The 54,217-nt window shown below is 62.0% G+C and carries 62 protein-coding genes and 1 tRNA gene (1 of these 63 cut by a window edge); 28 read left to right on the top strand and 35 right to left on the bottom strand.

All coding sequences use genetic code 11. From position 1 onward, the window contains the following. The coding region (locus V8P86_RS05795) for an IS6 family transposase (protein WP_336326306.1) at positions 1-433 on the bottom strand (433 nt) is incomplete at its 3' end. A gap of 101 nt (positions 434-534) precedes the next feature. Between V8P86_RS05795 and V8P86_RS05800 the strand changes: the two genes are divergently transcribed. Next, on the top strand, positions 535-831 hold the full coding sequence (locus V8P86_RS05800; RefSeq protein ID WP_336326307.1) for a DUF7565 family protein: 297 nt from the start codon (positions 535-537) through the stop codon (positions 829-831). 100 nt (positions 832-931) lie between these two features. Then, positions 932-2,425 carry a methyl-accepting chemotaxis protein gene (locus tag V8P86_RS05805; RefSeq protein ID WP_336326308.1) on the top strand — a complete coding sequence of 498 codons (1,494 nt, stop codon included), beginning with the start codon at positions 932-934 and terminating at the stop codon, positions 2,423-2,425. Between the two features lie 20 nt (positions 2,426-2,445). On the opposite strand, the gene V8P86_RS05810 is transcribed toward V8P86_RS05805, so the two are convergent. From V8P86_RS05810 to ftsZ, 5 genes are all read right to left on the bottom strand, one after another. Beyond that, entirely contained in the window at positions 2,446-2,730 is a 285-nt protein-coding gene (locus V8P86_RS05810; RefSeq protein ID WP_336326309.1) for a hypothetical protein, read from the bottom strand. A gap of 304 nt (positions 2,731-3,034) precedes the next feature. Continuing rightward, complete coding sequence (locus V8P86_RS05815; RefSeq protein ID WP_336326310.1) at positions 3,035-3,472, bottom strand: transcription elongation factor Spt5; 438 nt, start codon at positions 3,470-3,472, stop codon at positions 3,035-3,037. 25 nt (positions 3,473-3,497) lie between these two features. Then, complete coding sequence (locus V8P86_RS05820) at positions 3,498-3,671, bottom strand: protein translocase SEC61 complex subunit gamma (RefSeq protein ID WP_336326311.1); 174 nt, start codon at positions 3,669-3,671, stop codon at positions 3,498-3,500. A 419-nt stretch (positions 3,672-4,090) separates the two neighbouring features. Beyond that, positions 4,091-4,864 (bottom strand): DUF7979 domain-containing protein, encoded by a 774-nt coding sequence (locus V8P86_RS05825; RefSeq protein ID WP_336326312.1) that lies wholly within the window; start codon positions 4,862-4,864, stop codon positions 4,091-4,093. Between the two features lie 223 nt (positions 4,865-5,087). After that, positions 5,088-6,245, bottom strand: a complete 1,158-nt coding sequence (gene ftsZ, locus V8P86_RS05830; protein ID WP_336326313.1) for a cell division protein FtsZ — start codon at positions 6,243-6,245, stop codon at positions 5,088-5,090. 125 nt (positions 6,246-6,370) lie between these two features. On the opposite strand from ftsZ, the gene rnz reads away from it, so the two are divergent. The 3 genes from rnz (at position 6,371) to V8P86_RS05845 (ending at position 8,365) form a co-directional block, all read left to right on the top strand. After that, on the top strand, positions 6,371-7,327 hold the full coding sequence (rnz, locus tag V8P86_RS05835) for a ribonuclease Z (protein ID WP_336326314.1): 957 nt from the start codon (positions 6,371-6,373) through the stop codon (positions 7,325-7,327). 43 nt (positions 7,328-7,370) lie between these two features. Next, positions 7,371-7,820, top strand: a complete 450-nt coding sequence (locus V8P86_RS05840) for a DUF2391 family protein (protein ID WP_336326315.1) — start codon at positions 7,371-7,373, stop codon at positions 7,818-7,820. 98 nt (positions 7,821-7,918) lie between these two features. Then, positions 7,919-8,365, top strand: coding sequence for a hypothetical protein (locus V8P86_RS05845; RefSeq protein ID WP_336326316.1), 447 nt, complete (start codon positions 7,919-7,921; stop codon positions 8,363-8,365). A gap of 76 nt (positions 8,366-8,441) precedes the next feature. Here V8P86_RS05845 and V8P86_RS05850 read toward each other — a convergent pair whose 3' ends face one another. Next, complete coding sequence (locus V8P86_RS05850) at positions 8,442-8,792, bottom strand: winged helix-turn-helix transcriptional regulator (protein WP_336326317.1); 351 nt, start codon at positions 8,790-8,792, stop codon at positions 8,442-8,444. A 199-nt stretch (positions 8,793-8,991) separates the two neighbouring features. Further along, on the bottom strand, positions 8,992-9,474 hold the full coding sequence (locus tag V8P86_RS05855; protein WP_336326318.1) for an acyltransferase: 483 nt from the start codon (positions 9,472-9,474) through the stop codon (positions 8,992-8,994). A gap of 193 nt (positions 9,475-9,667) precedes the next feature. Between V8P86_RS05855 and V8P86_RS05860 the strand changes: the two genes are divergently transcribed. Further along, the gene (locus tag V8P86_RS05860) at positions 9,668-10,636 is read left to right on the top strand and encodes a DMT family transporter (protein WP_336326319.1); all 969 of its coding nucleotides are present in this window, start codon (positions 9,668-9,670) and stop codon (positions 10,634-10,636) included. Between the two features lie 23 nt (positions 10,637-10,659). Here the strand turns inward: V8P86_RS05860 and V8P86_RS05865 are convergent, their stop codons facing one another. Then, the gene (locus V8P86_RS05865; RefSeq protein WP_336326320.1) at positions 10,660-11,277 is read right to left on the bottom strand and encodes a VOC family protein; all 618 of its coding nucleotides are present in this window, start codon (positions 11,275-11,277) and stop codon (positions 10,660-10,662) included. A 123-nt stretch (positions 11,278-11,400) separates the two neighbouring features. Between V8P86_RS05865 and V8P86_RS05870 the strand changes: the two genes are divergently transcribed. Together V8P86_RS05870 and V8P86_RS05875 are read left to right on the top strand one after the other, a co-directional pair. Continuing rightward, positions 11,401-12,540 carry a thiolase family protein gene (locus tag V8P86_RS05870; RefSeq protein ID WP_336326321.1) on the top strand — a complete coding sequence of 380 codons (1,140 nt, stop codon included), beginning with the start codon at positions 11,401-11,403 and terminating at the stop codon, positions 12,538-12,540. Positions 12,541-12,697: 157 nt separating this feature from the next. Further along, positions 12,698-13,144: a PaaI family thioesterase gene (locus tag V8P86_RS05875; protein WP_336326322.1), complete on the top strand. Its 447-nt coding sequence runs from the start codon at positions 12,698-12,700 to the stop codon at positions 13,142-13,144. Between the two features lie 24 nt (positions 13,145-13,168). Here V8P86_RS05875 and V8P86_RS05880 read toward each other — a convergent pair whose 3' ends face one another. Together V8P86_RS05880 and V8P86_RS05885 are read right to left on the bottom strand one after the other, a co-directional pair. Next, positions 13,169-14,074 (bottom strand): MBL fold metallo-hydrolase, encoded by a 906-nt coding sequence (locus V8P86_RS05880; RefSeq protein WP_336326323.1) that lies wholly within the window; start codon positions 14,072-14,074, stop codon positions 13,169-13,171. Between the two features lie 32 nt (positions 14,075-14,106). Next, on the bottom strand, positions 14,107-15,852 hold the full coding sequence (locus tag V8P86_RS05885; protein WP_336326324.1) for an ATP-dependent DNA ligase: 1,746 nt from the start codon (positions 15,850-15,852) through the stop codon (positions 14,107-14,109). A gap of 85 nt (positions 15,853-15,937) precedes the next feature. On the opposite strand from V8P86_RS05885, the gene V8P86_RS05890 reads away from it, so the two are divergent. After that, positions 15,938-16,639: a hypothetical protein gene (locus V8P86_RS05890; RefSeq protein ID WP_336326325.1), complete on the top strand. Its 702-nt coding sequence runs from the start codon at positions 15,938-15,940 to the stop codon at positions 16,637-16,639. Between the two features lie 12 nt (positions 16,640-16,651). Here V8P86_RS05890 and V8P86_RS05895 read toward each other — a convergent pair whose 3' ends face one another. Then, positions 16,652-17,827: a site-2 protease family protein gene (locus V8P86_RS05895; protein ID WP_336326326.1), complete on the bottom strand. Its 1,176-nt coding sequence runs from the start codon at positions 17,825-17,827 to the stop codon at positions 16,652-16,654. A gap of 119 nt (positions 17,828-17,946) precedes the next feature. Beyond that, on the bottom strand, positions 17,947-18,168 hold the full coding sequence (locus V8P86_RS05900; protein WP_336326327.1) for a hypothetical protein: 222 nt from the start codon (positions 18,166-18,168) through the stop codon (positions 17,947-17,949). 80 nt (positions 18,169-18,248) lie between these two features. On the opposite strand from V8P86_RS05900, the gene V8P86_RS05905 reads away from it, so the two are divergent. Genes V8P86_RS05905 through V8P86_RS05915 form a run of 3 tightly spaced genes read left to right on the top strand, consistent with a single transcriptional unit; the run spans position 18,249 to position 20,059 of the window. Then, on the top strand, positions 18,249-18,551 hold the full coding sequence (locus tag V8P86_RS05905; protein ID WP_336326328.1) for a hypothetical protein: 303 nt from the start codon (positions 18,249-18,251) through the stop codon (positions 18,549-18,551). Between the two features lie 15 nt (positions 18,552-18,566). Then, the gene (gnd, locus tag V8P86_RS05910; protein WP_336326329.1) at positions 18,567-19,496 is read left to right on the top strand and encodes a phosphogluconate dehydrogenase (NAD(+)-dependent, decarboxylating); all 930 of its coding nucleotides are present in this window, start codon (positions 18,567-18,569) and stop codon (positions 19,494-19,496) included. A 41-nt stretch (positions 19,497-19,537) separates the two neighbouring features. Continuing rightward, on the top strand, positions 19,538-20,059 hold the full coding sequence (locus tag V8P86_RS05915; protein ID WP_336326330.1) for a gamma carbonic anhydrase family protein: 522 nt from the start codon (positions 19,538-19,540) through the stop codon (positions 20,057-20,059). A gap of 7 nt (positions 20,060-20,066) precedes the next feature. Here the strand turns inward: V8P86_RS05915 and V8P86_RS05920 are convergent, their stop codons facing one another. From V8P86_RS05920 to V8P86_RS05940, 5 genes are all read right to left on the bottom strand, one after another. Continuing rightward, a complete protein-coding gene (locus V8P86_RS05920; RefSeq protein WP_336326331.1) occupies positions 20,067-20,330 on the bottom strand; it encodes a HalOD1 output domain-containing protein in 264 nt (87 codons plus the stop codon). Continuing rightward, positions 20,327-20,701, bottom strand: coding sequence for a hypothetical protein (locus tag V8P86_RS05925; protein ID WP_336326332.1), 375 nt, complete (start codon positions 20,699-20,701; stop codon positions 20,327-20,329). Before V8P86_RS05925 ends, V8P86_RS05920 begins: the two co-directional genes overlap by 4 nt. A 138-nt stretch (positions 20,702-20,839) precedes the next feature. After that, positions 20,840-21,736 (bottom strand): mechanosensitive ion channel family protein, encoded by an 897-nt coding sequence (locus V8P86_RS05930; protein ID WP_442909368.1) that lies wholly within the window; start codon positions 21,734-21,736, stop codon positions 20,840-20,842. After that, positions 21,733-21,975 carry a YhbY family RNA-binding protein gene (locus tag V8P86_RS05935; RefSeq protein WP_336326333.1) on the bottom strand — a complete coding sequence of 81 codons (243 nt, stop codon included), beginning with the start codon at positions 21,973-21,975 and terminating at the stop codon, positions 21,733-21,735. Before V8P86_RS05935 ends, V8P86_RS05930 begins: the two co-directional genes overlap by 4 nt. A gap of 54 nt (positions 21,976-22,029) precedes the next feature. Further along, a complete protein-coding gene (locus tag V8P86_RS05940) occupies positions 22,030-22,311 on the bottom strand; it encodes a ribonuclease P protein component 4 (protein ID WP_336326334.1) in 282 nt (93 codons plus the stop codon). An 81-nt stretch (positions 22,312-22,392) separates the two neighbouring features. On the opposite strand from V8P86_RS05940, the gene V8P86_RS05945 reads away from it, so the two are divergent. Then, the gene (locus tag V8P86_RS05945; RefSeq protein WP_336326335.1) at positions 22,393-22,590 is read left to right on the top strand and encodes a DUF5800 family protein; all 198 of its coding nucleotides are present in this window, start codon (positions 22,393-22,395) and stop codon (positions 22,588-22,590) included. On the opposite strand, the gene V8P86_RS05950 is transcribed toward V8P86_RS05945, so the two are convergent. After that, the gene (locus V8P86_RS05950; RefSeq protein ID WP_336326336.1) at positions 22,591-23,133 is read right to left on the bottom strand and encodes a hypothetical protein; all 543 of its coding nucleotides are present in this window, start codon (positions 23,131-23,133) and stop codon (positions 22,591-22,593) included. It abuts the gene before it with no gap. A gap of 312 nt (positions 23,134-23,445) precedes the next feature. Here V8P86_RS05950 and tbsP point away from each other — a divergent pair, with 312 nt between their 5' ends. Together tbsP and V8P86_RS05960 are read left to right on the top strand one after the other, a co-directional pair. Then, complete coding sequence (tbsP, locus tag V8P86_RS05955; RefSeq protein WP_336326337.1) at positions 23,446-24,261, top strand: transcriptional regulator TbsP; 816 nt, start codon at positions 23,446-23,448, stop codon at positions 24,259-24,261. Positions 24,262-24,333: 72 nt separating this feature from the next. Next, positions 24,334-26,022, top strand: coding sequence for a YcaO-like family protein (locus V8P86_RS05960; protein WP_336326338.1), 1,689 nt, complete (start codon positions 24,334-24,336; stop codon positions 26,020-26,022). Here the strand turns inward: V8P86_RS05960 and V8P86_RS05965 are convergent. Then, positions 26,019-27,170, bottom strand: a complete 1,152-nt coding sequence (locus V8P86_RS05965; protein WP_336326339.1) for a DUF63 family protein — start codon at positions 27,168-27,170, stop codon at positions 26,019-26,021. The two genes, V8P86_RS05960 and V8P86_RS05965, sit on opposite strands and share 4 nt — an antisense overlap. Before the next feature lie 72 nt (positions 27,171-27,242). Continuing rightward, positions 27,243-28,073 (bottom strand): inositol monophosphatase family protein, encoded by an 831-nt coding sequence (locus tag V8P86_RS05970; RefSeq protein ID WP_336326340.1) that lies wholly within the window; start codon positions 28,071-28,073, stop codon positions 27,243-27,245. A 326-nt stretch (positions 28,074-28,399) separates the two neighbouring features. On the opposite strand from V8P86_RS05970, the gene V8P86_RS05975 reads away from it, so the two are divergent. Continuing rightward, the gene (locus V8P86_RS05975) at positions 28,400-29,962 is read left to right on the top strand and encodes a globin-coupled sensor protein (RefSeq protein WP_336326341.1); all 1,563 of its coding nucleotides are present in this window, start codon (positions 28,400-28,402) and stop codon (positions 29,960-29,962) included. 23 nt (positions 29,963-29,985) lie between these two features. On the opposite strand, the gene V8P86_RS05980 is transcribed toward V8P86_RS05975, so the two are convergent. Next, on the bottom strand, positions 29,986-30,156 hold the full coding sequence (locus V8P86_RS05980) for a hypothetical protein (RefSeq protein WP_336326342.1): 171 nt from the start codon (positions 30,154-30,156) through the stop codon (positions 29,986-29,988). 254 nt (positions 30,157-30,410) lie between these two features. Between V8P86_RS05980 and V8P86_RS05985 the strand changes: the two genes are divergently transcribed. From V8P86_RS05985 to V8P86_RS05995, 3 genes are all read left to right on the top strand, one after another. Next, a complete protein-coding gene (locus V8P86_RS05985; protein ID WP_336326343.1) occupies positions 30,411-31,397 on the top strand; it encodes a metal ABC transporter substrate-binding protein in 987 nt (328 codons plus the stop codon). A 94-nt stretch (positions 31,398-31,491) separates the two neighbouring features. Further along, positions 31,492-32,235 (top strand): metal ABC transporter ATP-binding protein, encoded by a 744-nt coding sequence (locus tag V8P86_RS05990; RefSeq protein WP_336326344.1) that lies wholly within the window; start codon positions 31,492-31,494, stop codon positions 32,233-32,235. Further along, entirely contained in the window at positions 32,232-33,320 is a 1,089-nt protein-coding gene (locus tag V8P86_RS05995) for a metal ABC transporter permease (protein ID WP_336326345.1), read from the top strand. Before V8P86_RS05990 ends, V8P86_RS05995 begins: the two co-directional genes overlap by 4 nt. 177 nt (positions 33,321-33,497) lie before the next feature. Here V8P86_RS05995 and V8P86_RS06000 read toward each other — a convergent pair. The 6 genes from V8P86_RS06000 to V8P86_RS06025 form a co-directional block, all read right to left on the bottom strand. Beyond that, positions 33,498-33,581: transfer RNA gene (locus V8P86_RS06000), tRNA-Leu, on the bottom strand. Positions 33,582-33,638: 57 nt separating this feature from the next. Beyond that, positions 33,639-36,137: a PAS domain-containing protein gene (locus tag V8P86_RS06005; RefSeq protein WP_336326346.1), complete on the bottom strand. Its 2,499-nt coding sequence runs from the start codon at positions 36,135-36,137 to the stop codon at positions 33,639-33,641. A gap of 75 nt (positions 36,138-36,212) precedes the next feature. Then, positions 36,213-37,820: a hypothetical protein gene (locus V8P86_RS06010; RefSeq protein WP_336326347.1), complete on the bottom strand. Its 1,608-nt coding sequence runs from the start codon at positions 37,818-37,820 to the stop codon at positions 36,213-36,215. A 27-nt stretch (positions 37,821-37,847) separates the two neighbouring features. Then, positions 37,848-38,393, bottom strand: coding sequence for a DUF2062 domain-containing protein (locus V8P86_RS06015; RefSeq protein WP_336326348.1), 546 nt, complete (start codon positions 38,391-38,393; stop codon positions 37,848-37,850). 43 nt (positions 38,394-38,436) lie between these two features. Continuing rightward, the gene (locus tag V8P86_RS06020; protein WP_336326349.1) at positions 38,437-39,453 is read right to left on the bottom strand and encodes a zinc ribbon domain-containing protein; all 1,017 of its coding nucleotides are present in this window, start codon (positions 39,451-39,453) and stop codon (positions 38,437-38,439) included. A gap of 178 nt (positions 39,454-39,631) precedes the next feature. After that, a complete protein-coding gene (locus V8P86_RS06025) occupies positions 39,632-40,366 on the bottom strand; it encodes a helix-turn-helix domain-containing protein (RefSeq protein ID WP_336326350.1) in 735 nt (244 codons plus the stop codon). 88 nt (positions 40,367-40,454) lie between these two features. Here V8P86_RS06025 and V8P86_RS06030 point away from each other — a divergent pair, with 88 nt between their 5' ends. Beyond that, positions 40,455-41,564 (top strand): MBL fold metallo-hydrolase, encoded by a 1,110-nt coding sequence (locus tag V8P86_RS06030; protein WP_336326351.1) that lies wholly within the window; start codon positions 40,455-40,457, stop codon positions 41,562-41,564. Positions 41,565-41,567: 3 nt separating this feature from the next. Next, positions 41,568-42,857, top strand: a complete 1,290-nt coding sequence (locus tag V8P86_RS06035; RefSeq protein WP_336326352.1) for an MFS transporter — start codon at positions 41,568-41,570, stop codon at positions 42,855-42,857. Positions 42,858-42,916: 59 nt separating this feature from the next. Here V8P86_RS06035 and V8P86_RS06040 read toward each other — a convergent pair whose 3' ends face one another. From V8P86_RS06040 to V8P86_RS06050, 3 genes are read right to left on the bottom strand one after another with little or no spacing between them, the layout of a single operon-like run. After that, the gene (locus V8P86_RS06040) at positions 42,917-43,534 is read right to left on the bottom strand and encodes a class I SAM-dependent methyltransferase (protein ID WP_336326353.1); all 618 of its coding nucleotides are present in this window, start codon (positions 43,532-43,534) and stop codon (positions 42,917-42,919) included. A gap of 19 nt (positions 43,535-43,553) precedes the next feature. Then, positions 43,554-44,843, bottom strand: coding sequence for an O-acetylhomoserine aminocarboxypropyltransferase/cysteine synthase family protein (locus tag V8P86_RS06045; RefSeq protein ID WP_336326354.1), 1,290 nt, complete (start codon positions 44,841-44,843; stop codon positions 43,554-43,556). A 46-nt stretch (positions 44,844-44,889) separates the two neighbouring features. Then, positions 44,890-45,522 (bottom strand): helix-turn-helix domain-containing protein, encoded by a 633-nt coding sequence (locus V8P86_RS06050; RefSeq protein WP_336326355.1) that lies wholly within the window; start codon positions 45,520-45,522, stop codon positions 44,890-44,892. A 169-nt stretch (positions 45,523-45,691) separates the two neighbouring features. Between V8P86_RS06050 and V8P86_RS06055 the strand changes: the two genes are divergently transcribed. Next, positions 45,692-46,762, top strand: coding sequence for a radical SAM protein (locus V8P86_RS06055; protein ID WP_336326356.1), 1,071 nt, complete (start codon positions 45,692-45,694; stop codon positions 46,760-46,762). Position 46,763: 1 nt separating this feature from the next. On the opposite strand, the gene V8P86_RS06060 is transcribed toward V8P86_RS06055, so the two are convergent. After that, the gene (locus tag V8P86_RS06060) at positions 46,764-47,900 is read right to left on the bottom strand and encodes an AAA family ATPase (protein ID WP_442909369.1); all 1,137 of its coding nucleotides are present in this window, start codon (positions 47,898-47,900) and stop codon (positions 46,764-46,766) included. A gap of 183 nt (positions 47,901-48,083) precedes the next feature. Between V8P86_RS06060 and V8P86_RS06065 the strand changes: the two genes are divergently transcribed. Then, on the top strand, positions 48,084-48,872 hold the full coding sequence (locus V8P86_RS06065) for an SDR family NAD(P)-dependent oxidoreductase (RefSeq protein WP_336326357.1): 789 nt from the start codon (positions 48,084-48,086) through the stop codon (positions 48,870-48,872). A gap of 45 nt (positions 48,873-48,917) precedes the next feature. Continuing rightward, entirely contained in the window at positions 48,918-49,208 is a 291-nt protein-coding gene (locus tag V8P86_RS06070) for a transcriptional regulator (RefSeq protein WP_336326358.1), read from the top strand. A gap of 6 nt (positions 49,209-49,214) precedes the next feature. Here the strand turns inward: V8P86_RS06070 and V8P86_RS06075 are convergent, their stop codons facing one another. Next, positions 49,215-49,631: a Rieske (2Fe-2S) protein gene (locus V8P86_RS06075; RefSeq protein WP_336326359.1), complete on the bottom strand. Its 417-nt coding sequence runs from the start codon at positions 49,629-49,631 to the stop codon at positions 49,215-49,217. An 88-nt stretch (positions 49,632-49,719) separates the two neighbouring features. Here V8P86_RS06075 and V8P86_RS06080 point away from each other — a divergent pair, with 88 nt between their 5' ends. Together V8P86_RS06080 and V8P86_RS06085 are read left to right on the top strand one after the other, a co-directional pair. Continuing rightward, positions 49,720-50,205, top strand: a complete 486-nt coding sequence (locus tag V8P86_RS06080) for an NUDIX hydrolase (RefSeq protein WP_336326360.1) — start codon at positions 49,720-49,722, stop codon at positions 50,203-50,205. Between the two features lie 49 nt (positions 50,206-50,254). Beyond that, positions 50,255-51,040, top strand: a complete 786-nt coding sequence (locus V8P86_RS06085; RefSeq protein WP_336326361.1) for a S24/S26 family peptidase — start codon at positions 50,255-50,257, stop codon at positions 51,038-51,040. Here the strand turns inward: V8P86_RS06085 and V8P86_RS06090 are convergent, their stop codons facing one another. Continuing rightward, positions 51,041-51,883 carry a CPBP family intramembrane glutamic endopeptidase gene (locus V8P86_RS06090; protein ID WP_336326362.1) on the bottom strand — a complete coding sequence of 281 codons (843 nt, stop codon included), beginning with the start codon at positions 51,881-51,883 and terminating at the stop codon, positions 51,041-51,043. It abuts the gene before it with no gap. A 74-nt stretch (positions 51,884-51,957) separates the two neighbouring features. Further along, a complete protein-coding gene (locus V8P86_RS06095) occupies positions 51,958-52,188 on the bottom strand; it encodes a hypothetical protein (protein WP_336326363.1) in 231 nt (76 codons plus the stop codon). 295 nt (positions 52,189-52,483) lie between these two features. Between V8P86_RS06095 and V8P86_RS06100 the strand changes: the two genes are divergently transcribed. Then, the gene (locus tag V8P86_RS06100; RefSeq protein WP_336326364.1) at positions 52,484-53,692 is read left to right on the top strand and encodes a hypothetical protein; all 1,209 of its coding nucleotides are present in this window, start codon (positions 52,484-52,486) and stop codon (positions 53,690-53,692) included. 52 nt (positions 53,693-53,744) lie between these two features. Next, a protein-coding gene (locus V8P86_RS06105) for a hypothetical protein (RefSeq protein ID WP_336326365.1) crosses the window boundary here: on the top strand, positions 53,745-54,217 show its 5' portion. 712 nt of this gene lie beyond the right edge of the window; the window shows 473 of its 1,185 coding nt (coding positions 1-473); its start codon is at positions 53,745-53,747; the stop codon falls past the right edge of the window.

The raw sequence follows: 54,217 nt of genomic DNA on the forward strand, positions 1-54,217 counted from the left end.
AGCCATGGATGAGACACACCGCGTCGTCATCTTGGTGTTTCTCGCGGAGTTTGGCGAGAAAGTGCTGTGCAAGAACGCTGTTTGTCGTCGGCTCAAGCTGTGTATGCAGTAATTCGTTTGACTTGGGATCGACAGCAGCGTACAGCCAGTACTGTTCGTCATTGAGCTGAATCACGGTTTCGTCAACCGCAACGTGATTCGGATTGTGTCCATCTGTGGGCTGTAAATCAGCCTTGTGAACCCAGTTATGAACAGTCGAACGAGCGCGTTGAACACCAAATACTTCGAGAAAAGAAACAGTATTAGATAATGATAATCCAGCAAGATGGAGTTGAATACTGAGCTTCATCAACAGCCGTGGTGTTGCTTCTCGCTCCACAAAATCTAAGTCGAACTGGGCGATACTACCGCTGAGGCGGGCGTTTTCTGGCATGAACACTCAAAAAACGCCTCGCCTCACTCTTCAATCCTTATCTGAACACTGCGGAGATTCGGGAGCGAACGCTTTAGTACGCCGGCGGCAGATGTCACGCTATGACTCGCTGGACGTGTGGTATCGACGGGGACAACGCGACCTTCGACCGCGTCGAGGATCTGATGACCCATCAGGCCGCCGAACACGACCGGATCGAATGCAAGGTGTGCGGAACCGTCGTCCCGGACGGCTACTTCGCGATCAAACACGCCTTCGAGGAACACTCCCGCGCAGAGTACGTCCGCGCCTACGAAGCCTCCGCTGCGGAGGTTCGTCGTCGCGAGGAGATCAAAGAAGAAATCGAAGAGGCCGCCGATATCCGGGAAGTGGTCGACCGTCTCGACGGAAGTCGATAACCACGATTCGGCCGCGTGAGATGGTGTCGTGGCCGTCCCGAGAATAAATTTTGAGAATGTAGCGGGGAGTTTATCACTGTCCGTCGGGTGCTCCTACGTAATGGGAACGAAACAGAACAGTACTGCCGACGGGGGAGCGGCAGGAACAGACAGACCGGAGATCCCGCTGGATTACCACGCGATTCTCGATCATATCGACACGCCGCTTTTCGTCGTCGATGACGAGGGCCGACTGACGCACTGGAACCGTGCGTGTGCGAAGCTAACGGGGGATTCAATGGAGGAAGCGATGCGCAAAGACGAGGAGACGGGCTACATCGGTCCAGCCTTCTATCACGACGGTCGGCGGTCGATGACGCTGGCGGAGAAAGTCGTCGAAGCGCCGGAGTCCGCCGACGGGGAGTACGGCGTCCCGCGAGTCGACGATGTCGAGTACACGCTGTACGCCGACGAGAGCGTAATGCAGGACGCCAACGGCGAGAACAGACACATCGAGTTCAGCGCCGCGCCGATGTACGACGAGGGAGAACTCGTCGGCGTCGTCGAGATGATCCACGACCGGACAGAGGACGCGCTTCAGCAACAGCAACTGCAGGGAATGGTCGAGGAACTGCAGTCGACGATGACCGAGATCGAATCCGGAAACCTGGACGCTCGGGCGCGTGTCGAGGAGACGGAGTACATCGACGACGACCTGCTGGGCGTCGTCGGATCGCTCAACGAGATGGCGGGCAGACTGAAGGGAATCGTCGCGGATGTCGCGGACCGGACCGGCAATCTCAACGACTCTGTCGACGAGGTTGCCGACAGCAGCGAGCAGATTTCGACGCTCTCCGCCGAACAGTCCGAGGCGTTGGCGGACGTGAGCGACGAGGTCAGTTCGCTGTCGGCGACGATCGAGGAGATTGCCTCCACGAGCGAGGAGGTCGCCGCGACGGCGACCAACGCCGAGGAGGCCACGGCAAAGATCAAGCAGACGACCGAGCAGACCGAATCGGTGATGACGAACGTCTCCGAGTCGGCCGATACCGTTACCGAGGACGTGCAGCAACTCCGCGACCGAACCGAGGAGATCGACAAGATCGTCGACGTGATCGACGACATCGCCGAGCAGACGAACATGCTCGCGCTGAACGCCTCTATCGAGGCGGCCCGGGCCGGCGAGGCCGGTGAAGGGTTCGCAGTCGTCGCCGACGAGGTCAAATCACTCGCCGAGGAATCACAGCAACAGGCCGGCGAGATCGAAGCGATGGTCGATCAGATCAAAGCCGATACCGAAGAGACCATCGAGAGCCTCCAGACCACCAACCAACAGGTCGAAGAGGGAATCGAGCAGGTCGAAGAGGCGACCAGTGAACTGACGACCGTCGTCGAGGCAGTCGAGGAGACCGCCCGCGGAATCGAACAGGTGTCGGCGGCGACCGACGAGCAGGCGACCAGTACCGAAGAGATCGCGAGCATGCTCAGCCAGGTTGTCGACCGGGCCGAAGAAGTCTCCGACGAGGTATCCCACGTCGCCGACGTGAGTCGCGATCAAGCCGAGCAGGCCGACGAGATCCACCGGACGGTCAGCCGACTCAGCAACAAACAATAGAGAAACGTAGTTCCGAACGATCAGTCATCGGCCGGCGCGGCGGTCGGTGAACTGTCGATCCGGGCCGTCGAACGATTGGCGCTGCGGATCTCGTCGGCGGTCCGGGCCATCTTGTCTGAGATGTCGCGCTGTGTCTCGCTGAGATCCCGGGTCGACGTTTCGAGTTTTCGAGTCGCCGCTTCGAGCCCACTCATATCCTCGCTCAACCCGTCCATCGACTCCTGCAGACGCGTGACTGCATCCCCGAAGTCCGTGTAGCTTGTTGTGTCGTCGGTCGTGTCGTCCCCGTGAGTTGTCGTCGTCATATATTATTCAATGCACCCAACCAACCTATCTCATATACCTACTCGGTTAGGCAGGATGCGCCCATCAAGTACTAACGAGTTAGGTATCATGCAGAACGAGACAGAATATGCCTTCGTCGTCGGTCGGTTTCGGACGATCGCGCTGTCGGGATTTCCGCTTGAATCCATAGACCCTTCAGACGGGTCGAAGACTCGTGAGAAGACAGCGACACCTCCGGTCTCGACCGACTCAAAAACGTGATCCTGTTGAGCACAGCGAGTCTTTCGGGGTGAAAAAGTCGCGACTCGCTTCGCTCGTCGCGGGCTATCGCTCTTCGGAGTCCAGCACGCGAATCTGGTCACCACGCACGGTGACCGGAATCGGAACCGTCGCCTCGTACAGTTCGACCGTCACCTGATCTTTGCCCTCGTCGATCCGCTGGACCTGGGCCTTCTCGCCTTTGAACGGCCCGGCGATGAGTTCGACGATGTCACTCTCGGCGATCCCCTCGACATCCGGCGTCGGCGAGAGGAAGTGCTCGACTTCCGCCATCGAGGTCTGGCCCTGCACGACACCGTTGGCGTGTGGGATCTCGTCGAGGATGCGGTCGAACACAGAGTTGTCGTCGGCCTCGACCATCACGTAGGAGGTGACTGAGTCCGGTGCCAGCGCGGCGTGAATCGACGGCTCCTCACGGTTGATGATCATATCGGCGACCGTCTGCTCCTGACTCGCGGTCGTCTTGACGGCGTAAATTCCCATTACAGATCACCTGAGACGAAACTCATCATGCTCCACCCGGGATGAAGCCCATGAAGACGAAGATCAGAAAGCCGATGAGGCCGACCAGGGCGATCCCCGCGCCGGCGATCTTCGCGACCTGCCAGAACTCCTCCCAGGAGGGTGTACTCGCGAGTTTCAGCACCCGCGTGTACGAACTCAAATCTGTCGGCGTATTCATAGTCGACACTAACCTCCTGGATCTATTTGATTCCTTCGACACGACCTTTTTCTTCGTCGCCTTTCCTCGCTCACTTCGTTCGCTGTGGGAAGGCTCTCTGCTCACGGGCGCGGAGCGCCCGTTCGCATGGTCAGCGAGACCTCCGGTCTCGCTCGACTCGAAAAACGTCGATGAAAAACTCCCGGAACTTCGCTTCGCTCAGTTCCGGTGTCCTCAGGAGTGAGCACCGCGAACGACTGAGGACTCGGAAGACGCGACGCGTCTTCCGGTGAACCGCGCTCGCTTCGCTCGCGCGGATGCTAGGACCGCTCAGTCGCTATGCTTAGTGAGCGGAGATTCCATGAGAATCAGTTTGTAATAGCGGGGATGGCAGCGGAGGTGTATAGAGCATCCGCTCAGACCCGTCTCCACTGCGTGTGTTATGGCGAGTCGGCTTCTCGTGTATCGTCATCAGTAGATGACCATCCGCAACGCTGGCATTCTTCGACCCCCAGTACGAGAGTCATGTCGCAATTGGGGCAGTTTTTGTGCTCAGAGGCATCTCCCGAGTTGGTCTGACGCCATTCAGTACTCTGTTTGATCCTCTTTGCGAGAGAACGTGTGGTTTGAGAACTATTTTCTGGCTCTGTGTCACTGTTCGATTTGGTTTGACCCACTCCACCACTCCGTCGTCGATCTCGTTCGTAACTGACCACACTGGCGAATGCGAATATGACTGTGATACCTCCTCCAACAACCAGAAGTCCAATCACAGCAAATCCGGTGCCAAGTCCACCTCTGGTCTGTGCAGTCAGTTGGTAACACTCTGATTCATACTGAACGTAATTCCGGTTGTCAGTATCCAGTTGGAGTTCAAACTCATCAGGGTGTGTCCGCGTCGTGTACTCACCATCCGCTTGGAGTGCCGAACGAAACACCTCTTGGGCCTCTGGGGATAGCTCACTATACTCCAGTACTCTGCGGGGATATTCGCGGTAATCAGGGGCTTGAGTGTCATTAGAGCCAGCCGCAGTTCTGTCGTCGGATGGAGGCTCACAGGCTTGGTTCATTGGTTCAACGCTGTAATCGATTTTCTCGGCATTCAAGCGGATATCCACCACGGCAACCGTTGTCGCCAAACCGGTAACAACCGTAAAAACAAATAGTGTCTTCGTGAGGGAAGAGACCGTAAAATATGGCGACAGTTTTGCCATCGGATCGTGGTTCTGGTAACTCTGGAATAAGTCTTGTGTGGGTCTAGCAAATCGAGAGGTATATTGCCTGTATTGGCTATTTCGCGCCACTAAGACAACCGTTCATAGTATATCCCCCTCTGGAGTCGTGGAGATCCTCTATTCGGCGTCGCAGCCGAGAGATATCGATAGCGCTGGGAAAATCCGCCTAGGGTGGATTCAGATTACCGACGACCGAAGCCAATTACTCGACGTAGTCGATGTCGTCGCCCATCTGCTTGGCGGCCTGCTCACGCTCGGCCTCGCTTTTGCCGTAGATCTGCGGGCTCTCGACGCCCGTGACGACGATCATCGTCTCCATCTTGCCCTCGAACTCCTGGTTGACCGATGCGCCCCAGATGATCCGCGCGTCGGGGTCGATCCGGTCGTAGATCTCTTCGACGACACCCTCTGCTTCTTCGATGCTCATATCCGGCCCACCGACGACGTTGACGAGTGCGCTGTTCGCGCCGTCGAACTCCACGTCAAGCAGCGGGGAGCGGAGTGCAGAGCGGATCGAGTCCTGCGCCTTGTTCTCGGAGTCGGACTCGCCGAGACCGATCATGGCGACGCCGCCGTTTTCCATGATCGTCCGAACGTCGGCGAAGTCGACGTTGACGAGGCCGGGTTTGGTGATCAGTTCGGTCATGCCCTTGACCGAGCGCATCAGCACGCGGTCACAGATCTTGAAGGCGTCCTGTAGCGGCATCGACGGCGCGTAATCGAGCAGGCGGTCGTTCGGCACGACGATGACAGTATCGGAGACCGAGCGGAGGCGTTCGAGACCAGCATCTGCGTTGGCGCGTCGGCGCTCACCCTCTGCGGTGAAGGGGATCGTGACGATCGAAATCGTCAGCGCGCCGGCGTCCTGTGCGGCCTGTGCGACGACCGGGGCCGCGCCGGTCCCGGTTCCGCCGCCGAGGCCCGCGGTGACGAAGACCATATCAGAACCGTCGATAGATTGCTGGATATCCTCGATGTTCTCCTGTGCGGCCTCTTCGCCGATTTTCGGAACGGAACCTGCGCCGCGGCCGCCGGTCCGTTTCTTTCCGATGAGAATCTTGGTATCGGCCTGCACCTCGTCGGCGAGGTGCTGGGCGTCTGTGTTCGCCGCAACGAGTTTCGCGCCGTGGATTCCTTCCTCCATCATTCGCGTGACGGTGTTCCCCCCGGCACCGCCACAGCCGACGACCGTGATCTTCGTCTCTAGATCTTTGACGACCGAGGCTAGTTCGTCGTCGGTCATCTGGCCCGATGTCGACGGTTGTTCGTCCGTACTCGTGGTGTCCTGCTCTACGGGCTCGTCGGCCTCCGCAGACTCGTCTTCGGCCTCGTCAATTGCATCGTCGATAATGGAATCCATGATTTAAACGCGCATAGCAGGGGGATTCTTATATGTTTTCCCCATTGTCTGACGATTGTCAGACGGATTCCGGCCCGCAGTCCGAGTCGATACGCGTTTATCTATCGGTCACCCACCCTCTCACGATGCGAGTGACCTTCCTCGGGACGAGCGGAGCGGTGCCGACGACCGAGCGCAATCCGAGCGCGTTGCTCGTCGAACGCGAGGGAGACAGATTGCTGTTCGACTGCGGTGAGGGGACCCAACGGCAGATGATGCGCTTCGAGACCGGATTCGATGTCGGTCACATCTTCATCAGCCATCTCCACGGCGACCACGTCCTCGGACTGGCAGGGTTGCTCCAGACGTGGGATTTCAACGAACGGGAGAAACCGCTCGCCGTTCACGCACCTGGCGGTACACGCTCACGCGTCGAGACGCTGATCGCACCGACCGGCGAACAGCCCTCCTATCCGGTTCGGATCCACCAGATCGAGGCTGGTGATACCGTTCTCGACCGCGAGGAGTACGAAGTACGGGCCATCGAGGTCAACCACCAGACCAACGCCGTCGGCTACGCGCTGGTCGAAGACGACCGCAAAGGGCGGTTCGACCGCGAGAAAGCCCAGGAGGAACTCGGCCTCGAACCCGGACCGGAGTACTCGAAACTGCACCGCGGTGAGTCGGTCGAACACGAGGGTCGAACGATCCATCCCGAGGAGGTCGTCGGCCCGCCGCGACCCGGCCGAAAATTCGTCTACACCGGCGACACCCGACCGACGGAGTCGGTGATCGAGGCCGCCGAAAATGCGGATCTGCTCGTCCACGACGGTACCTTCGGCGACGAACACCACGACCGGGCGAAGAAGACTGCTCATTCCACGGCCCGAGAGGCCGCGACAGTCGCCCGCGACGCCGGCGCGAAACGACTGGCACTGACCCACCTCTCGACGCGGTACACCGGCCGGGGCTGGCAACTGGAAGACCAGGCCGGGGAAATCTTCGACGGTCGCGTGTTCATGGCCGACGACGGCATGCGCGTCGACGTGCCCTATCCCGACGCCGACCGGGAGTTCTCGCTGGAGATGCTCGACCGGGCGTAGCGGAGACCGGAAGAACAAAAGTTCCCGCAGAGAATCGAATACCGTGAAGTGGAAACCGTCCCGGCCTCGTCGCCCCCGCGGATTCCGGTTGGCCGACTCCGCCCAGCAGATCGTCGGCGGCTTTCTGCTCGCGGGTCCGTTCGTCGTGACCGAGGAGGTCTGGGTGCTCGCGGCGAACATGAGTCTCTTTCATACACTCGGGACGGTCGGGGTCGTCTTCGCAATCGGCTACGCGACGCTGTACGGGGCAGATACGACGCGAGATGTCGACACTGAACAGGAGATTGCCGGCGTGCCGCTACGATTCATCTCGCTGATGGTCGTCTCCTTCGGCGCGGTGGCGATTCTGGCACTGCTATTCAACGCACCGAGTACCTTCCTCGGACCCGCTGACACGCGTGAGGTCGCAGTCGTCACTGGGAAAGCGATCAGCGTCGGTGCGATCTTCAGCGTCGTCGGCGCAGCGACGGCCGACAGCGTCTTCTCGAAGTGACCAACACCACGAAGTACTTGTATTCTGACACAGAAAGCCGCGTATGCGGCGACGAACGGTCCTCGCAGAACGACGGAGTCTGGGAAACAGCCTGCTGTGTGAGTGTCGGATTGGAGAATGCGAACCTAGTTCTGGAGGCGACGAGAGCCGATCTCCCCGAGGGAGTCGATCCGGTGGATGCAGCGGCCATCAAGGACGAACGAATTGGTGACGCACTGACGGACGCCGCCGAGTCAGGGAGCGCAACGACGGCGTTCTCGTACGATCGAGTCGATCCGGGACTCGAAGAGTTCCGCTCGCTGTTCGCAGAGTTCTCCTACGACGAGATTGGAGACAAGGAGACAGTGTTCGTGACGGTCGATGAGACACCGGTGAAAATCGATCTCACTTCTGGCACTATCTGGGGACACGGCGATTCGATCGCTGAGTACGAAGTGAGCGAACGGATTGTCCGGCGAGGGGAGTACGGATTTATCTGTGGTGTTGATGTCTCTACCCGCGACCCGAAGTCGACCGCACTCGTCGAGTGTCGGTCGCTGGAGTGATACGCAGCTGTCGCTCGCCAGCAGAGTCACGGCATCCGCCGACAGGGACAGAAAGTGAAAATCAGGCGTACTCCGCTCAGTTCGATGGTTCGACCCACTCGCCGGCCCAGTCTTCCAGCGTGTCCATGACCGGACAGAGCGCCTCGCCTTTCTCGGTGAGGCTGTAGTAGGTCGCAATCGGCTGTTCTTCGACCCGGCGGTCGACGAGTTCGACATCTTCGAGGTCGTCGAGTACGCGCGAGAGCGTTCGAGAACTCGCTCCAGTAGACCGTTTCAGTTCGTTGAACCGCTTTTCGCCCTCCTGCAGATCGTGGAGGATGACGAGTCGCCACTGCGAACCGATCTGTTCGACCGCCTCGACGACCGGACACGCACCCTCGTTCTTCTCCTCGATGGTCTCCTCCGGGGATTTAGCCTGCTGTGACATAGTAACGATGTGATACCTACTTATCGATAGTTGGATAAATAGGTTCCGAAACGAACTATGTGGCAGTTCGATAGCAGGAGTCCACGGAGGCTACCCAGATGAGCACGCGGGCGGCCGCGAACGTCAGGACCGTCTACGAGGGCGGAGTTCCCGAGACGACCGTCAACGCCGAGCAGATCGAGTGCTGACGGATTTGTGGTCAGTCTGCCAGCCAGTCTGCGAGGTCGACAATCTGCTGGCTGGGCGGGCTTCCGAGGACGATCCGTTCGGAACCAATATCGTCGGTGACCGTCGCTCCGGCCGCGACAACTGTTCGTTCTCCGATTTCCACACCGGGGCCGACGACCGCATTCGCCCCGAGAAAGACGCCGTCATGGAGAATGATTCGCTCGAAGACGTCCTCGCGGAAGGTCATCCCGTCCGCGCTCAGTTCGTGGGTCACACCGACGACAGAGCAGTTCGGCCCGATCTGTACTCCCGGTCCGATCTCCGCGTTCTCGACGTAGCTGCCGGCGTTGACGTCGATCCGGTCGCTGAGGTGGCTCTTTTTCAACGAACTGCGCTCGTAGATCTGACAGCCGTCGCCGACCGTAGAATCGTGAATCGTGACGTATTCGCGGATCTCGGCGTCGCCGACCGTCGAGTCGACGAGCCGTGCGGTGTCGTCGATAGCAGAACTCACAGCCGAACTCGAAGCGGGACCCGCTTAGGTGTTGGTGTCGGCTCAAAGAGCGGTAGTACCGTTTTCGACATCTGGTCGGTCGCCCTCGGCGTCGACGACTGCCGCGAATCGCTCCGAGCCGTGTCAGCGTCTCTCGCGCAGTCTTCTTACTCGTACGAGCCGTACAACTACCGATGCGTTTGCTCGGCCGCAGGTGGTCACGCTGAACCTCACAGACAGCGTTCCGGCTCAGTTTCAGATTTCGCTTTCGGCGCGACACTGGGACGCCATCCTGTTCGTAGTGCTGGCGGTGCTGTTCGGCATCTCTTTCGTCGCGATCAAGACCGGGCTCCGCCAGCTACCGCCGGTGCTGTTCGCGGGACTGCGGTTCGATATCGCGGCGATTGGCCTGCTCGGGTACCTGATGCTCACGCGGGAACGGGCGGCGTGGCTGCCCCGGACGACGGGCGATCTGCTGGGGATCGGCGTCGCGGCGGTGTTTCTCATCGGGCTGAACAACGGGTTCCTGTTCGCAGGCCAGGTGACGACCACGCCCGCCGCTGCGTCCGTGATGTACGGATTGAACCCGATTCTCGCGCCGGTGTTCGCGTGGTGGCTGCTCGGCAACCGGATCTCCTGGCTCGGCGCACTCGGAATCGGCGTCGCGCTGGCGGGCGTCGTCATCATCGTCCAGCCGTCACCGTCGGCGCTGACCGATACCAGCACGGTCGGCCAACTGCTCGTATTGGGTGCGGCGGCCGCGGTGGCCTTCGGGAGCGTCGCCCTCCAGCGGGTCAGTGCCGAGATGGCGAGTCTCCCCCTGACTGCGTGGGCGATGGGCGTCGGGGCCGTGCTGTTGCACGCCGCCAGTCTCGGCTTCGGAGAGCCGATCTCGGCCGCATTCGACCCCACGTTGGCAACGGTCGCCAGCGTCCTCGTCGTCGCCATCTTCTCGACGGCGATGGCCTACCCCATCTACTTCGGGCTGATCGGTCGAATCGGACCAGTTCGGACCAACCTCGTCGCCTATCTCGTTCCAGTCGTCGCGGCGCTGTCGGGGTGGCTGTTGCTCGGCTCGTCGATTTCGCTGGGGACGGTCGCTGGCTTCTTCGTCGTGGTTGCGGGCTTTGCGCTCGTCGAACGGAACGTCCTCCGTGCGGAGTTACGCAAGCGGCTGGAGTAGTCGGTGACTGTCTCCGAGAACAGTTAGAGTCCGGCAGTCCCGCTGTCGGCGTCGGGCAGGTCGTACTCCTCGGCGTCGATACCGAGTTCCGCTAAGGCCTCGCGCATGTGCTCGGTCTGAGCGTAGTCCGCTCCTGCCTCCTCGCGGATGCGCTGGGTCGTCGCGAGGACTTCGCCTTTGCGCTCGTCGGGGAAGTCGAACTTGTCGGCGGTGAGTTCGATGATGAGACCGTCGTGGTCGCGAGTGTACAGCGAGTAGAAGATGCCGCGGTCGAAGACGTTGTAGTTGTACCCCTCCGCCTCCAGCGAATCGGCGACTTCCTCGAACCGCTCCGGATCGACGTTGAAACAGAGGTGATGCACGCCACCCACGTCGGTCCGCTGGGGCTGGCGGTTCGAGGGGCGGTCGTCGCTGACGAAAAACGTCAGAATGGTGCCGTCGCCAGTGTCGAAAAAGAGATGCGTCTGTGAAGGATCGTCGAGGTTCGGCTGACGAAGAACCAGCGACATCCCCAGCGTGTCGCGGTAGTAATCGATCGTGTCCTCGGCGTTCGAGCTCCAGATCGTGATGTGGTCGGTACCTGTCGTACGGAACGGACTCTCCGGCGGGTCAGCGGAGACGGGAATGTCTTCGTTTGCCATAGCCGAGATAGGGCGGCGACAGGCAAAAAGGTGGGCGGCCTCGGAAAACTCCAAGCGCGTCGTTTCGGGTTTTTACTGCGGAGAACGGGCAGGTTTAACATGATACATCGTCACGTTGTGGGTATGGCAGAACAGACACCAGTCGTAGTCGAAGCAGTTCGATCACCACAAGGGAAAGAAGACGGAGTCTACGAGAACGTCCGTAGCGAGGACTTCTCGATTCCGCTGATCAACGAGATGCTAGAGAGCACGGGCCTCGACGGCGACGACGTCGAGGACCTGCTCTGGGGCTGTGCCCAGCAGCGCGGCGAACAGGGAAACAACGTCGCTCGCGTCATCTCGCTGCTCTCCGACCTCGGCGAGTCCGTCCCGGCGACGACGGTCAACCGCTGGTGTGCCTCCTCCGCAGAGACTATCATGCGCGGTGCCGACGCCATCGCCGCCGGCCAGCGCGACTGTGTCATTGCCGGCGGAATGGAGTCGATGAGCCGTGTCGCGATGGGCGAGAACACCGCGAATGTCCACCCCCGACTCAACGAGGACTACAACGTCGCCGAACTCCAGATGGGGATGACCGCCGAGAAGGTCGCCGAGGAGTACGACATCAGCCGCGAGGAACAGGACGAGTACGCCGCCCGCAGCCAGCAGCGCGCCGCCGAGGCGACCGACTCCGGTCGCTTCGAGGACGAAATCGTCCCGATCGAAACCGAGGACGGACTCGTCGAGGAAGACGAAGGTATCCGTCGGGGAACGACCGCCGAGAAACTGGCCGAACTGCCGACGGTCTTCAAATCCGACGGCTCGGTCACACCCGGCAACGCATCCCAGATTTCGGACGGTGCGGCCGGTGTGATGCTCACCAGCGAGGAGTTCGCCGAGGAACACGACCTCGATATTCTGGCTGAGGTCGGTAACCACAACGTCGCCGGTGTCGACCCGACCGTGATGGGTATCGGCCCGGTCCCCGCCGTCAGAGGACTCTTCGAGAAGTACGACCGCGACGCCGACGATTACGATCTGGTCGAACTCAACGAAGCCTTCGCAAGTCAGTGTCTCTACTGCAAGGACGAACTCGGCTTCGACGACGACATCTACAACGTCAACGGTGGCGCAATCGCCGTCGGTCACCCGCTCGGTGCCTCCGGTGCCCGCCTGCCCGTGACGCTCATCCACGAGATGCAGAAACGCGACGCCGAACTCGGCCTCGCGACCGAGTGTGTCGGCTTCGGTCAGGGCGCAGCCATCGAATTCCACCTGCGGTAAGCTCTCTTCACCGCGACGGCCAGCGAGAGTCGCGGCTTTTTACCCATCTTTTTGCGTTAACGAGACACTGCGTGTCTCGTTCGCCAACCAGATATCTTCGATTTCCGCTTCGGGTGCGCTTCGCGCAGTTTTTCACGATACAGTCGGAGAAGAAGATATGTCCACTGGTCTCACCCAGTTGTTCAACCAGATGCCGTATGCGAAAATGCTCGGCATCGAGGTCACCGACGTTGATGAAGGATATGCCGAAGGAACGCTCCCGTTCAAAGACGAACTGCGGTCGAATCCGCACGGATCGGTCGCCCACGGCGGCGCGACCTACGCGCTTGCGGACACCATCGGCGGCGCAGCGGTCATCTCGTTGACCGAAGATGTCTCGCCGACGATCGATATGCGAATCGACTACCTCGCGCCGGTGAAGCAGGATATCCACGCGACAGCCGAGGTCATCCGCCACGGATCGAGCGTGTCGATGGCCCACGTCGAGATCGAAGACGCCGACGGAACACGGGTGGCGACGGCACAGGGAACGTACAAGACCGGCGGACAGGGCGAAAAGACTGACTGGGACGGCGACGGGGAGACCGACCGCAGTCACGACTGAAAGGAAAAGGTCGAGGTCGAAACCTCACTCGTCTTCGCGGTTGTCGAGATAGTGCAGGACGCCGCGGGTGTTCATCCGCTCCTCGCCGCGGGCGTGCTGAACCGTCCACGGGCCGTCAGTGTCAGCCTGCTCGGCGAAGTACTCCATCACCGCCTCGTCGTCGCCGAGTTCCTCGCGTTTGGATTCGACGCGGTCGACCCACTCCTGGATGACAGTTCTGTACTCGTCGAGTAGCCCGTCCGTTTCGCTGTCGCCGAAGTGGCCGTAGTACAACGCGGACGGATCGAGTGCTTCGAGCATGTCCACGTCGGCGAGACACCCTTCCAGATCGAACCCCGGCGGCGGGGAAGTCTGGCGGATGCCCGGGCGGTTGGGGACGTTGATCCCCGCCGCGTCGGCGGTGAAGACGCCGTCGTTGGCCGGGTCGTAGAAGACGGCCTGATGGAAGGCGTGGCCGGGGGCGTGATGCACGTCCAGCGCGTGATCCCCGAGGTCGACCGAGTCGCCGTCTTCGAGTTCGACGATTCGATCTTCGGGCACCGGTTTCGGTTCGGCGTAATATTCGATGCGGTCGCCGACCACGTCTTTGGTCCCCTCCCAGATCGGTCCCGGGTCGGTGAGAAACTGACTACCGCTCTCGTAGACATAAACGTCGGCGTTCGGGCAGGCCTCGGCGAGGTAGCCGACGCCGCCAGCGTGGTCGAGATGGACGTGGGTCGGTGCGATCACGTCCAACTCTTCCGGGGCGATGTCAAGTTCGGCTAGCGCCTCGAGAATCCACTCGTAGTTGCGGCCCGTCCCCGAGTCGATGACCGCCGAGCGCTCGGCGTCGAGGATGTAGACGGCCCCGTACTCGGGACTGCCGTACAGTTCCACATCGAGACAGTACAGGTCATCAGTTCCCGCGCTCGTCGCTTCGATCAGCTCCATAGCTCACTCTCCGCCTGGGGGCAGAAAGTATCTTACTGCTCGTCGTACAGTCGTTCGACGCGATCGAGCGTGTCGGCGTCGTCTGGATCGAGCGTCTCTCGACGGCGGAGAAATCGCGGGAATCGCAGTGCGTAGCCCGAATCGTACTCCTCGGACTCCTGGATCTCCTCGTACTCGACTTCGAGGACGACCTCCGGGCGGAGTTCGACTGCTCGGCCGTCCTGTGAGACGATTAGCTCTTCGAGTCGGTCGGTCAGATCGTCGAGTTCCTCGTCGGTGTAGCCCGTCGAGAGCCGGCCAACCTCTCGAAATTCGTCGGCGCTCTCGTCGTAGCAGGCGAGATAGAGGCGGCCGAGCCAGTCACTCCGGCGGCCCTCGCTGTAAATCGCTCGGGAGACGACCAGATCCAGCGGCTCCATCGTCGGTTTGATCTTCAGCATTCGGCCGACGCGAGTCCCAGGCTGGTAGGTCGCCGCGGGATTTTTGATCATCAGCCCCTCGTGGCCCGCATCGAGGGCGTCCTGATAGAGTTTTGTGACTGCTTCCGGTGGTTCGACTGTCTCCGCCTCCTCGCCAACCTCGACCGCTGCCTGGACTGTCCGGGAGTGTTCCAAGCCTGCCCGCAATTCGTCGGGAGCCACCGACACGTCCTCGAAACTGCCGTCGAGGCGCTCCATGCGCGTCCTGAAGGGCGTCTCGATCAGCGTCTCGCCGTCGTACAGACAGTCGAAAAGGTGGACGACGACCGGAACTTCACGAGCCATCGCTTCGACCCCGTCCTCGCGTTTGATCCGCTGAGAGAACCGCTGGAAGGGAACGGGTCGGCGCGCGTCGCTTTCGACCGTCTCGGGCGTGTAACCGACGAGTTCGCCGTCCAAGATGGCCGATTCGGCCGTCACTCCCGCCCGAACAGCGGCAACAACGTCCGGAAACTGCTCGGTGATGTCTTCCAGGCGGCGCGTAAAGAGGCGAATCTCCTCGCCATCCTTGTGAATCTGAACGCGAGCGCCGTCGTATTTGACCTCACAGATCGCCTCGCCGTCGGCGACCGCGTCCGCGAGAGCCCCGTCCAGCGACTCGCCTTTCTCCGCGAGCATCACCTGAACAGGTCTGAAGAGTTCGATATCGAGGTCAGCGAGTCCGGATCGACCCTCGTCGCGGGCGGTGCGAGCGACGACGCGGTAGTCGTTGGTGACCTGATAGGCCCGCTCGACCGCATCGATTGCCTCGTCACTCCCATCGAGGAAGGCGACCGCGATCGCATCCCGGATCGTTCCCTCACCGATACCAACCCGCATGTGCCCCAGCGCAGTCCTGACAATGTACCGGGCCTCGTTGGGATCGGCGTCGGCGAGGAGGCCGGCAATCTCGCCGATCCGGCGCTGCTGGCTCCCGTCTCCTTCGAAGGTAGTTATTTCTCGGAGCACGTCGTGGACGCGCTCGACGGTCAGCGAGTCCGAAAAGAGCGTCTGCTGGGTTTGGTTGTCGACGGCCCAGGCGGCGACATCGCCGAGGTCGCCGGTCTCGCGCCACTGATCACGGAGATCAGATTCGGCGACACCCGTCGATTTACTGATCGCTTCGAGCGTGAGCGAGGAGGAGACGCCGAGTTCCTCGCGCTGGTGGGCTGCAAAGAGGCGTCCGCGGACGAGTTTGACAACGATGGGGAGTAACTCCCCGGCTTCGGCGAAGGTCTCGGCGAGGATGTCGCGTTTCTCGTGGTTCGAGTCGGTGTCGGCCAGTCGGTCGTAGACTCCGACGAGTTCGGCGTACTCCATCTGACGGGCCTACGGGGAGACCGGGCAAAAAGCACCCGGGCTCGGGGCGTAGCTCCTTTGTGTCAACGCTTAGTAGGAGTGGTCAATGAGTCAGCAGCGCACCCGTCGGGAACGCGAACGGTCCGATTCAGTCGTCTCCGGGGATGGCACCCTCGACCAGCAGCGGGTCCACGAGATGGCCGATCCACTGTTGGACAGGTGGCGCTCGGGTGCGGAACTCGCTGCGGTCAGACGACGGTTGCAGTCGGTCTTCGGGGCCGGACTCCTGATCATCGCGATTCGGTTCCTGCTCTCGCCCGGCGGATTCACCGGGACTCTCATCGCGCTGTGGTTTCTGCTCTCGATTCCAATTGTGACGGTCGCTGGCTGTCTGCTCGTCTTGCTGCGCGAACCGTCAAACGCCCGCTCGGTCTGGTGGGACAACTCCGTCCCGGCAACGGTCGGGTTGCTCTCGCTTGTCGGACTCGTCAGGTTCGGAGCTACGAGTCCGGGCGGGCGGGCGCTCTGGGAGGTCCTGATCGGCGACGAGCACCCGGACGCGCAAAGCTACGAGTTCGGCGAGAAGGAGACGGTCGATCTCGGCGCAGTCAAGAAAATTCGTCGGTACATCTGGTACGCCGTCGTCGGATCTGCTGCAATCGTCGTGATCGAACAGGTCGTCCTGAACGATCTGTTCGGACAGACGCGAGGAGTCGATCTCACCGGGGCGGAACTCGCCGTGCTGGCCGTCGGTGCGGGATTTCTCGGCGTCGTCGCAGGCTTCGCCGCGGCGGTAATCGGCCGCTGAGACGCCGAGCGGTCATTCCGGGCGGGTCGGGAGTCTCACTGGTTGCTCATCAATCCCTTCCTCGAAGCGCTGGCGTTCGGTGACGATCCGGAACGCCCGCATCAGATCTGTCCGGGTGACGAGCCCGCACAGTCGACCGTCCTCTACGACCGGGAGTCGGCCGACTTCGGCGGAACTGATCTCTCGAAACGCGTCCATGACATCGCTGTCGGGGGCGATCATCGTCAACTGGTCGCGGGGGGTCATCGCGTCGGCGACGGTGGCGGGGCCAGACTGACTCTCGCGGACATCCGCGAGCGTGACGACGCCGACGAACTCCTCCCCGTCGAGGACCGGATAGCCGGTGTGTCGGTGGTCGAGCATCACGTCGAGCAGTTCGGTGAGGTCAGTTCTGGCGTCGACGGTCGTGAGTTCCGCGGCTGGCGTCATCACGTCCTCGATCGACAGTCCCTCGAAGGCGGCGCCGAGCATCATCTGGCGGCTCTCGGAAGTGGCGGCGATGTAGACGAACAGCGCGACCCCGACGAGCACGAAATTGAACGCGAACAGGCCGACGATGCCGAGGACCAGCGCCAGGCCCTTGCCGACGCTCGCGGCGATGCGAGTCGATTCCAGACGCGAACGGTTGCGCGCCAACAGTGCCCGCAGCACCCGCCCGCCGTCGAGCGGGAACGCAGGGAGCATGTTGAACGCGGCGAGGCCGACGTTGAGCAGGGCCAGATACAACAGCAGGAAGCGACCGATCTCCCCGAGCGGCGCGACCGCAAGGACGACCGCACAGCCAGCGGCGATAGCGACGTTGACTGCCGGTCCGGCGACGGCAATTTGGAGTTCGTGCAGCCAGTTTTGGGGCCGTTCGGCCGGCTTGGCGATACCGCCGAGCAGCCACAGCGTGATTGATTCGACCTCGTAGCCGTGGTGGATCGCCACGACCGAATGGCCCAGTTCGTGCAGCGTCACGCAGCCGAAAACCGCAACGACGGCCGTCAACCCGAGCAGAAACGGGCGGGGACCCGCCGTCAACACCGCCGGATCGAGCGTCGTCCCGAACAGGCGATTGAGGACAGTCACGACCTCACCGATCTGCCTGCCGAGCAGCCACGCGAACACCGGGAGGACGGCCAGAAAGGTCACGTCCAATCGGAAGGGGATCCCGTAGACCGTCCCCACGCGGAAACTCTTGATCATATTCGCACTAGGAGAGACAGTGTTTTGAATGACATGTCCGAGAGGAGGCTCACTCGACCGACCGGACGGTAACCTGTGCGGTCGTCTCGGTGGTCCCGATTGCGAGCACGTAGGTCGTCTCACCGTCGAGAGAGGTCGACCGTCGCGGAGCCTGACTCTTCGAGTCGAACGATGATCTCCGCCTCTGCGCCCTCCGCCACCTCGAAGAAGAACGATTCCGATTCCGTAACCCGTTCGTCGATGTGGGTCGTCTCGATGGTTTCCTGACCTTCCTCGAAGACGGTGAGACAACCGGCCGAGAGGACCGTTCCCGTCGCCGCAACGAGCGTTCGCCTGTGCATGAGACCAGTATCGGGAAGAGCTCATAAAGCCACGTGGCCGAACTGAGCCCTTAAGCGGCCGGGGGTCGATGTTTCGTGCAATGATGGACATCGACCTTCCGGACGAACTCAGAGGCCACGTCGAGAACGAACTGGACGGACTGATCGAGCACATCGATCACTTTCAGGCGGAGTGGCTGGCACAGGCCGACATCGATCCCGGCGACGACGAGGCCGTCGTCGGGTTCGCACTGGGCGCGATGATGGTGGAGATGGAGCACTACCTCGACGAGGAGTACGAGGACGACGAGGAGTCGGACGAGTACCTGCAGGAGGCCGCAAAGATCGTCAAGAAGCGACGCTCGGAGATTCTCAGCGCGATCCGTGAAGAACAGATGACCTGAAAGCGCAATCACTACGTGCCCGCCAGATCATCTCAGCATATGGAACTCGGTATTGTCGGACTCGGCCGAATGGGTCAGATCGTCGCCGACCGGTGTCTCGACGCCGGCCACGACGTGGTCGCCTACGATGTCGACGCCGACGCAATCGACGAGATGGCAGAAGCGGGCGCACAACCGGCGGAGACGCTGGACGAACTCGCCGAAAAACTGGGCGAACAGAAACGCATCTGGCTGATGGTGCCGGCAGGAGAGCCGGTTGATATGGCGCTGGATGATCTCGACGAGTATCTCGATGACGAGGACATCGTCATCGACGGCGGAAACTCCTACTTCGAGGACTCCGTCCGGCGGGCAGAATCGACCGAGGCCGCCTATCTCGACTGCGGGACAAGCGGCGGTCCGGCGGGCGCTGAACTCGGCTTCTCGCTGATGATCGGCGGACCGGAGTGGGCCTACGAGGAGTGTACACCCGTCTTCGATGCCGTCGCGACCGGCCCAGACGGTCACAACCGGATGGGAGCCAGCGGCTCCGGTCACTACGTGAAGATGGTCCACAACGGCGTCGAGTACGCACTGATGCAGGCCTACGGCGAGGGATTCGAGTTGCTGCACAACGGCCGGTACGATCTGGATCTCGAATCGGTCGCTCGCACCTGGACCAACGGTGCGGTGATTCGGTCGTGGCTGCTCGATCTCTGCGAGGAGGCCTTCCGCGAGGAGGGCAACGATCTCGGCGACGTGGCGGATCACATCGCCGGCGGATCGACGGGGACGTGGACTGTCCAGGAGAGTCTCGAACAAGAGGTGCCGCTGCCACTGATCTATCAGGCACTCTCGGAGCGGTTCGCCAGTCGGTCGACCGGCGACGGCGAAGGTCGACTCTCCCGTCGTCTCGCCAACCGCCTGCGGTACGGCTTCGGTCGGCACGAAATCGAGCGGATGTAGTCAGGGTGGGCTTTTTGACCGACGCCCGCGAGGATTACGGCATGATCCGAGGTTACGAAGACAAGGAACCGGAGATTGCAGACTCAGCGTACGTCGATCCACAGGCGACGATCATCGGCGACGTGAAGATTCGCGAGGACGCGACCATCCTTCCGGGTGCCGTGCTGCGCGGCGACGGCGGGGAGATCATCCTCGAAGCGAAGGCTAACGTCCAGGATAACGTGACGATTCACGCCGACGAACCGACCAATCAGGTCGTTCTCGAAGAGAACGCTGCGGTCGGACACAACGCCATCGTCCACAACGCCACCGTCGGCGAGCACTCGCTTGTCGGGATGCACGCCACAGTACTGGACGACGCCGTGCTCGAACCGTACAGCGCCGTCGGCGCCAAAGCATTCGTCATGGAAGAGCAGACGATTCCGTCCTACACGATGGCTGGGGGGTCGCCAGCCGAGACGATCAAGGAAGATCTGCCCGAAGACAGCATGATCTTCCAGGCCGCGGAGTTCTACGTCGAACGCGCGAAGGGGCTAGAAGCCGGGCGGATTATCGAGGAGTAGCTGTCGGCTACGAAATCTGTTGGAGTTGGCTGTCCAGTTCGCGACAGAGGATGTCGTCGACGACAATCCGGCCGCCACCATGAATTGTCACAGTATGATCGGGCACCTCGAAGGTGAGCTCCCAGTCGTCCTGTTCTGAGGTGACGAGTGTCAGCAAGGCACCGGTCTCGATGTGATCATACAGCGTGTATTCGAGTTCGTGGGGCGCACACTCTTCAGTCTCTGCGATTGCCCCGACGACGGTCGTGAGAATTTCGTGGCGACGTGTCATGATTTCACCGACGACTTGCCGTGGAAATAACAGCCCTCGATCAGGTGATCTGGCATCTCCTCGTACTGATCGACCGCGAGGAGAATACTCGCCACCTCCTCGAATCGCGGTCCACGTGCCACACAGAATGGGTCGGTCCCCCACTCGATGAACCCCTGCGCTTCCATCATGGGGAGATGTTCGTGGAGCAGATTCGTCCGGAGTAGTTCGGGGTCGAGACGGTACTCCGGAGAGTTCGCAGCCTCCGGCAACGGCAGGGATTGCTCCGGGTCAGCCTCCAGCAACGACCCGACGACTTGCCGCCTGGTCCCGGATTCAAGCGTCCGGTAGATCAGCCGCCATCGGTCGGCGAGTGCTTCAATCGAATCCATTTCCTGTACATATATTATACAAAAGGTAAATTATTTTCGGCCGTACTTTACAACACACAGACAGTTTTTAGTAGTGCTGGACAGATTGTGCCGAACTCGGTGAGCGACACGACTGTCGGAGCGGGTGGCGTCGCGGATTCAGTCCTCGGCCGGTTCCGCGATGGGTTCGACGGTGTTGAGGTCGAGACCGCCACCGATAGTGCGGTTCGGGTAGGGGATGTTGATGTCCTCCTCGTCGAATCGCTCTTTGACCGCCGTGACGTACTCGCCGCGGACTTTGACGAAATCGGCACGGCTCGGGTCGGAGATCCAAATTCGTGACTGGAGGCCGACCGAGGAGTCGCCGAGTTCGACCAGTCGGACCGAAGGGGCGGGGTCGTCGAGGATGCCGTCGTGGTTCTCGGCTTCTTCGACGATAATTTCGGTCGCTTTGTCGATATCGTCGTCGTAGCCGATGCCGAAGAGGAACTTCAGCCGAAGCGTTTCCTTGGCGACCGGATTCTTGATCACGTCGCTCATCAACACGCCGTTGGGGACCGTCAACAGTTCGTTATCGAAGGTCCGAACCCGCGTCACACGGAGGCTGATATCCTCGACGACACCGGAGTTGTCGCCCCACTCGATCCAGTCACCGATGCGGAACGGTTTGTCCGTGTAAATAAAAATGCCGGCGACAAAATTCCGGATTACATCTTGCAGCGCAAAACCGATAGCGAGCGTCGCTGCCGCGGCAATCGTGGCGACAGCCTGCAAGAAATTCCCGAAGCCGGCCGTCCCGAAGGCGACCGACAGCGCGACTACGAAGATCAGGAACTTCTTGAGTTTCTGGAGCGGCTTGCGGGCGTGTTCGTCGAGTCCGCGGGCGCGCATCGCTCGCGTCACCAGCGGGCCGATCGCCAACTGACCCAGAATATACAGGACGAGGAAGACGGCGACGAAAATGACCATCTGGGCGATTGTCTGGGCGTACGGGACGTTGGCCTGGCTGAGTTGGTCGGCAACGGGGCCAACGGAAGCGACGACGCCCGCCGTCACCGCTCTAGCACCGCGGTGTGCCCGCGCGTCTGGACCACAGTCGCGTTCGTCTGTTCGGCCAGTTCGGTCGCCAGTTCCTCCGCGTCACCGTCAGCCCGGGCCGCCCGGTGGAATTTGATCTTGACAAACTCCTGATCGGCGAGTTGGTCGTTCAGTTCGTCGGTCACCGCACTGATGCCGCGCTTGCCGACCCAGAGCGTGACATCGAGGTTGTGAATTCGCTGTTTCCGCGTACTCATACTATATGAGTTTTGCCGGTCAAGTAGTTAAAAGTAGGCAAGTATGTGTGGGAGTCACTGGCCGTCGTAGGGGTATCGCTCCTGTTCGCCGCAATCGCAGGTGATGACGACGTGGCCGTCGCGCAACCGAACGCGGGCGTTCGCCCCCGGTCGGAGGTAGGCGTCGCACCGATCACAGGTGTAGCGGACGAACTGCCGGGGGAGCCGCAGCCGATTGCGCTCGGCGATGCGGCGGGCCCGGCGGACGTACCGGCGGGCGCGCTCGTCGTCACCGGCCGCAGCCGCCTCTCGGGCCAACTCGTGCAGGCGGTCGATGCGTTCGGTCGCGATGCTCACAGAAGCGAGTAGCAGCGACAGCGAAATGAGCGTTGTGTCCGAGCACGCAGATTTTTATTCGACAGCCACCTACCGGCTCGTATGACGGCGCTTTCTTTCGACGAACACGGTGTCGATGTGGTCTACGAAGGAACCGAATTCCGATTGGAAAAGACGCTCATCGAAGAAGCGATCGAAAAAGAATACCCGGATGTGACCGATCACGAAGTGCTGCAAATAGTCGAATCGGATCCCGCCCTCTCGGGCGAGCCGCGACGGGTCGAGGAAATACTCGCGTAGTTAGGCTTCGACAGCCTGCTCGGAGGCTTCCTGGACCTGACTCTGGATCTCTTCGGCCTGCTCTTGGATCTCTTCGACCTGCTCGCCGAGTTCGTCGACGACTTCGACGGACTGGCCTTCCAGTTCCTCGTGGGCCTCAAGCAGGAGGTCGAGCTGCTCGTCGAGCACGTCGAGGTACTCCTCGCTCAGTTCGTCGACGTTGGCGACGCCGTCCTCAACCTCGTCGGTGAGGTTGGCGAACAGCTCTTCGTGGTTGTCGAGCAAGGCGTCGTACTGCTCGTCGAGGTTATCTCGCAGATCGACCAGCGTGTCCTCGGTGCCCGGGACGTTCGCCTCGATGGCGTCGAGGACGCTGTGGACCAGATCCTGGTTGAGTTCGACGGCGCTTCGCTGGACCGATTCGGAAGTGTCGAGCCCATCGATGGCCGCTTCGCCGACTCGCTGCTGGAGGTCGACAGTCTGTTCGAGCGCCTGCTGGCTCTGTTCGAGTGATTTCCGCTGCAGTTCGAAGGTTGTCTTGACCGGCTGTGTGAAGTCTACCATTGTTGTTCTATCTATATCTATGACTGACACCTATATAATACTTTCCTTCCTTGACCACCTGCTACCATTGAATACCACAGTCAGTAGATGAACGCTTTCCCCAACCGTCCGGCGTTTGTTCTCACGTGTGAACAATCGAGCCTGGTGGCCCCCGACAGACGACGGTGGTCGCTGCGGCCTACAAAGTTATGGTGGGTATGGTAATTGACCGTATTAGTACTGGAGTAAAAACAGTAATACAGGACTCAGTACAGTGAATTAAGCCGTATGGCCAGCAAAATTAAGTAGCATAGTCCGAAAGAGTATGCTACGATGGAACAGTCAGATGTTCACGCCGACACACACCGTGAAGTCTTGGGCGCGGGACTGGATGGGGAAACGGGGGAGTTGCTCCTAATCAATCCGACCGCAGAGACGATGCAGGCGGCCGTCGAGATGTATCGGAACGAGAAATCACTGCCGAGGATCAAACTGTTCGCGGACAAGCAGCCGTTAAAGGAACTCACCGACGATTTCATTATCGCGAGTGGAATTGCTGATCTGATCGACGAGGACGTATTCGAGGTTCGCACGCTGTCGTCGGTTCCGCGACACTCGCTTCTGGTCACCGACGAGTTCGTGCTCTCCTTCGTACAGGGCGCCGAGGGCGTAGCGGGACTCAGAACGACCGAGGAGTCGTTCGTCTCTGACACCTACGAGGAGTACACCCGTCGATGGGACGACGCCGAGGAGTTCTCGCTTCGCACGCCACCGCTGTCGCACGTCCGGGAGACGCTCGAAGCGAACATCGGTGCCGCAGCAGTCGAGGATTTCGACCGGATCCTCGACAGTCTCGACACAGCGAAAGGCGACGGCGAGGGGCTGGACGAGGTGACGATTTCACTGCTCGTGGCGGCGAACAACGGCGAGTTGCTCTACGACATCAGCCGCTGGGGCGAGGATATTCGGCTGGCGAGCAAGGCCACCTTCTCCCGGAACAAGAATCTCCTCGAAGACGCCGGGCTGATCGACACGGAGAAAGTCCCGATCGATATCGGCCGACCGCGCCTTCGCCTGCTGCTCGGGGACAGTTCACTCGAATCCGCATCGATCGAAGAGGTCGCCGAAGCGGCCGAGCGGAAACTCTGATCGGTCTCACCCCGGCTGGGTTGGGCGGATAGTCGACGGCGCCTTTTTTAGGCCACTTGCCGTCTTGCCTGTATGACAGTCGGGATCATCGGCTCCGGGCCGGCAGTCGTCGCCGTACAGGCCGCGCTCGTCGACGCCGAGACCGAACAGATCGACGTAGAGGAACTCGACGCGATGGATCTCGCCGTCGTCATCGGGACGGCCGGCGCACCGGTCTTCGCGGCGGCCAACGAGCGAGCACTGGAGACGGAGACACCGTGGATTGCGGTCGAACTCGGGGGTCTCGGCGGCATCGCGGTCACCGACGCCGCCGTTTCCTGTTTCGGCCCCGAGTCGGCCTGTTACGAGTGTCTCAGCGGTCGGGTGACGGCAAATCTGGACCGACAACCCGACTCGCGCGCGCCCGCAGACCGAACGGCCCGATTCGCTGGCGCGGTCGCCGGTCAGGAGGCCGCCCGCTATCTCGCCGGCGAGGAGATTTTCGGCCGTGTGATCACGCTGCCGTACGAACAGCGCCGCCTGCTCCCGCTGCCGAACTGCGTCTGCGATCCACGTGAGCAGGGAAGTCTCGGACGCTCCACAGCACAGCGGGAAGTCGAAGACTCGCTGGCGCGGGCAGAGCAAGGACTCGACGACCTGATCGGTATCGTACAGGAAGTCGGCGAAATCGAGTCGTTTCCTGTGCCGTACTATCTCGCACAGAGCTGTGATACCGCGGGATTCAGCGACGCGAGCGCCGCCCGAGAATCCGCCGGCGTCGACCCCGAATGGAATGCGGCCTTTATGAAAGCGCTGGGTGAGGGACTCGAACGGTACTGTGCCGGAATCTACCGGACGGCAGATCTGGAACGCGGCGCTCCCGAAGCAATCGAGGAGGCCGTCGCGCCGAGTGCGTTCGTCTGCGAGGACGACCCCGATCCCTCGACACCCATCGAGTGGGTCCGCGGTGAGGAACTGACAAGCGGTGGGGAGCGACTGCTGCCGGCGGAGTTCGTCTACCATCCGCCACCGGAACACCGGTACCACTCGCCGGTAACGACGGGCCTCGGACTCGGCAACGCCGCCGTGGAGGCGCTTTTGTCGGGGCTGTACGAGGTGATCGAGCGGGACGCGATGATGCTGTCGTGGTACAGCAGTTTCGAGCCGCTGGGGCTGGCCATCGACGGCGGCGATTACGAGACGATGATCAAACGCGCCGACTCGGAGGGCTACTCGGTCCAGACGCTGCTGCTCACACAGGATGTCGACGTGCCGGTCGTCGCCGCCGCGGTGACCGGCGACGAGTGGCCGAAACTCGCCTTCGGAACCGCGGCCGATCTGGACGTTCGCGCCGCCGCCGAGTCCGCGCTCGCAGAAGCGCTGCAGAACTGGACGGAACTTCGAGGAATGGGCTCCGACGAGGCTGCCGACGCGATGGGTGCCATCGGTCAGTACGCGAGCGATCCCGGCCCGGCGAGAGACTTTGTCGATCCGGAGACGACCGTCCCGGCAGAGTCGGTCGGCCCGGAGTCAGTTCCGTCAGGCGAGGGGGAACTCGACGCTGTGCTGGAGCGGCTCACCGACGCTGGCCTCGACGCCTACGCGACACGGCTGACGACCCGAGATGCCGAGGCGTTGGGCTTCGAGGCCGTCCGGGCGGTCGTCCCGGCGGCACAGCCGCTCACCTTCGGAGAACCCTATTTCGGCGAGCGAGCGAGAACCGTCCCCGAAGCACTCGGCTTCGAGGCACGACTGGACCGCGACCACCAGCCGTTCCCTTAGATACCGAAGGCGACCCGGACCATGTCCCGCGTTCCGGGGCCGAGTCCGACTGCGATGATCGCACCGAGCAGCATGATCGCAAAGCGGGGACTCTCGTCGAAGAACTGTTCGTCGAAGACTGCGAGGATCAACACCGGAACAGCCAGTTTGACCAGGAAGAACGGCCAGGCAGTGCCGACGTACAAGCCCGCAATCTCGGGGCCGCCCTGGATGGCGCTGGTCGCGTCCATGATGAACTGATTGAACGGGTGTTTCGCGCCGTAATCACCGAGATTCCAGACCTGCGTCCAGTCGTTTGCCAGCACGTTCGCGATGCCGTCGATGGCGTGGCCCCAGATGACGACCAGACCCATGAGACCGGTGCCGGCGTTGATCTCGGGCCGGAAGCGGTCGACGCCGAAGTAGGTGACAACTGCCGACGCTGTGGCGATACCAAGGACGACGACGAGAATACTCGGGTGCAGCGTCATCCACTCGTTGGTGAGAGAGAGATAGCTGAGATAGGCGAAAGAGCCGGCGAGACAGCCGGTTCCGGCGACAGCGAGGGGATAGTAGAACGTCTCCGTGAGGTCGGCGCTGGCGAGATACTTGCTGATCAGCAGTGACGCGAGCGCGATGAAGAAGACGGTGAAGTAGATGAACGGGCTGATGAGCAGTGCGCTAGCCGGGAATTCGATAGCTGGGGTTTCGCCGGCGGTCTGTGCGGCGACGAACGAATCCTCGACGACTCGGAACACGCCGCCAAAGAGCATGAACGGGATCAGCGCGTAGAGGAACCGGTCGTACGGCGAGAGGTCGAACCGATCCAGTACGAGATAGACCCCCCCGAGCATGAAGACGAGAATGAGGATGTAGCTGATCGTCGAAACGACGGTGTAGCCGGGTTCGGCGACGAAAGCATTCTGTGCGGCCGCACAGCTCTCTGCGCTGGCTCGCGAGACGATTTCGCCGCTGTCACGCTGGTAGACGAGACAGGCTGCCCCTTCTGAGTCGGCCGCGACCGGGCCCCAGAAGTACCGCCAGAGAAAGCCGTAGTAAATACGCTCAGTGAAGACGACCGCCGCGCCGGCAACCGTGAGTACGCCGACGACCAGCGAGGTGAGCCAGGCCACCTCCGGACTGATTCCATACCGGTCCAGCAGTTCCATACCTGACAGGCGGAGGCCAACCCAATTGAGGATTCCGGTCTCCTGTGAGGAAGGCACACAGGCGCTCGGCGATCACTCCAAATCCAAGAGAGCGGCCCGAGCGGCGTCGAGGACGGCGTCGTGACGCGTGTCGTTCGAGACGATCAGATTCTCGTCTCCGTCGGTAAACCGGTCGCCGGACAGCGTCGTCGCGCGGCCGCCCGCTCGCCGAACGAGATGAACGCCGGCCAGCGAGTCCCAGGCGTTCGGCGGGTCGGGCATGATCGCTCCGTCCATCCCACCGGCGGCGACCAGCGCGAGCAGCCCCTGAATACAGCCGAATCGGCGGCTGTCTCCGAAGCGTTCGCTGACTTCGCGGACGATGGCGGTCGGTGTGGTGGGATCGCTGGTCGACCAGCGCCCGGTCGTCCCGATGGCGAACTCGGCGAGGTCGTCGCGCTCGCTGACGGCCATGGGCTCGTCGTTACGGGAGACACTCTCCGGGCCGGCGGTGTAGATGTCGTTGGTCGCCGGCATCGCGCTCGCCCCCGCCACCGGTTCGCCGTCGACGACGGCGGCGACGCTGGTCGCCCAGAAACCGATCTCCCGGACGAAATTCGCCGTGCCGTCGATGGGGTCGATGACCCACGCCGGTCCGCTGCCGGGGACGGACTCGGCGACTTCGATCCCCTCGGCCCCGACCGGAGGGGCGTCTTCCTCACAGACGACCGTCGCCGTCGGGAACTCCTGGGCAATTGTCGCTACCACCTGTTGCTGGGCCTCGCGGTCGGCATTCGAGACGACATCGGTCGGACTCTCCTTGGCCTCGATGGTGAGGTCGCCCCGGAACGCTTCCTCGGCGACGACGCCGCCGGCGCGTGCGGCCCGCTCGGCGACCGCCGCGCGATGAGTCGCTTCGCTCATATGAAGGGACACCAGCGCACAACTGATAGCCTCGTCGGTTCCGGTGACTTCGATGCTCGGAACTGGTGTGCCCCGGACAGTGGTCGGTGGGCGGGGAACTCGTTTTGGCCCGGATAACGACCCGGGAAACCGCGCAGGCTGTGCTAACAACCGTACGAATATGTAGAATTTTTGCGCCCGGTACGAAGGATTGTAGACCTATCGAGTAAAAAGAATAGTTCTATATCTTTGGGCAGATTTTTCTTCATTAATATTTCTTTTGAACATGTTTGGACATCAGAGAACACTAGTATGTACTTTATAATACAGTAACAGTCTACGGGACTATGGATTCAGGGGAGTACGGCATCGCTGATTTCGGACAGGGCGGGCTCAACGATCAACTCGACGCAGAGAGACTGCTCGACGACATCGGTCTCGATCGCGGAGAGATACAGTGGCGAAAGGAGTTCGTCGACTTCGACCAGACAGATACGCAGCGTCTGGAGCGCTATCAAGATGTGTTTGCCGCCCACGCCGAGGAGGTGGCAGACGACTTCTACGACAACCTGACCGAGTACGAGGAGACTGTCGAAGTGATCGGGCGCTCGTCGAAAGCCGTCGAGCAACTCAAGCGTACGCAATCGGCGTATCTGGTCACGCTAGCGCAGGGAGAGTACGGCCGCGAGTACTTCCGCAACCGTGCTCGCATCGGCAAGATTCACGACCTGCTGGAGATGCCGATGAAACAGTACCTCGGCCAGTATGGGGTCTACTACGATCTGATCCTCCCGCTTGTCGGCGACAAACTGACCGAGTCGCTCACCGAGCGCGTCACTGGCGCTGTGACTGACGGCGGTACTGACACCGCTGGTCAATCGGGTGGCGCGAGCGGCCTCACGTCCGGTACTGTCGAGGCGGCAATCGAGGAGGAAGTCGACGAGGCGATCGAGGATCTGCTCTCGATTCTCCGTATCATCAACCTCGACATGCAGGTCGTGACCGACACGTACATCCACTCCTACAGCCAGGAGCTGCAGAAAGAACTCGACCGCCAGGAAGAGGTCGCTACCGAGGTCGAGAAGGCTGTCGCAGAGACAGAAAAGACGACCGAGGAGACCGCGGAAGCGGCCGAACACATCAGTGGCCTGGCTCAGTCACAGGCCGAGTCAATGCAGGATGTCTCTGCCGAGGTGGCGGATATGTCCGCGACGGTCGAGGAGATTGCCTCGACGGCCGAAGAGGTCGCAGCGACCAGTGACAGGGCCGAACAACTGGCAACCGAAGGGCGCGAAGCGGCTGACGAGGCCATCGAGGTAATGGAGGCGGTCAACGCCTCCTCGGAAGAGGTCGCTAGGGATGTCGATCAGCTTCAGGAGCGCGTCGAACAGATCGACGACATCGTCGAGGTGATCGACGACATCGCCGAGCAGACGAACATGCTCGCGCTCAACGCCTCGATCGAGGCCGCCCGTGCAGGTGAGGCTGGCGACGGGTTCGCCGTCGTCGCAGACGAAGTGAAGCAACTGGCCGAGAAGTCCCAGCAACACGCCAGCGAAATCGAGCAGATGGTCGACGATATCAAAACGGACACCGACGAGACGGTCAAAAATCTCGAGACGACTACCGAAGAGATCGACCGCGGCGTCGACCAGGTCAGAGAAACGGTCGCGTCACTCAAAGAGATCGCAAGCGCCGTCGAAGAAACCTCACAGGGGATCCGGGAGGTGTCCGAAGCGACGGACGATCAAGCGGCTTCCAGCGAAGAGGTCGCCGGTATGGTCGACGAACTGGTCGAACAGGCAGAACAGGCTGCCGCAGAGATCGAGGACGTGGCCGACGCGAACGAAAAACAGGCCACGAAAGTCCGGGAGATCAGCGAGAGTGTACAGCGGCTAGCTGGCGAATGAAAACAGCGCAGTAATCAGTGACCTTACTCCTGGAGACGGTGGCTCAGCACTACCTCTTCGAGTTCGGCAGTTCGGCCGCCGTCGGTTGCAATATTTTCTGGCTCTTCGACCATCGGGACCATCGGGGCTCCCGTGTTCTCGGCATCTGTGAAGTGCTCGTACATGGTTCGATCCGGTCCTTCATGGTTCATCATGAAGGTCCTACTCCAACGAATGGAGTTGGTGGTAATAAATGTAATGATCTTTCGTCCAGTTTGTGAGGGTGTATCACCGATATCGGCGAACGAACGTTTCGAAGCGGCCGGTGATGGGGTCTTCAGGGCCGAACCGAGCGGTGTGAGTTCGGGTGCCAGTCTGTTACTAGAACGGCGGGCATATCTACGCGGAGTTATTAAGATTGGCCCATAATATAATAACACTTTTTAGTTACGCGGACAGAAAGAGAGATATGAACCCAACCCGTCGGCAGTTCCTCAGCGCAGGTGCGGCGACAGCGGTACTCGGGACGGCCGGTTGTCTGGACGTGATCGGCCTCGGTGACGAGGAGGTCGATGCGGACGGCTACGCCGCATTTTTTCCGCTGTGGGACTTCGCCGAACACGTCGGCGGCGAGGCGATGTCTTTCACCGAACCGGTCGGGACCGGACGGATGGGCCACGGCTGGAGTCCCGACGCGACCCTCGTGCCGAAAGTCGCCTCCACGGAGGTGTTCGTCTATCTGGACACTCCGGAGTTCTCGTGGGCACAGGATATCGCTCGGACACTCGAACGCGACCACCCCGACGTAGCGGTCATCGATCTCTTCGAGGTGGGGGAGGCGGCAGGTGATCAAGAAGGAGACGAACACGACGGACAGGGCAAGGACGAAGGCAGCCACGTCGATCACGATCCACACGTCTGGCTCGATCCGCTGCGAGCGGAAGAGATGGTCCGAACGCTCGGCGAGGAACTGGGCGAGGTCGATCCGGATAACGAATCGACCTTCGCGGATAACGCCGACGCCTACACCGCGGAGATTCACTCTGTGGACGAGCAACTCACAGCTATCGTCGAGGAAGCGACACTCGATACCGCCGTCCTCGTCGGCCACAACTCCTTTTCGTATCTGTCGAATCGATACGATTTCACGCTCGAAACGCCAGTCGGGATCAGCCCGAACGCCTCGGCCTCGCAGGAGGACATTGGCAATCTGCTGGACGTGATCGACCAGCAGGGTATCGACACCGTGCTGTACGATCCCTTCGAGAGCGGTGCCAGCGGGGAGTACCCCCAACTCGTCCAGACGGTCTTCGAGAACTCCGAGGTGAGCGAGGCTGAACCACTCACACCCCTCTCGGGGACGACCGACCAGTGGGCGGACAACGACTGGGGCTGGACCGAACAGATGACCGAGATCAACATCCCCTCGCTCGAAGCAGCACTGAATCCCGCGTGATGGGGCGACAGCCGCGCAGCGTCTTATTAACACCAATGTGTCCGATAATAACATTTTTCAGTACAGATCGTCAGGTACGGATAGGTGATGGTCAGTGAGTACAGTCATCGACGCTGAGAACGTGACCTTCTCGTACGGCGAGACAGTCGCCGTCGAGAACGTCTCGCTGACCATCGAGGACGGCTCCTTTCTTGGATTGATCGGGCCGAACGGCTCGGGGAAAACGACGCTTTTGCACCTGCTGATCGGGTTGAAAGAGCCCGACAGCGGGTCGGTCGAGTTGTTCGGCGAACCGATGGCGGAGTTCGACGACGGCGAGCGGATCGGCTACGTTTCCCAGCGCGCCACCGACCGCTCCGGATCGATGCCGGTCTCGGTTCGGGAGGCCGTGCTGATGGGGCGATATCCCCACGCAGGACTCCGCCGGATCGACAGCGAGGACCGCGAGATTGCGGCGCGTGCGCTCCAGCGGGTCGGTATCGCCGACCTCGCAGACCGACCGATCGGCAATCTCTCCGGCGGCCAGCGCCAGCGAGCCTTCATCGCGCGAGCGCTCGCCTCGGAGGCGGATCTACTCGCACTGGACGAACCGACCGTTGGCGTCGATGCCGAGTCCCGAACCGAGTTCTACAACATGCTCGACGAGTTGAACGACGAGGGAATCACGATCATCCTGATCGAACACGACGTGGATATCCTGACCGAACACGTCGATTCCGTCGCCTGTCTCAACCGGGAACTGTACCACCACGGCGATACCGTCTCCTTTCTCGAAAGCGACGCCATCGCCGAAGCCTACGGAACGACCGGCAAGGTCATCGCGCACGACCACCCATGAGTGTCGAGACTGCCGAGAAAGAAGACTCTGCGCCCACGGCCCGAGAGTCGGGACTTCGGCAGACGCTCGAACGTGCTGTGCTGGCGCTTTTGGGGCTGTTCGCGTTCGTCATGCTCGGATTTGTGCTGGCGGATTGGCTCCGGGAGTTCGGTGGACCGCTGGGCGCGGCCGGAACCGCGCTGTTCGAGCGTTACGTCGCCGCCGGCGGCGTTCTCGATACGCTGCTCGGCACGCGCGTCTTCGAGTTCCCCGGCACGATCCGTGCCGTTGCGACGGGCGTGCTCGTCGGCATCGTCGGCCCGCTGGTCGGGGCCTTTCTTGTCCACCGCCAGATGGCGCTGATCGGCGAGACGCTCGCGCACACCGCCTTCGCCGGCGTCGCTATCGGCGTGGTCGTCACCGGACTGACTGGTCTCGCGGGCACGCGCGATCAACTCATCTTCATCGCCTTCTTCGTCAGCGCAATCGCCGCGCTCGGTCTCCAGCAGTTGACCGAACGGACTGAATCGTACGGTGACGTGCCGATTGCCATCGTCCTGACGGGGAGTTTCGCGCTCGGGACGCTGCTGATCTCCGCGTTCAGAGACCAGATTGCGATCGGCATCCAGATCGAGGATTTCCTCTTTGGCCAACTGGCGATCGTGACCGTCGAAGGCACGAGGATGGTCGCCGTACTGACGGTGGCGGTCGTCGCGCTGGTCGTACTCAACTACAAGCAGTTTTTCTACATCACCTTCGACGAGCAGGCCGCCCGCGTCGCCCGGATCAACGTCCGCGGGTACAACTCGCTGCTGATCGTGATGACCGCGCTGGTCGTCGTCGGCGCGATGCAGATTCTCGGCGTGATTCTCGTCGCCGGACTGCTCGTGATCCCCGCCGCCACGGCCTCGCAGGTCGCCCGGAGTTTCCGCGAGACGCTGGTGCTGTCGGTTATTTTCGGACAGTTCGCGGTCCTCTTTGGCATCTTCATCGCCCTCGTTGCCGGACTCCCAGCCGGCGGGTCGATCATCCTCGTCGCCATCGCCGTCTATGGACTGGCAATCATTCTGTCTGATCGCTCGCCCGGCCATCTCTCGATGCACTGACTGTCGGCACTCCCGAGAACTGAGTATCCCCGGCATCTCGCCGGGGGAGAAGTTTTGCGAGGGAAGATCGCTCCTGCTCACGGGACACCGTGTGTCCCGTTCGCGTCGAGGCCTCCCAGTCGGTCGGCCTCCCAGATCTTCCCGCACTGTTTGCGAGGGACCGCGTAGGTCCAACAGTGCGAGGGATGCGATTTGAACGCATGGACCCCTACGGGAGCGGATCTTGAGTCCGCCGCCGTTTCCAGGCTTGGCTACCCTCGCACAGTTGGGTGGTGGGATCCTGCTACCCTGTATTTTGCGATTGTGGATCGCCGCCAGTCAGTCGGCTTTCGGGAGGGCCACGTGGAAGACTGCCCCCTCGGGGTCGTTATCAGACACCCAGACCTCGCCGCCGAACTGGTCGATGAACGTATGAACCAGATACAGGCCGAGCCCAGTCCCGGAGCTTTCCATCCCGCGTTCGCCCTTGCCGAAGATGGACTCTTTCTGCGCATCGGGAATGCCGGGGCCGTTGTCGGCGACGCGAACGACCACGTCGTCGGTGCGCTCGGTCGCCGTCACGGTCACTTCGGGAGTGGGTTTGTCGTTGTGCTGGGCAGCATTCGAGAGGAGATTCCGGAAGACAGAGGAGAGCATCTCGTTGCCGATCACACGGACATCCGGGAGCGAGCCATCGACGATGAATTCGGCGTCGGTATAGCCGGATCTGGCGTCTTCGATTTCAGCGTCGAGACACCGCGAAAGAGTGATTTTGCCAGCCTCTGTGGTGTCCTCGTCGAGCATCGCCTCCATCAGTTCCCTGACCGTCCTCGTGAGTTCGACGGCGTGGTGAGTGTGTTCGACGACAGTGTCGAGATACTCCTCACCCTCGCCCTCGACGTACTCCGCGAGCAGGTCGGCATAGCTCAGGACGACCGTCATGTCGTTGCGGATGTCGTGGCGAACGACGCGGTTGAGCACTTCGAGTTGTTCGTTTTGGCGTTCGAGTGTCCGGCGGTTCGATTCCCGTTCGGTCACGTCGTGAATGATCGAAAACAGAACTCGCTTGCCGCCCGCGTGGATCGGCGAAGAGTCGACTTCGACCTGCCGAATCTCTCCGTCCGCGAGTGCGTGCGGGAAGATGAAGCGGTTTTCCTCCTGTGTGTCGGCCTCTTCTCGACGGCGGGCAATCTCCTCGTTCGAGATCTGATTGATCTCCTGGATCGACAGCGAGGTCAGCGCCGATTCGTCGTAGCCGTAGAACTCCGCCGCCGCTTCGTTGGCGTGCTCGATGTCGCCGCTGTCGGGATCGATGAGCAGCATCGGCGCGCTGTGGTCCTCGAAGAGCCGACGGAACCGTTTCTCTCTGCGTTCGAGTTGCTTCTGTGCCTCACGGCGGTCCGTCACGTCCTGGATGATCCCGTCGTAGTAGGTCCCGTCGTCAGTTTCGTGTTTGATTGCAGAAACAGAGGCCCAGAGTTCTGATCCATCGAGCGTTTCGAGGCGGAGTTCTTTGTCGACGACGCGACCCGCCTGATCGAGTGTCTGGCTGAACTGCTCGCGCTGCTGTGGATCTGGATAGAGTTCGGCGACCGGTAGTCCGATCAGATCGTCTTTCGAGTCAGCGTCGAATAACTCGACCATCGCCGGATTGACTTCCTCGAAGGTCCCCGTTTGACCCGGTTCGTTTCGGTAGACACCGACGGGGACGTTCTCGATGAGTTGGCGATACCGCTGCAGTTCCGCCTCGCGGCGTTTCCGGTCGGTGACATCCTGCTGGACGGCGACGAATTTGACGACTTCGCCGTCCTCGACGATGGGTGCAATCGTCTGCTCGGCGTAGTAACGCTTGCCGTCGGCCCGTTCGTTCTGGACCTCCTCGATCCATGTGTCGCCGGCGAGCAACGAGTCCCACAGTTCGGCGTAGTACTCGTCGCCTCTCGCCCCGCTTTTGAGGATCGATGGGTCCCGCCCCAGTGCCTCGCTTTCGGAATAGCCGGTGATCTCTTCGAACGCCGAGTTGACGTATTCGATAGTGCCGTCGATATCGGTGATGTAGACCCCGTGAGCGGTCTGTTCGACTGCCTGTTCGAGCGTTCGGAGTCTCCGCTGACGCTCTTTGCGGTCGCTGATATCGCGAGCGACGCTGAGCACCGCTGGCTGGCCGCAGTAGCTGACCCGACTGGCGTTGATTTCGACCGGAATCGCCTCGCCGTCGGCGGTAATCTGGACCGTCTCGAAGACCAGCGTCTCTTGCTCGTCGATGCGCTGGAGCCGGTCGTCGACCTGTGCCGCGTGTTCTGGCGGCGCAACGTCTGAGACTCCCATCGAGAGCAGTTCCTCGCGAGTGTACCCGAGCCGATCCAGCGCCTCACGGTTCACGTCGACGAACTCGCCGTCGAAGTCGACCACCATGACGGCGTCGTTCATCCCTTCGAGAAGGTCGCGTAGCTCTCGTTCGGAGCGGGCTGTCGTCTCGTAGGCCGGTGTTGCCCCGGGATGTTCCCGAACGGTGACCAGCGCTCGCCCGTCTGGGTCACGGAGCCGCCGCATCGAGCAGCGAAGATCGACGACGGTTCCATCGGGGCGCTCGATCTGCCAGTCGAACGTGACCGGTTGGTTCTGTGATCGCTCGATGAGCGTCGCAAGCGGCGTCCGCGGACACCAGCCGTCCGGCGTCAGCGCCTCGACAGATTCGTCGGCCAGCGCCTCCGACGACCGACCGCAGAGATTCGCACACTGCTGGTTCGTCCGGCAGACGCTGCCCGCTTCGGTATCGAGTATCGCCACCCCGTCCGGACAGATTTCGAACAGCTCATCGGGGTCGCGCTGCAACATACCCCACCCGTCGCTCCGTGGACGAAAAATTGTATCGCCTGTTTTTATTCTGCTGAGGGACCGCGACCGCCCCGGTCAGTGCTTGGGTTCCGTCGACTCCGCACCGGTGGTCTCTTCGGTATCCGTCGATTCGGCGGCCGCGTCCTGGTCAGACTCGGTGAACTGCTCGTCGGCTGTGTTGACCTGAAGTTCGTCAGATTCTAGCGTGAGTTCGTGATGCGTATCGATCTCCGCCAGTTCCGCTGCCGACGGCAGGCTCTCCTCGGCCGGGTCGGTGCCATCGCCCGAGGCGGGCTCTGTCGACTCCACGGGGCCGGTCTCTTCGGCTGCCGTCTCGGGGTCGTCGGTCGTCGGTTCGGCGTGGCGCATTCGCAACACGGCGTCGGCCATCGTCTCCAGTCGTGGGGCAATATCGTCGACGCGGCTGGGGGCGAACTCCTCGGCCAGTTCGTGAGTGCGTTCGAGATGTTTCTGTGCATCCAGACACAGTTCCAGCGCGGCTTTCGAGTCGCCGTCGGCCTGTTTGTCGGCCCCCTCGTTCCAGCACGCGTCGGCGAGGGCACTGTGGCAATCGATCAACGCTTTCGCTGCGCGTTCGAGTTCCGGGCGAACCTTCTCCGGGTCGCCGGCGAAGTTGCGCTCGTCTGTTCCCCACTCCAGCGTGAGGACGTGGCCGTAGCGCTGGAAGGCCCGCTCCCAGTGATCGACCGCTTCCGCTGGGCCGTCGGCTGACTCGGCGGCGATTTTCGCCTCGTGGGCCTGTCTGATCGGCTCGGCCGCGACAGTTTCGATCTTCCAGCCGAGACTCTGGCTGTCCTCGGCCAGATCCCGCTGCGTGCCGAACTGGAAGGCGTCGGCACGCTCGACGGCGTCGCGGAGTTCCGTCGCTCGCTCGTGATCGGCCTGTGCCTGCTGGAGCACTTTCCGACCCTGTTCGTAATCGCCGTTTTCGATGAGCTGCCGGCCGAGTTCGAGTTGGTCTCGGCCACGCTCGATGAACAGCCGGGTGTGGGCGGTTTCGAGCGTCCGTTCGATCTCGGTCAGTTCCGGTGCGAGGGCCGTCTCGGGTACGACCTCGGTACAGAACACGTCGTTCAGGAGTTCGTCGAGGGTCTCGCGTGTCTCACGGTAGGTGTCGAGTCCCTCTTCCCACTCCAGCGCGTCGGCGTGCGTCCGTATCGCGCCGGCGACGAGTTCGACGTCGTTAGCCAGACTCCGGATTCGGCCGCGGATATCACCGATCCAGCGAAGATGCGTAGCGATAGCCGACGGTGCGGGCGACGGGCCTCGCCACTCCAGCCCGACGCCGTCCATCGTCGTCAGCGAGAGCACGGGCTCGCCGACCGAAATCGACGCAATCTCGTCGTAACAGAGCGTAACTGCGCCGGACTGTTGGCTGTCCGGTATCGTAAACAGAATCCGACGGTCCGTGACAGCCGTGAGCACCACCCGATCGACGACCGTCTGGTCTCCTCCCTCGGCGCGAACCACCCCATCCCGGCTTCGAAAGCTACCGAGAAGCGACTCGGTATCAGCAATGATATCGTCGAAGTGCGCGGCTGCAGAGCCGTCGCTCGCGGAGGATAAATCGTCCTCTGTATCCGGGTTATTGGGTGGCGTGCTAATAATCGATCCCGTGGTGTAGTTCTCACAGAAGATAATAAAATGCTCGGGTCGTGACAACGGGACGGAGAGAGCGGCGACGGCCAGTCAGTCGGCAGAATCGTCCTGCGGGGGCGACTGATCGGCGTCGAGTTGCGTTTCGAGTTCGTCGACCATCTCTTCGACAGTCTCTTCGAGTACTGGCAGCGAGTTGCGCTGATAGGCGACGACGAGACGGTAGACGATCAGATACGCGAGGACAGTCGCGAGAACGGCGAGGATCGTATTCCCGACGAGCAGTCGGACGACGATTTCGCTGCCGTCGCCAAAGGAGGGCGTGTCGCCGATTGCGAAGCCATCGACGGGGCCGAGGAGGACAAAGCCGAGCGCGAAACTGCCCGCGTAGACGCCCCACTTCACGGCGGGGTTGAACACGATCACCGACGAGAACAGGGCAACGCTGTTGATCCACTCGAACAGGCGAACGAGCAGGACGAACAGGAGTAATCCGACGCCGAGTGTCGGCAGCATCGTGATGAACGTGCCGAGCGCGAAACTCAGCGCGACCTGTCTGGGCGTGGAGTCGTGTGTGAACGACTCGTAGAGGGCGGCTCGAACCCGGTCGACGTATCCCCGCAAGCGGGATCGTCCCATTCATCGTGAGTTCTCGCGGGCGGGCAAGTAGTTGTCGGCGGTGCTACCGGGGAGCGCTGTCGTGGCCGCCGTACCGGAGCGTGAGATACAGCCGAGCGGCGGCGACCTGAACGGCACCGACAGCGATAGCGAGGCTGGCCGCGTACGAGACCGAGGCCGAGACCACGAGCGCCGGGTAGTTGGTGAGATCGAGCTGTTCGGCAGCTTCGGTCGGTGACGTGCCGGCATCGGTGGGGAGATCGGCCCCGGCGGCGAGTGCAACTCCGGTCGTGACAATCGAGAGCACGATCACGAGGACGACCACCGACAGCGTGGCGAGAAAGAGCAGTCCGAAGGTCTTGAGACTGATCCCACTCGTGAGGTCCCAGCTCGTCGAAAAGCTGTCGAAGACCCCCTCTCCGTCGAGCACGCAGGCGGGAAACGCCAGAAGCAGCCGGCTCCCGACGAACAGCCCCGGAACGAGCAGGAAAGTCAGTCCAATCCCGAACGGGATGACGAACAACACCCAAACTCCGACCAGCGGCAGGAACACGCCGAGAACCCGCTGGGTCTGTGTGCCGACCGACGACGGCTCTCCGTCGCGGTCGTGTTCGGTCGCGACGTAGATCATGCCGGCGACGAACAGCCCGAACAGGGCGGCGACGAGGACGGCGAAAGACAGCCCGGCCGGCGCGAAAAAGTAAAGCAGGAAAAACCCCAGCCAGGCGACGAAGAGACCGGCGAGCAACAGCGGCTGGCCGAAGATCCCTCTCATCGAGGAGCCGAACAGATCGATCGTACCCGGGACTGGCGAGGAACGGCTCCCGTTGGTCCCGACCCCCGGCGGATCCTCGTATCCTTCGGGCGGTGGATCCCCCTCGAATCCACCGGCATCGAGGGATTGATCGGTCGAGTGGTCGGCTGCTCCGCCGGCCGGGTCCTGCGGACCGGGGTCGGGTTGCTCGCGCTGGTTGCGCTTGCCGCGCTCGCGACGGGAGACATCGCCGACCGGCTCGCCACAGTAGCTACAGTACCGCTGTTCGTCGGTGACTTCCTCACCACAGTTCGTACAGTATGGCACGGATACAAGAGAGTATCAGTGCTGGAAAAATAAGCGTCGGGGGGACGCCGCCGGTGTTGAGTTACGTGATCGCGGTTTGAAGAACCAGAAAGCCCCGAGGGTCTCGACTCGGGGGGCTTTCTGGTTGTGTCGAGCCAAGACACGACCAGATTCCCCCAAAGTAAACACTACTACGCCCTCAGTCTGCGCTCTGCTCTGAGACGCCAGGCTGGTCTGGCTGAAGCGGGTTCGGCGACGACGTGGCGGTCACGAGCCGCAGGAACTGCCCCGCGTTCGTCAGGAGTTTGTTCTCGGCCTTCCGGAGATGTTCTTCGTACGTCGATTTCGCCACAGAAGTCCGACCAGCGATCTCACGAAGCGACGAGTCCCGCGGTTGCTCGTAGTAGCCGTTTTCAAGGGCCAACTGGAGGGCGGCCAGTTGCCGATCGGTGAGACCGTCGAACAGTTGATCGACCGGCGTCAGCATGCTGTGGGGGATCTGTTGGTCCGTGATCGCGGTTTTCGAGAGGAGTTCGATATCGCGGTCGGCGCGCAGGTCGGCGAGCAGCGCCCGAACGTCGCTCTCGTCGAAGGCGATGACTGTGTAGTGCTCCCAGCCCTGCCGGTAGATCGTCGGCGACTGGTACAGGCAGTTGTGCTCCTCGAACCGGTCGATGATCGAGTCGTCGAGCGAGCAGAGACACGACTGCGTGACGACGTGGTAGCCGGAGTCGTCGACTGACTCGTGTAACACCGTCCCGAGTCGGTCGATATCGTCGAGCAGTTGATCTGTCGGTGTCTCCTCCGACGTGATCTCCAGCACCTGACAGTCACTCAGTGGCCACTCGCGAATCGTGAGATCGGGGTGTCGTTCGGAAATCTCCCGGTACGGACACTCGTGTTTCACCCGCAACGACGCCTCGTGTAGACCCATACGCCCGATACGGGAGTTACGCAATTAACAGTGCCGGTCATGTCCGGCACCATCCATATTCGCATACTGCTCGTATCGATATATACTGATGCACGAAATCGCTCCCGACAGACTGAGCGAGCGCTTAGAGACCAACAGCGACGAGATTGTCGTGCTGGACATACGCCACCGTGAGGAGTACGAGGACTGGCACATCCTGGACAGCACGAACGTCGATGTCTACGACCAGTTGGTGAACGATCCGGACGCGGCCAAAACGGATCTCGCTGACCTCCCGGACAAAGAGATCGTGACCGTCTGTACCGAAGGCGTGGTGTCACAGACCGCGACGGAGGTGCTTCGAGAGATGGGTTACGACGCGACGACGCTGACAGACGGGATGGGCGGGTGGAGTCGCGTCCACCGCCACGCGCCCGTCTCGGTCGATATCGATGGCCGCCTCCTGCAGGTCGCCCGACCCGGGAAGGGCTGTCTCTCACACGTCCTGATTTCCGACGGAGAAGCGGCGGTGTTCGACGCCTCGCACTATCTCGACGAGTACGAGGCGATCATCGACGACCACGACGCCGATCTCGTCGCCGTCTTCGATACGCACGCCCACGCCGACCACGTCTCCGGCGGGAGAGAACTTGCGACTCGACACGACGTGCCCTACTATCTCCACCCCGACGACGCCCTCAACGTCGAGGTCACGCCGCTGGAAGACGGGCAGACCATCTCCATCGGAGACATCGATATCGAAGTGATCCACACGCCGGGCCACAGCGAGGGGAGTGTCTCCTTCGACATCGAGGGGCGGGCGCTTCTCACCGGTGATACGCTCTTTCACGACAGCGTCGGTCGGGTCGAACTCGGCGTCGAGGCCGGCATCGAAGAGTCCGATGTCGAGACCAATGCCGCCACCCTCTACGAGAGTCTCCAGCGCCTGTTAGAGCGGCCGGACGACGCCGTCGTCCTCCCGGCCCACGACCCCGGATCGCCGGATCCGCCGGTGACCGCGACGCTGGGCGACCTGCGAGCGCGCAACGCCGACCTCCGGCGCGACCGCGAGGAGTTCATCGAAACCCTCGCGTCGGACATCCCGGACCACCCGCCGAACTTCGAGCGCGTCAAGCGGGTGAACGTCGGGGAGGAGTCGGTCGCCGAAGACGAACTGGGCGACCTCGAACTGGGGCCGAACAACTGCGCCGCAGAGTAACCGATGAGTGAACCAGCCACCCTGAAACAGGGGATTCGCGAACACCTCGGACAGTTCTCGCTGCACGTCCTGCTGGTCTTCGCGACGGGGCTGACGATCGGGTCCCAGCGCACCGTCGTGCCCGTCCTCGGCGAGGAGGTGCTCGGCGTCGAATCGCTGTTCGTCATCGGTTCCTTCGTCGTCTCCTTCGGGATCGTCAAGTCGATCCTCAATCTCTACGCTGGCAAGTGGGGCGAAGAGTACGGCCGGAAGCCCGTGCTCGTCGCCGGGTGGCTCACGGCGCTGCCGCTGCCGGTCATCCTAATCGTCGCGCCCAGTTGGTGGTGGATCGTCGCCGGAAACCTGTTGCTCGGCATCAATCAGGCACTGACCTGGAGCATGGCGATCAACGCCAAAATCGATCTCGCGAGTCCCGATCAGCGCGGACTCGCGGTCGGGATCGACGAGTCCTTCGGCTACACCGGCGTGGCGGTCGGTGCCTGGATCACCGGCGTCATCGCCGGGATCTGGAACCTCCGCCCGGAGCCGTTTTATTTCCTGGCTGTCGTCGTCGTGCTGGCGGTGCTCATTTCGGTGTTCCTGATCAGAGAGACCGTCCAGTACGCACAGGCAGAGGGCGATGACGGCGACCACGACGCGAATCTCGCGTTCGGCGAGGTGCTCAAGCGAGCGACCTACGGCGACCGGACGCTGTTCGCCGCGGCCCAGGCCGGCCACATCGAGAACTTCGTCGACACGCTGTTCTGGATCGCCGTCCCGCTGTATCTCGTCAGTCAGGGCCTGGGAATCGCCGCGGTCGGTGTCGTCGTCGGGGCCCACAGCGCGATGTACTTCCTCCAGATCGGAACCGGGGGCCTCGCCGACCGGATCGGTCGTCGACCACCGGTCATCTGGGGCATGTTCCTGGCCGGCGGCGGCGTGCTCGGGATGGTCCTCGTCGAGGGGTATCTCGCGTGGGCCGCGCTGGCCGCCGCGTCCGGGCTGGGAATGGCGCTGCTGTATCCGAATCTGATGACGGTGCCGAGCGATGCGGCCCACCCGACCTGGCGCTCGGCCGGCATGGGCGTCTATCGGATGTGGCGCGATTCGGGCTACGCCGTCGGCGCAATCGCGATCGGACTCACGATGCAGTTCGCCAGCATCGAGACCGCGTTCTACATGACCGCACTCTTGATGTTCCTCTCGGGCGCGGTCGTGTACATCTGGATGGAAGAGACTCACCCCGAGTTCGGCACGCACGAGCCGCCAGCGCCCGCGACGGAGCCGGCGACTGGAGCGGTGGCCGAAGACTGAGGTTTCCTCGCGGTGCTGGGTTACCGCTTTTGGTGTGGGTCACCGCCGCTGGACCTGGCTCACCGCTGTGACCCGCCAGTCGGTGTCCCGACCACGGCGGTGATCGCGGCGGTGTTCGGGTCGGCGCTCTCGAAGACCGTCTCGTCCTCGATTCCGAGGAAATACTCCTTCGTGCCGTCGATGTTAGTGAGGAGTCGCTCGGCCAGCGCTTCGGTATCGCAGTGGGCCATGCGCTGGAAGTACGACCCCTCCCGCTCCAGATTCGACTGAACGTACTCCGAGCGGGTGTTCAGTACCAGCGCGATAACCGTGCCATCGGGATCCACCACGCGGGTCGTTTCGTCGATCGCGGCGTCGAGTTCGGGGATAAACTCCAGTGTCGCGACGAAGACGACGGTATCGACCGCATCGGTGGCGATCGGCAGTTCTCGGGCGTCGCCCACGAGAAACGGGGGCGGGGCTCGCTGTCGCGCCGTTCGAACCATCTCAGGCGAACGGTCGACACCGACGATATCGTACTCCGTAAACCGCTCTTCGAGCGAACCGATCCCACAGCCAACGTCGAGGATCCGGTCGTCGGAATCGACGTGCTCTTTCACGTATGCGGCCTCCCGGTCCATCACCGTCGAGCCGAATTCGCTCTCGCAGAAGCGCACGAAACTCTCGGGGTCGGTCATGCGTGAGTGCTCTGTGAGTTTACGTCGCGCTGTCGATGGCCTGATCCAGATCGTCGATGATGTCCTGGGTCCCTTCGAGTCCGACCGACAGCCGGACCATGTCCGGCGTCGTTCCGGAGGCTTGCTGTTCTTCCTCGGTGAGTTGCTGGTGGGTCGTGCTCGCGGGGTGGATGATCAGCGTCTTCGCGTCGCCGACGTTGGCGAGCAGGCTGGCGAGGTCGACCTCGTTACACATCTGTCGGCCGGCCTCGTAGCCCTGCTCCAGCCCGAACGTGATCATGCCGCCGTAGCCGCCGTCGAGGTACTCGCTGGCGTTGCCGTGGGTCTCGTGATCGCTCAGTCCGGGGTAGTTGACCCAGGCGACTTCGGAGTGGTCGTCGAGATACTCCGCGACGGCCATCGCGTTCTCGCAGTGTCGCGGCATCCGGTGGGGCAGGCTCTCGATGCCCTGCAGTGTCTGCCAGGCGTCGAATGGCGACTGCTGGTTGCCCAGATCTCGCAGGCCGCGAGCGATTGCGGTGTACATGAACGCTTGCTCGCCCATCGCCTCGGCGAAGTTGACGCCGTGATATGCGGGGTTGTCCTGCGCGATTTCGGGGTAGTCCTCGGCGTGGGCGCTCCAGTCGAAGGTGCCCCCGTCGACGACGACACCGCCGACGGTCGTGCCGGAGCCGTGAATCCACTTCGTCGTCGACTCCCAGACGAGATCCGCGCCGTGTTCGATCGGGTTGCAGAGCACCGGCGTGCCGAAGGTGTTGTCGACGAACAGCGGGATGCCGTGGTCGTCGGCAATCGATGCGAGGCGTTCGAAATCCGGCGTCACCAGCGCGGGATTGCCGATGGTCTCGCAGTGGATGTACTTGGTGTTCTCGTCGATGGCTTCCTCGTAGGCCTCGTAATCCAGCGTGTCGACGAAGCGGGCTTCGACGCCCTGTCGCGGCAGGGTGTGCGTGTAGTAGGTGTAGGTGCCGCCGTACAGCGAGGAGGCGGTGACGATGTTGTCGCCGGCATCGGCGAGGACGAAGTCGGTCAGATTGAGCGAGGCCATCCCGGAGGCAGTCGCGACTGCACCGACGCCGCCCTCCATCGCGGCGATCCGCTCCTGGAGCATCTCGACGGTCGGGTTCATCAGCCGCGAGTAGATATAGCCCGGTTCCTCTAGGGCGAACTGACTGGCGGCGTCCTCAGCATCGTCGAAGACGTAGGATGTCGTCTGGTAGATCGGCGGTGCGCGCGCCCCAGTGGCGGGATCGGGTTCTTCCTGTCCGACGTGCAGCGCTTTCGTCTCGATGGAATCGTCGTCACTCATACATCGGAGAGAAAAACCGCTCAGTACGTGAATCTTCCCCCGAATCTCACTCCCGAACGAGCAGTTCGTCGAGCAGTTTCGACTGTGCGGCGTTGAGATGTTCGGTGAACGTCGAGGGTTCGATATCCAGTGCCGCCGACACCTCGCTGGCGTTCGAATCTCGGGGATACTCGAAGTAGCCCATCTCGTGGGCGGTCGCGAGGACCTCCCGCTGGCGGTCGGTCAGTCGGCGGAGATCAACCGGAACGAGTTCGGATTCGCCGGCGTCGTCTCGGCCCTGCACGAGATACTCGATCCGGACCGTTCCAAAGCGGTCGTTCAGGTCACCCAGTAGCTCTCGGAGTTTGTCGACGTCGCCGGCGTGTAGTGTGACGTGGAGGTTGCCGTTGGTCGCGTGGGCGTCGGTGACGGGACCGAGCGACTGCTCGATATACTCACAGATACAGGGATCGTCGTACTCGCGTTCGAACTCGTAGACCTGCTGTGTGCCGTAATCGAAGACCTCCTCGGCCTCGCTATCAGCCGGTTCCGCTGCCGACGTGAACTGCTCTGTGACTGTCCCTTCGGACTCGGTCGTCCAGGAGACATCCCGGAGCGGACTGTCCGTACTCGCCGAACTCGCCGCCACTGGGCACTGGTCGGGTCGCTCGAAGACAAATTCCGCGCGAACTCCTGACATGGAGATTACTACGTAACGGCCCACAAAATAACGGGACTAGATTTCCCACGGGGTGAGAATCCCCGAAACCGGCCGAGTGAGCGTGAGTCGGCCGAACATGAACGGGTCAGTTCCCAGCGGACAGGAATCTGCTCGGTCGTCTTTTGTCCGCGAATCGAAGCGACTGCCAATGCGGGGACTTGACACGAGCAAGCGGCCGGTTGTCTTCATCTGGGAACTTACCCAGGCCTGCGAGTTATCCTGTGAACACTGCCGGGCGGACGCACAGCCACACCGCCATCCCGACGAACTGAGCACCGACGAGGGCAAGCAACTGCTGGCGAACGTCAGCGAATTCGGCGACGGCCAGTTGGTCGTCCTATCCGGGGGCGATCCCTGCAAACGCGAGGATCTCGTCGAACTGATCGAGTACGGCACCGATCTCGGCCTCTCGATGACGCTGACACCCAGCGGGACGGATGCTTTGACCGAGGAGATAATCGAGGATCTGGCCGACGCCGGCCTCAAGCGAATCGCGCTGAGCATCGACGGCCCCGATCCCGACTCACACGACGCATTCCGGGGCGAGTCGGGTAGTTTCGAGCAGACGATGCGGGCCGCCAAGGCCGCCTCGGATGCCGGGTTGCCGCTGCAGATCAACACCACCGTCTGCCAGCGGACCGTCGAGGGATTGCCCGCTCTCCGAACGCTCGTTGCCGACCTCAATGCCGTTCTCTGGAGCGTGTTCTTTCTCGTCCCGGTCGGCCGCGGCCGGGTGCTCGATCCAATCTCTCCAGAACGCTCCGACGACGTGATGTCCTGGCTCGGCACCGTCGTCGACGAAGAAGATTTCGCCCTGAAGACGACCGAGGCCCCGCACTATCGACGCGTGATGGCCCAGGAGGAAAACGAGGGCGGCAAGCGCCGCGGCGGCGTCATCGCCGGCGACGGATTCGCATTCGTCAGCCACACCGGAGAGATGTACCCTTCCGGATTCCTGCCGGAGTCGGTCGGCAACGTCAAAGAAACGGATCCGGTCGACCTGTACCGCAACTCGGAGTTGTTCGAGCGACTGCGGGACCGCGACCAGTTGGAGGGGAAATGTGGGGCCTGTCCGTTCCGGTCGATCTGCGGCGGTAGTCGGTCGCGGGCGTACGCCTACACCGGTAATCCGCTCGCAAGCGATCCGCTCTGTCCGTTCGTTCCCGAGGAATACGACGGGCCGCTTCCCGATCAAGAGTTGCCGATGCCTGGCGATTGAGTTACTGATCGCGCCGGTCGGGGTTGCGATTCGATTGTCTCTCCCGGCCGGCCGCGTTCTGTTGGTGGTTCTGATTCCCCTGGCTCTGCTGGCTCTGGCCCGGGGGAGTGGTACCGTCCCGGCGAGTGGGGTCGTCGCGGTACTCGGTCCCGCCGTTGGCGGCGGCGTGGGTCGGTTCGGGTTGGTCCTCGTCGACGGCGGGAACCGGGACGTTTCCGAGCGCGTCCTCGACGATCTCGGTTGGGCTAATCTCTCGGACGCTCGCGTCCGCGCCCAACACGAGGCGGTGAGCGAAGACCGGTCCAGCCATCTCCTTGATATCGTCGGGCACGACGTACTCCCGGCCGGCGACGGTCGCGCGAGCACGAGTGGCCTCGAACAACCGCTGGATGCCACGGGGCGAAATCCCCACTTCGACCCGGTCGTCGAAGCGGGTCCACCGACCGAGTTCGATGATATAATCCCGGAGTCGGGGATCGACCTCGACCGCTTCGGGAACCTGCTGGAGTTCGCGGACCTGGTCACCGTCAAGAACCGGTTCGATAGAAGGGGTGCGCTCGCTGCGGCCGGCCCGGCGGTCCAGCAGGAGTCGTTCACCCTCGGCGTCGGGATAGCCCAGCGAACTCTTGATCATGAAGCGGTCTCGCTGAGCCTCGGGCAGACCGAACGTGCCCTCCTGCTCGACGGGGTTCTGGGTCGCGATGACGAAAAACGGCTCCGGAAGGTCGTAGGTCTCGCCGTCGACGGTGACCTGTTTTTCGCCCATCGCCTCCAGCAGGGCCGCCTGGGTCTTCGGTGGCGCGCGGTTGATCTCGTCTGCCAGTACGACGTTCGCGAAGATGGGGCCGCGGGAGAACTCGAACTCGCCGCTGGCGTCGTTGTAGATGTTCGAGCCCGTGATATCCGCGGGGAGGAGATCCGGTGTGAACTGGATTCGCTGGAAGGACAATCCCAGCGCGGTCGCGAACGTGCGTGCGGTCAGGGTCTTTCCTGTCCCGGGGACATCTTCCAGCAGGACGTGTCCGCGGGCGAGGATCCCAGTCAGGGTCGTGCGCAGAAACTGCCGGTCGGCGATGACAGCCTCTCCGATGGCGTCGATAACCGCTTCGGAGCGCTGTCCGGCCGTCTCGTGATCCATACACACATATCGACGACACGCGAGCAAAAGTCTCCTGATTTTCCAGCCCGAGAACAGGTTCAATCACCGTTCTGGCGGGACAGCACCACAGGGCAGAGTATTGAACATTGTAACTCGGATCGGAATAGTGAAACAACATTGTACGACCTTTTATTAGTACCCGCCTGCAAATCCGGAGTAGCTATGACAGCACCAAACACGGAGCGATTCAGTGTCGACGGGAAACGTGCGATCATCACCGGCGCATCCAGCGGGATTGGCCGGTCGATTGCCGAAGAGTTCGCCGCCGGCGGCGCGGACGTTGTCATCTGCTCCCGAGAGCAGGACAACGTCGACCCGGTCGCCGAGGAGATCAACGAGAGCGAGCGGCCCGGCGAGGCGCTGGCCATCGAGTGTGACGTGACCGACCGTGAGGCTGTCGAGGCACTCGTCGAGGCCACAGTCGAGGAGTTCGGCGGCATCGACGTGCTCGTCAACAACGCCGGCGCGAGTTTCATGGCCGGTTTCGACGATATCAGCGAGAACGGCTGGAAGACCATCGTCGACATCAACCTCCACGGCACCTATCACTGCACGCAGGCCGCGGCCGACCACCTCGAAGAGAGCGGCGGTAGCGTGATCAACTTCGCAAGCGTCGCCGGCCAGAAAGGCGCACCCTACATGAGCCACTACGCCGCCGCGAAGGCCGGCGTCATCAACTTCACGTCGACGGTCGCTCACGAGTACGCCGACCGCGGCATCCGCGTCAACTGCATCGCCCCTGGCTTCGTCGCCACGCCGGGCGTCGAGTCCCAGATGGGCGTCAGCGCCGACAACATCGACCGCAGTGAGGTCGACCGCCGGATCGGCGTGAGCGAAGAGATTGCCGATATCACGCAGTTCCTCGCCAGCGAGGCTTCCTCCTACATCATCGGCGAGACGCTCACCGCCAAGGGTGTGCCGGACATCATGGAAGAGACGCCCGAGGCCTGACGGGACTGGCGAAACCCCGATTAGGCGGGCCGCCGTAGCGTCGGTATGCGCGAGGCCGAGCGGACGACACGCCAGCGAATCGCCGACCGACTGCGGGAAGAGCCACTGCAGGCCGGGACGATTGCCAACGAGTTCGACATCACGACCCAGGAGGCGCTCAGCCACGTCGAGCACATCTCGAAATCGCTCTCGGACGGCCCCGAACAACTGCTCGTCGCGCCCCCGGAGTGTCGGGAGTGTGGATTCGACGAGTTCGATGACCTGATCAATCGACCGAGTCGCTGCCCGGACTGTAAAAGCGAGAACGTCGAGGAACCACTGTTTCGGGTCGAATAGGACAACTCAGTTGCCCGAGAAGCCGATCCGGCCTCGCGACGAGAGGTCGTGTTCGCCCGAGGGACCGAGATTCTCGAAGTCGTACGTGTCGTCGGTGAGGTAGACCACACCGTCCTCGACGGTCACGCCGAGTTCTTCGATGGTCGCGCCCTCACAGGGACCGTACGTGCAATCGCCAGTCTCTGTCTCGAAGGTCGCGCCGTGTTTCGTACAGACGAGTTCGTCGTCGCGAACTGTTGCACCGCTGCCGGAATCGAGGCGAACGTCTGTCCAGTGCGGGCAGTAGTTTTTCAGCGCGACCACACCGTCGGCGAGTTTGAGGAGAATCGCTTCCTCCTTGTCGAAGCCATCACGGATCGTAAAGAGGAGACTGCTGTCTGCCGGCACGTTTTCGACGGGCGCGATTCGGCTGTCTTCGTCCATCGTCTCTCTGTGAGGGATACGGCCAGTTCAACGTACCGGTGGGAAGCGAGGACATAACGCATTAGCGGGTGCTCGCCTTGGGGAGGGTATGGAGACGACACGGCATTTCGTCGCGACGGTGTACGTCGTCAACGACGGCGCAGTCGCGCTGCACGAACACGACAAACTCGATATGTGGCTGCCGGCCGGCGGCCACATCGACCGTGACGAGTTGCCACACGAGGCGGCAAAGCGAGAGACTCGCGAGGAGTTGGGGCTGGACGTAGCGCTTGTGACCCCCGATTCCGCAGGACTGGAATCCGAAACCGCACGCTCGATCCCGAAACCCCAGCATTTCCTGCTCGAAGATATCAACGTCAGCGACGGCGAAGTCGGCCACCAGCACATTGATTTCATCTACTACGGCCGCGCCGAGAGTCGTGATCTCGACCCCGGACCGGGCGAGGCCCCACCGGAAGCGTGGGTGTGGTTCACCCCCGAGGAACTGGACGGCAACGAGATGCTGCCGGCGGATGTCCGGGAGGCCGGCCAGCGAGCAATCGACGCCGTGGAGGGCACCAGCGACGGACGATGATGGTCAGCGAAGCAGAAGATTCAAGCGAGAGAGGGGGCAAAGGCCCACGATGACTGCCCCCGAGGAGCGCGACGAACCGGGCGATCCCGGGGATCGACCTCCGGCGGCTGACGGGACACACAGATCTGCAGATGAAACGAGGGGGGAGAGGACCACCAAGCCGGGAGAAACCGGATCCGCCGGCGAGTCCGATTCCCGGAATAGACCCACAGCCGGCGGAACACGCGATCCGCCGAGGGCGACGCGAGCGAATGGGCCAGATTCGGGCGAACCCGACGAACTGACGATGTTCCTCAGAGACATCGTTACGAGCGTCGGCGCAGTCCTGCTGGTCGGACTGTATATTTTCATGATCAGCGGCGTCTGGCCGCCGATGGTCGCCATCGAGAGCGGAAGCATGGAGCCGAACATGTCTCAGAACGATCTGGTGTTCGTCATGGAGACCGACCGCTTTCAGCCCGAGGCAGCCCACGACGAGACCGGTGTCGTAACTGCCCAGCAGGGAGCCGAAGCCGGCTACGAGAAATTCGGGCAGGACGGCGACGTGATCGTCTACAATCCCCAGGGGAACGAGGAGGTGACACCGATCATTCACAGGGCGATGTTCTGGGTCGAGGAGGGCGAAAACTGGTGTGAGAAGGCAAACGAGTCGTACGTCTCTGATCCCCAACTCTGCGAGGAGGCACCTCACGCCGGGTTCATCACCAAAGGAGACCACAACCCGACCTACGATCAGTCGGGCAACGGGAACCTCGATCCGGTCAAACCGGAGTGGGTCGTCGGCACGGCGGAGCAGCGAGTCCCCGGACTGGGCTGGCTCAGACTGCAGTTTTGATCAGGCGGCCACCTCCAGCCCTCTGACGAGAATCTGGACGCCGTTGAACGTGACGTGGCCGATAATCGGAACGAACAAATTGTCCGTGTAGTGGTAGGCAAAGCCCAAAACCAGCCCGAACGTGACGAACATCCCGAAGGCGAGCGCTTCGCCGCCGGAACCGACAGAGACAGTCGAGTGGATCGACGCGAAGAGGACGCTCGGAACCGCGATACCGAAAATGGCGTGCGTCCCGTCGGTGAGGCGTCGCTGGAGGAGGCCGCGGAAAAACAGCTCTTCCATGGGGACGGCGACCAGCGAAGAAACGACGAACAACACGAGATAGAACAGGGGGTCGGGGGCCTGTCCGGCGGCCGATTCGGCCGGCGCAATGTCGAGTAGATTGAACAGGACCGTCGCTGCCACGGTCACGAGCATCAGCCCGAGTCCGACCGCCGTCCCGTAGAAGACGGTCCACTGCGTACACTCCCTGAGCCTGAGATACGACCGCCAGCGCTGGCGATGGGCGAGGAGATACGCCGCCGCTGGAACACCGAAGCCGAGCACCTGAAGCGCGGCCGTATTGACAAACAGCCTTCTCAACGATCCTGGCTCACCCATCGTGACGACGGCGCTGAACGCGGCGACGAGGCTCTCCGAAAGGACCATCGCGCTCGCGAACAGCCCCAGCGTGACCACGAGGGCGACTGCTCCCCGCGTGATCGGCGTCCGCATCGATGGCGAGAAGCGAGCAACGAACCGGGCAGATGGGCCGGGAGCGGTGGCTGCGCCGGACTCGTCGGACGGGGTCGCTGAGTCAGACTCATCGGCAGGGGTCGCTGAATCATCCGCTGATCGAGCCATTCGTACGGCTGTGCGAACACCAGCAGTAAATCTGTTCGGAAACTAAACCGATCGGAGTCGGTGGGAGCGAGCGATCAGGTGCCTGTGGTATCGAACCGGTAGCGGTAGGGTTGGTCTCTGATAACTTCGACTTCGCCAGTTTCCGCACGACGCCCCAACACGGTCGCGATACGATGTGCGCTCTCGAATTCCTCGTCGTGTTCCTCGAGCAACTGCAGAATCTCACGGGCCGTCAGCGGTCCGTCCGCATCGGCTTCCTCCAGAACCGTGCGGATACGCTCGAACTCGCTGCGGTGTATGCTCATACGTATGTCAAGGCCTTCCATACACATTAAACGGCGTCAGACATCTATCGTAATTTTAACAGTTGATAATCGCCTGACGAGGGTGGGGAAATACTGTCAGCCGTTGTCATACACGCTGTCTGTCAGTCCGGTTGAGATCTATGCGGACGGGAGCGAGCGACTCGGCAGAATCTGCGATAAGATTTATCAGTATCAATAGCGACCTGCTAGTACTGAAACGATGAACGGCTGGGAACGAAAACCGGGGAATTCGGGGTTAGTGACGCGTGACTAGCGGAATGGGAGGAGGAGACCGATGAGTACGGGGCGAACACTCGCCGTTGTACTGTTGAGTGTCCTGTTGACGATCACCTTGTTCGGTGCGACGGTCGCGACAGGGGTCGAACGAACCGCTCTCGACGATCAGTACGTCGCGGAGCAGTTCGAGGACGAACAAGTCGACGCCAAAATCGGGGGTGAATTGAGAGGTGAGATTGCGACGAAAATCGATCGCTCTGACGAACAGCGTGAGGTCCCGACGGGCATTTCGATCGATCTCGACGGAGAGACAGTCGCCAACCGGACCGTGACCGACGAGTTCGTCGCCGGGGAGTTGAGCCGGAACATCGAAATCGGGCTCCGATATCTCCGCGGAGAGACAGAAGAACTCGATCTGCGGACCAATCTCCGGGAGATCAAGGCGTCGATCAGAGCAGAGATTATCGACGGGACGACGGTCGATACGCCGCAGTTGGTCGGCGCGAACACCGACCGGATTGGCGCGGAACGGATCGCGATGCTCAGCGAGGGTGAACAGGAGTACCAGGAGGCCCAACTCGATCTCAGCGACGAAGAACGCGCCGAACTCGAAGCCGAGATCGAAACGAACGTCAAACAGCAACTCTCGAATACGTCCGACGAGTTGGTTGGGGCCATTCTCGATCACCAGTACACCGTGCTCGACGGACTGACCGGCGAGTTGACTCACGAGGAGTACGTCGAACAACTCGCTGCGGACGAACAACGGATCAAGGCGGCAATCGGTGACGCCGCACTCGCAGAGGTACCCGACGAGCAATCACTAGTCAGCGAGGACGACGATCCAGAGTCTACGCTTGGGCCGGTCCGGACTGGAGCATCTCTCACGGTCACGTTGGCGTGGCTCCTGCCGCTGCTCGCCGCCGGACTCCTCGCTGTGGTCTACGGGGTGAGCCGGTCGGTCGATCGGACCGCAACGGTGGGTGGAACCGGATTCCTCGTGGCCGGGATCCTCGGAGCGGTTCTCGGATTCCTCGCTGGTCCGGCGTTGAAAGGAACAGTCGGTGTCGGGAGTGAGGAGTCCGATCCAATCATCGAAGGAATGGTCGCCGTAATCGACGGAACACTCCAAACGGTCGGGACGCAGTCGCTGGTCGTCGCGCTCGTCGGGTTCGTCGTTCTCGTGGCCGTGGTTGCCGACCGACGCGGACTGTTCGACGGCGTGCGGAGTCGGCTGAATCTCGATCCACGGGCGAATAGTCGGTAACAGACAGCTTCCACTCGAAACGGATCCCTATTTTATTATCCGTTGGAACGGTATGTCAGACAACAGGATGGCCGAAGAGAATCCCGGACCAGACGGAGAGCACAGCGGCGGTCAGCCACCGACGGCGGCCGGCGGCGCGCCGTGGGCAGAAGACGATGCGCGGCCGGGCGCCGAACAGGGCGGCGGAGCGCCGGCAGCGGGTGGTGCCGGGTCGGGGACAGCAGACGGCGAGACGCGCCGGCAACTGCTGAAAGCCGGCGTCGGACTCGGTGCAGTCGGCGTGATCGGCTACGCGTATCTCCAGACTCAGGAGGAAGTTACCGCTGCGACGGACGGATCGACGGTCGACGACGTACCCGAACGCTCAGAGTTCGTCTTCAGTTGGACCGGAAGCGAACTGCTGACTGACGACGGATTCGTGACTGCCACCGATCAGGAACTGGGGACGCTGGCTATCGACGGCGCGAGTAGCACGTCCGAACTGTTCGAGACGATCACTGCCGCGACCGCCCTCGATCCACGGGA

Origin of the sequence: Halovenus anhuiensis (assembly GCF_037080055.1) — an archaeon.
Classification (GTDB): domain Archaea; phylum Halobacteriota; class Halobacteria; order Halobacteriales; family Haloarculaceae; genus Halovenus.

Bases quoted from the DNA above. Each gene is read 5' to 3' on its own strand.
- V8P86_RS05800 (WP_336326307.1), top strand. From the start codon at position 535: ATGACTCGCTGGACGTGTGGTATCGACGGGGACAACGCGACCTTCGAC.
- V8P86_RS05805 (WP_336326308.1), top strand. From the start codon at position 932: ATGGGAACGAAACAGAACAGTACTGCCGACGGGGGAGCGGCAGGAACA.
- V8P86_RS05810 (WP_336326309.1), bottom strand. From the start codon at position 2,730: ATGACGACGACAACTCACGGGGACGACACGACCGACGACACAACAAGC.
- V8P86_RS05815 (WP_336326310.1), bottom strand. From the start codon at position 3,472: ATGGGAATTTACGCCGTCAAGACGACCGCGAGTCAGGAGCAGACGGTC.
- V8P86_RS05820 (WP_336326311.1), bottom strand. From the start codon at position 3,671: ATGAATACGCCGACAGATTTGAGTTCGTACACGCGGGTGCTGAAACTC.
- V8P86_RS05825 (WP_336326312.1), bottom strand. From the start codon at position 4,864: ATGGCAAAACTGTCGCCATATTTTACGGTCTCTTCCCTCACGAAGACA.
- ftsZ (WP_336326313.1), bottom strand. From the start codon at position 6,245: ATGGATTCCATTATCGACGATGCAATTGACGAGGCCGAAGACGAGTCT.
- rnz (WP_336326314.1), top strand. From the start codon at position 6,371: ATGCGAGTGACCTTCCTCGGGACGAGCGGAGCGGTGCCGACGACCGAG.
- V8P86_RS05850 (WP_336326317.1), bottom strand. From the start codon at position 8,792: ATGTCACAGCAGGCTAAATCCCCGGAGGAGACCATCGAGGAGAAGAAC.
- V8P86_RS05865 (WP_336326320.1), bottom strand. From the start codon at position 11,277: ATGGCAAACGAAGACATTCCCGTCTCCGCTGACCCGCCGGAGAGTCCG.
- V8P86_RS05870 (WP_336326321.1), top strand. From the start codon at position 11,401: ATGGCAGAACAGACACCAGTCGTAGTCGAAGCAGTTCGATCACCACAA.
- V8P86_RS05875 (WP_336326322.1), top strand. From the start codon at position 12,698: ATGTCCACTGGTCTCACCCAGTTGTTCAACCAGATGCCGTATGCGAAA.
- V8P86_RS05880 (WP_336326323.1), bottom strand. From the start codon at position 14,074: ATGGAGCTGATCGAAGCGACGAGCGCGGGAACTGATGACCTGTACTGT.
- V8P86_RS05885 (WP_336326324.1), bottom strand. From the start codon at position 15,852: ATGGAGTACGCCGAACTCGTCGGAGTCTACGACCGACTGGCCGACACC.
- V8P86_RS05890 (WP_336326325.1), top strand. From the start codon at position 15,938: ATGAGTCAGCAGCGCACCCGTCGGGAACGCGAACGGTCCGATTCAGTC.
- V8P86_RS05895 (WP_336326326.1), bottom strand. From the start codon at position 17,827: ATGATCAAGAGTTTCCGCGTGGGGACGGTCTACGGGATCCCCTTCCGA.
- V8P86_RS05900 (WP_336326327.1), bottom strand. From the start codon at position 18,168: ATGCACAGGCGAACGCTCGTTGCGGCGACGGGAACGGTCCTCTCGGCC.
- V8P86_RS05905 (WP_336326328.1), top strand. From the start codon at position 18,249: ATGATGGACATCGACCTTCCGGACGAACTCAGAGGCCACGTCGAGAAC.
- V8P86_RS05915 (WP_336326330.1), top strand. From the start codon at position 19,538: ATGATCCGAGGTTACGAAGACAAGGAACCGGAGATTGCAGACTCAGCG.
- V8P86_RS05920 (WP_336326331.1), bottom strand. From the start codon at position 20,330: ATGACACGTCGCCACGAAATTCTCACGACCGTCGTCGGGGCAATCGCA.
- V8P86_RS05925 (WP_336326332.1), bottom strand. From the start codon at position 20,701: ATGGATTCGATTGAAGCACTCGCCGACCGATGGCGGCTGATCTACCGG.
- V8P86_RS05935 (WP_336326333.1), bottom strand. From the start codon at position 21,975: ATGAGTACGCGGAAACAGCGAATTCACAACCTCGATGTCACGCTCTGG.
- V8P86_RS05945 (WP_336326335.1), top strand. From the start codon at position 22,393: ATGACGGCGCTTTCTTTCGACGAACACGGTGTCGATGTGGTCTACGAA.
- V8P86_RS05950 (WP_336326336.1), bottom strand. From the start codon at position 23,133: ATGGTAGACTTCACACAGCCGGTCAAGACAACCTTCGAACTGCAGCGG.
- tbsP (WP_336326337.1), top strand. From the start codon at position 23,446: ATGGAACAGTCAGATGTTCACGCCGACACACACCGTGAAGTCTTGGGC.
- V8P86_RS05960 (WP_336326338.1), top strand. From the start codon at position 24,334: ATGACAGTCGGGATCATCGGCTCCGGGCCGGCAGTCGTCGCCGTACAG.
- V8P86_RS05965 (WP_336326339.1), bottom strand. From the start codon at position 27,170: ATGGAACTGCTGGACCGGTATGGAATCAGTCCGGAGGTGGCCTGGCTC.
- V8P86_RS05970 (WP_336326340.1), bottom strand. From the start codon at position 28,073: ATGAGCGAAGCGACTCATCGCGCGGCGGTCGCCGAGCGGGCCGCACGC.
- V8P86_RS05975 (WP_336326341.1), top strand. From the start codon at position 28,400: ATGGATTCAGGGGAGTACGGCATCGCTGATTTCGGACAGGGCGGGCTC.
- V8P86_RS05980 (WP_336326342.1), bottom strand. From the start codon at position 30,156: ATGATGAACCATGAAGGACCGGATCGAACCATGTACGAGCACTTCACA.
- V8P86_RS05985 (WP_336326343.1), top strand. From the start codon at position 30,411: ATGAACCCAACCCGTCGGCAGTTCCTCAGCGCAGGTGCGGCGACAGCG.
- V8P86_RS05995 (WP_336326345.1), top strand. From the start codon at position 32,232: ATGAGTGTCGAGACTGCCGAGAAAGAAGACTCTGCGCCCACGGCCCGA.
- V8P86_RS06005 (WP_336326346.1), bottom strand. From the start codon at position 36,137: ATGTTGCAGCGCGACCCCGATGAGCTGTTCGAAATCTGTCCGGACGGG.
- V8P86_RS06015 (WP_336326348.1), bottom strand. From the start codon at position 38,393: ATGGGACGATCCCGCTTGCGGGGATACGTCGACCGGGTTCGAGCCGCC.
- V8P86_RS06025 (WP_336326350.1), bottom strand. From the start codon at position 40,366: ATGGGTCTACACGAGGCGTCGTTGCGGGTGAAACACGAGTGTCCGTAC.
- V8P86_RS06030 (WP_336326351.1), top strand. From the start codon at position 40,455: ATGCACGAAATCGCTCCCGACAGACTGAGCGAGCGCTTAGAGACCAAC.
- V8P86_RS06035 (WP_336326352.1), top strand. From the start codon at position 41,568: ATGAGTGAACCAGCCACCCTGAAACAGGGGATTCGCGAACACCTCGGA.
- V8P86_RS06040 (WP_336326353.1), bottom strand. From the start codon at position 43,534: ATGACCGACCCCGAGAGTTTCGTGCGCTTCTGCGAGAGCGAATTCGGC.
- V8P86_RS06045 (WP_336326354.1), bottom strand. From the start codon at position 44,843: ATGAGTGACGACGATTCCATCGAGACGAAAGCGCTGCACGTCGGACAG.
- V8P86_RS06050 (WP_336326355.1), bottom strand. From the start codon at position 45,522: ATGTCAGGAGTTCGCGCGGAATTTGTCTTCGAGCGACCCGACCAGTGC.
- V8P86_RS06055 (WP_336326356.1), top strand. From the start codon at position 45,692: ATGCGGGGACTTGACACGAGCAAGCGGCCGGTTGTCTTCATCTGGGAA.
- V8P86_RS06060 (WP_442909369.1), bottom strand. From the start codon at position 47,900: ATGGATCACGAGACGGCCGGACAGCGCTCCGAAGCGGTTATCGACGCC.
- V8P86_RS06065 (WP_336326357.1), top strand. From the start codon at position 48,084: ATGACAGCACCAAACACGGAGCGATTCAGTGTCGACGGGAAACGTGCG.
- V8P86_RS06070 (WP_336326358.1), top strand. From the start codon at position 48,918: ATGCGCGAGGCCGAGCGGACGACACGCCAGCGAATCGCCGACCGACTG.
- V8P86_RS06075 (WP_336326359.1), bottom strand. From the start codon at position 49,631: ATGGACGAAGACAGCCGAATCGCGCCCGTCGAAAACGTGCCGGCAGAC.
- V8P86_RS06080 (WP_336326360.1), top strand. From the start codon at position 49,720: ATGGAGACGACACGGCATTTCGTCGCGACGGTGTACGTCGTCAACGAC.
- V8P86_RS06085 (WP_336326361.1), top strand. From the start codon at position 50,255: ATGACTGCCCCCGAGGAGCGCGACGAACCGGGCGATCCCGGGGATCGA.
- V8P86_RS06090 (WP_336326362.1), bottom strand. From the start codon at position 51,883: ATGGCTCGATCAGCGGATGATTCAGCGACCCCTGCCGATGAGTCTGAC.
- V8P86_RS06095 (WP_336326363.1), bottom strand. From the start codon at position 52,188: ATGAGCATACACCGCAGCGAGTTCGAGCGTATCCGCACGGTTCTGGAG.
- V8P86_RS06100 (WP_336326364.1), top strand. From the start codon at position 52,484: ATGAGTACGGGGCGAACACTCGCCGTTGTACTGTTGAGTGTCCTGTTG.